The sequence below is a fragment of the Pseudomonas carassii genome (genome assembly GCF_036324045.1).
GTDB classification, from domain to species: Bacteria; Pseudomonadota; Gammaproteobacteria; order Pseudomonadales; family Pseudomonadaceae; genus Aquipseudomonas; species Aquipseudomonas peradeniyensis.
This window is the reverse complement of record NZ_JAZDCT010000027.1, coordinates 1-56,444: the sequence shown is the minus strand read 5'-3', so window position 1 is coordinate 56,444 and position 56,444 is coordinate 1. Positions and strand designations below refer to the sequence as shown.

Annotated in this window: 52 protein-coding genes, 3 tRNA genes and 1 pseudogene (1 of these 56 running past the window's edge); 23 read left to right on the top strand and 33 right to left on the bottom strand. The window is 62.0% G+C overall.

Annotated features, from left to right (window positions below; genetic code table 11):
• Window positions 1-1,214 carry the 3' portion of a flavin monoamine oxidase family protein gene (locus tag V0R62_RS19075; protein ID WP_330104837.1) on the top strand. The gene continues 541 nt to the left of window position 1, outside the view, so 1,214 of the gene's 1,755 nt are visible here — the last part of the coding sequence; its start codon lies beyond the left edge, outside the window; its stop codon occupies window positions 1,212-1,214.
• On the top strand, window positions 1,211-2,890 hold the full coding sequence (locus V0R62_RS19070; RefSeq protein WP_330104836.1) for an alpha-keto acid decarboxylase family protein: 1,680 nt from the start codon (window positions 1,211-1,213) through the stop codon (window positions 2,888-2,890). The genes V0R62_RS19075 and V0R62_RS19070 overlap by 4 nt, the downstream gene beginning before the upstream one ends.
• 128 nt (window positions 2,891-3,018) lie before the next feature.
• Here the strand turns inward: V0R62_RS19070 and V0R62_RS19065 are convergent, their stop codons facing one another.
• On the bottom strand, window positions 3,019-3,315 hold the full coding sequence (locus tag V0R62_RS19065) for a DUF3077 domain-containing protein (protein WP_330104835.1): 297 nt from the start codon (window positions 3,313-3,315) through the stop codon (window positions 3,019-3,021).
• 366 nt (window positions 3,316-3,681) lie between these two features.
• Complete coding sequence (locus tag V0R62_RS19060; protein ID WP_330104834.1) at window positions 3,682-8,835, bottom strand: RecQ family ATP-dependent DNA helicase; 5,154 nt, start codon at window positions 8,833-8,835, stop codon at window positions 3,682-3,684.
• 162 nt (window positions 8,836-8,997) lie between these two features.
• Here V0R62_RS19060 and V0R62_RS19055 point away from each other — a divergent pair, with 162 nt between their 5' ends.
• The 10 genes from V0R62_RS19055 (at window position 8,998) to V0R62_RS19010 (ending at window position 19,752) form a co-directional block, all read left to right on the top strand.
• Window positions 8,998-9,903 (top strand): AraC family transcriptional regulator, encoded by a 906-nt coding sequence (locus V0R62_RS19055; protein WP_330104833.1) that lies wholly within the window; start codon window positions 8,998-9,000, stop codon window positions 9,901-9,903.
• Window positions 9,904-10,167: 264 nt separating this feature from the next.
• Window positions 10,168-11,478, top strand: coding sequence for an ABC transporter substrate-binding protein (locus tag V0R62_RS19050; protein WP_330104832.1), 1,311 nt, complete (start codon window positions 10,168-10,170; stop codon window positions 11,476-11,478).
• A gap of 70 nt (window positions 11,479-11,548) precedes the next feature.
• The gene (locus V0R62_RS19045) at window positions 11,549-12,472 is read left to right on the top strand and encodes a carbohydrate ABC transporter permease (RefSeq protein ID WP_011533228.1); all 924 of its coding nucleotides are present in this window, start codon (window positions 11,549-11,551) and stop codon (window positions 12,470-12,472) included.
• 10 nt (window positions 12,473-12,482) lie between these two features.
• Window positions 12,483-13,316, top strand: a complete 834-nt coding sequence (locus V0R62_RS19040) for a carbohydrate ABC transporter permease (RefSeq protein ID WP_028692024.1) — start codon at window positions 12,483-12,485, stop codon at window positions 13,314-13,316.
• Window positions 13,317-13,484: 168 nt separating this feature from the next.
• Window positions 13,485-14,597 carry an ABC transporter ATP-binding protein gene (locus V0R62_RS19035; RefSeq protein WP_330104831.1) on the top strand — a complete coding sequence of 371 codons (1,113 nt, stop codon included), beginning with the start codon at window positions 13,485-13,487 and terminating at the stop codon, window positions 14,595-14,597.
• Between the two features lie 10 nt (window positions 14,598-14,607).
• Window positions 14,608-16,083, top strand: coding sequence for a mannitol dehydrogenase family protein (locus V0R62_RS19030; RefSeq protein WP_330104830.1), 1,476 nt, complete (start codon window positions 14,608-14,610; stop codon window positions 16,081-16,083).
• A 16-nt stretch (window positions 16,084-16,099) separates the two neighbouring features.
• Complete coding sequence (xylB, locus tag V0R62_RS19025) at window positions 16,100-17,590, top strand: xylulokinase (RefSeq protein WP_330104829.1); 1,491 nt, start codon at window positions 16,100-16,102, stop codon at window positions 17,588-17,590.
• 41 nt (window positions 17,591-17,631) lie between these two features.
• Entirely contained in the window at window positions 17,632-18,591 is a 960-nt protein-coding gene (locus V0R62_RS19020; RefSeq protein ID WP_330104828.1) for a carbohydrate kinase family protein, read from the top strand.
• A 211-nt stretch (window positions 18,592-18,802) separates the two neighbouring features.
• Entirely contained in the window at window positions 18,803-19,366 is a 564-nt protein-coding gene (locus tag V0R62_RS19015) for a hypothetical protein (protein ID WP_330104827.1), read from the top strand.
• A complete protein-coding gene (locus V0R62_RS19010) occupies window positions 19,363-19,752 on the top strand; it encodes a hypothetical protein (protein ID WP_330104826.1) in 390 nt (129 codons plus the stop codon). Before V0R62_RS19015 ends, V0R62_RS19010 begins: the two co-directional genes overlap by 4 nt.
• 109 nt (window positions 19,753-19,861) lie before the next feature.
• On the opposite strand, the gene V0R62_RS19005 is transcribed toward V0R62_RS19010, so the two are convergent.
• Complete coding sequence (locus V0R62_RS19005; protein ID WP_330104825.1) at window positions 19,862-20,170, bottom strand: DUF3077 domain-containing protein; 309 nt, start codon at window positions 20,168-20,170, stop codon at window positions 19,862-19,864.
• Window positions 20,171-20,246: 76 nt separating this feature from the next.
• Window positions 20,247-20,483: a hypothetical protein gene (locus tag V0R62_RS19000; protein ID WP_069017822.1), complete on the bottom strand. Its 237-nt coding sequence runs from the start codon at window positions 20,481-20,483 to the stop codon at window positions 20,247-20,249.
• A gap of 358 nt (window positions 20,484-20,841) precedes the next feature.
• Between V0R62_RS19000 and V0R62_RS18995 the strand changes: the two genes are divergently transcribed.
• Entirely contained in the window at window positions 20,842-22,053 is a 1,212-nt protein-coding gene (locus tag V0R62_RS18995; protein ID WP_330104824.1) for an HNH endonuclease, read from the top strand.
• A gap of 385 nt (window positions 22,054-22,438) precedes the next feature.
• Here V0R62_RS18995 and V0R62_RS18990 read toward each other — a convergent pair.
• The 14 genes and pseudogenes from V0R62_RS18990 to thrS form a co-directional block, all read right to left on the bottom strand.
• Window positions 22,439-22,979: pseudogene (locus tag V0R62_RS18990) on the bottom strand (transposase); the annotation flags it as partial.
• Between the two features lie 91 nt (window positions 22,980-23,070).
• Window positions 23,071-23,829 (bottom strand): hypothetical protein, encoded by a 759-nt coding sequence (locus V0R62_RS18985; RefSeq protein ID WP_330104823.1) that lies wholly within the window; start codon window positions 23,827-23,829, stop codon window positions 23,071-23,073.
• A gap of 5 nt (window positions 23,830-23,834) precedes the next feature.
• Window positions 23,835-24,926 carry a hypothetical protein gene (locus V0R62_RS18980; RefSeq protein WP_330104822.1) on the bottom strand — a complete coding sequence of 364 codons (1,092 nt, stop codon included), beginning with the start codon at window positions 24,924-24,926 and terminating at the stop codon, window positions 23,835-23,837.
• Between the two features lie 20 nt (window positions 24,927-24,946).
• Window positions 24,947-27,307, bottom strand: coding sequence for a sensor histidine kinase (locus V0R62_RS18975; protein WP_330104821.1), 2,361 nt, complete (start codon window positions 27,305-27,307; stop codon window positions 24,947-24,949).
• Window positions 27,308-27,319: 12 nt separating this feature from the next.
• The gene (locus V0R62_RS18970) at window positions 27,320-28,630 is read right to left on the bottom strand and encodes a class I SAM-dependent methyltransferase (RefSeq protein ID WP_330104820.1); all 1,311 of its coding nucleotides are present in this window, start codon (window positions 28,628-28,630) and stop codon (window positions 27,320-27,322) included.
• A gap of 772 nt (window positions 28,631-29,402) precedes the next feature.
• A tRNA-Pro gene (locus V0R62_RS18965) sits at window positions 29,403-29,479 on the bottom strand.
• 99 nt (window positions 29,480-29,578) lie between these two features.
• Window positions 29,579-29,935 (bottom strand): MerR family transcriptional regulator, encoded by a 357-nt coding sequence (locus tag V0R62_RS18960; protein ID WP_011533210.1) that lies wholly within the window; start codon window positions 29,933-29,935, stop codon window positions 29,579-29,581.
• The gene (gene ihfA / locus V0R62_RS18955; RefSeq protein ID WP_009394049.1) at window positions 29,916-30,218 is read right to left on the bottom strand and encodes an integration host factor subunit alpha; all 303 of its coding nucleotides are present in this window, start codon (window positions 30,216-30,218) and stop codon (window positions 29,916-29,918) included. The genes V0R62_RS18960 and ihfA overlap by 20 nt, the downstream gene beginning before the upstream one ends.
• A gap of 4 nt (window positions 30,219-30,222) precedes the next feature.
• Window positions 30,223-32,604, bottom strand: a complete 2,382-nt coding sequence (pheT, locus tag V0R62_RS18950) for a phenylalanine--tRNA ligase subunit beta (RefSeq protein WP_330104819.1) — start codon at window positions 32,602-32,604, stop codon at window positions 30,223-30,225.
• 31 nt (window positions 32,605-32,635) lie between these two features.
• A complete protein-coding gene (pheS, locus tag V0R62_RS18945; protein WP_186661675.1) occupies window positions 32,636-33,652 on the bottom strand; it encodes a phenylalanine--tRNA ligase subunit alpha in 1,017 nt (338 codons plus the stop codon).
• 111 nt (window positions 33,653-33,763) lie between these two features.
• Window positions 33,764-34,120: a 50S ribosomal protein L20 gene (gene rplT, locus V0R62_RS18940; protein WP_003250671.1), complete on the bottom strand. Its 357-nt coding sequence runs from the start codon at window positions 34,118-34,120 to the stop codon at window positions 33,764-33,766.
• Window positions 34,121-34,147: 27 nt separating this feature from the next.
• Window positions 34,148-34,342, bottom strand: coding sequence for a 50S ribosomal protein L35 (gene rpmI, locus V0R62_RS18935; RefSeq protein WP_003250667.1), 195 nt, complete (start codon window positions 34,340-34,342; stop codon window positions 34,148-34,150).
• Between the two features lie 63 nt (window positions 34,343-34,405).
• Window positions 34,406-34,957: a translation initiation factor IF-3 gene (infC, locus tag V0R62_RS18930; RefSeq protein WP_172402370.1), complete on the bottom strand. Its 552-nt coding sequence runs from the start codon at window positions 34,955-34,957 to the stop codon at window positions 34,406-34,408.
• Entirely contained in the window at window positions 34,957-36,879 is a 1,923-nt protein-coding gene (thrS, locus tag V0R62_RS18925; RefSeq protein ID WP_330104818.1) for a threonine--tRNA ligase, read from the bottom strand. The genes infC and thrS overlap by 1 nt, the downstream gene beginning before the upstream one ends.
• Window positions 36,880-37,212: 333 nt before the next feature.
• Between thrS and V0R62_RS18920 the strand changes: the two genes are divergently transcribed.
• Window positions 37,213-37,515 (top strand): hypothetical protein, encoded by a 303-nt coding sequence (locus tag V0R62_RS18920; protein WP_330104817.1) that lies wholly within the window; start codon window positions 37,213-37,215, stop codon window positions 37,513-37,515.
• A gap of 163 nt (window positions 37,516-37,678) precedes the next feature.
• Window positions 37,679-37,891, top strand: coding sequence for a cold-shock protein (locus V0R62_RS18915; protein WP_012313861.1), 213 nt, complete (start codon window positions 37,679-37,681; stop codon window positions 37,889-37,891).
• A gap of 224 nt (window positions 37,892-38,115) precedes the next feature.
• Here the strand turns inward: V0R62_RS18915 and V0R62_RS18910 are convergent, their stop codons facing one another.
• A complete protein-coding gene (locus tag V0R62_RS18910) occupies window positions 38,116-38,436 on the bottom strand; it encodes an I78 family peptidase inhibitor (RefSeq protein WP_330104816.1) in 321 nt (106 codons plus the stop codon).
• 288 nt (window positions 38,437-38,724) lie between these two features.
• Between V0R62_RS18910 and V0R62_RS18905 the strand changes: the two genes are divergently transcribed.
• On the top strand, window positions 38,725-38,937 hold the full coding sequence (locus tag V0R62_RS18905) for a hypothetical protein (protein ID WP_330104815.1): 213 nt from the start codon (window positions 38,725-38,727) through the stop codon (window positions 38,935-38,937).
• On the opposite strand, the gene V0R62_RS18900 is transcribed toward V0R62_RS18905, so the two are convergent.
• The 7 genes from V0R62_RS18900 to V0R62_RS18870 form a co-directional block, all read right to left on the bottom strand.
• Entirely contained in the window at window positions 38,909-39,919 is a 1,011-nt protein-coding gene (locus tag V0R62_RS18900) for a nucleoside hydrolase (protein WP_330104814.1), read from the bottom strand. The genes V0R62_RS18905 and V0R62_RS18900 overlap by 29 nt on opposite strands.
• 147 nt (window positions 39,920-40,066) lie before the next feature.
• Window positions 40,067-40,471, bottom strand: coding sequence for a D-ribose pyranase (gene rbsD, locus V0R62_RS18895; RefSeq protein WP_330104813.1), 405 nt, complete (start codon window positions 40,469-40,471; stop codon window positions 40,067-40,069).
• The gene (gene rbsK, locus V0R62_RS18890; RefSeq protein WP_330104812.1) at window positions 40,468-41,376 is read right to left on the bottom strand and encodes a ribokinase; all 909 of its coding nucleotides are present in this window, start codon (window positions 41,374-41,376) and stop codon (window positions 40,468-40,470) included. Before rbsK ends, rbsD begins: the two co-directional genes overlap by 4 nt.
• A 9-nt stretch (window positions 41,377-41,385) precedes the next feature.
• Window positions 41,386-42,411: a LacI family DNA-binding transcriptional regulator gene (locus V0R62_RS18885; RefSeq protein WP_330104811.1), complete on the bottom strand. Its 1,026-nt coding sequence runs from the start codon at window positions 42,409-42,411 to the stop codon at window positions 41,386-41,388.
• A 4-nt stretch (window positions 42,412-42,415) separates the two neighbouring features.
• Window positions 42,416-43,408: an ABC transporter permease gene (locus V0R62_RS18880; RefSeq protein ID WP_330104810.1), complete on the bottom strand. Its 993-nt coding sequence runs from the start codon at window positions 43,406-43,408 to the stop codon at window positions 42,416-42,418.
• Window positions 43,405-44,958 (bottom strand): sugar ABC transporter ATP-binding protein, encoded by a 1,554-nt coding sequence (locus V0R62_RS18875; protein WP_330104809.1) that lies wholly within the window; start codon window positions 44,956-44,958, stop codon window positions 43,405-43,407. The genes V0R62_RS18880 and V0R62_RS18875 overlap by 4 nt, the downstream gene beginning before the upstream one ends.
• A gap of 131 nt (window positions 44,959-45,089) precedes the next feature.
• Window positions 45,090-46,037 (bottom strand): sugar ABC transporter substrate-binding protein, encoded by a 948-nt coding sequence (locus V0R62_RS18870; protein WP_330104808.1) that lies wholly within the window; start codon window positions 46,035-46,037, stop codon window positions 45,090-45,092.
• A gap of 342 nt (window positions 46,038-46,379) precedes the next feature.
• On the opposite strand from V0R62_RS18870, the gene V0R62_RS18865 reads away from it, so the two are divergent.
• From V0R62_RS18865 to V0R62_RS18855, 3 genes are all read left to right on the top strand, one after another.
• Window positions 46,380-47,468: an asparaginase gene (locus V0R62_RS18865; protein WP_280083171.1), complete on the top strand. Its 1,089-nt coding sequence runs from the start codon at window positions 46,380-46,382 to the stop codon at window positions 47,466-47,468.
• 241 nt (window positions 47,469-47,709) lie between these two features.
• Complete coding sequence (locus tag V0R62_RS18860; RefSeq protein ID WP_050705218.1) at window positions 47,710-47,952, top strand: DUF1654 domain-containing protein; 243 nt, start codon at window positions 47,710-47,712, stop codon at window positions 47,950-47,952.
• A 6-nt stretch (window positions 47,953-47,958) separates the two neighbouring features.
• Complete coding sequence (locus V0R62_RS18855) at window positions 47,959-48,648, top strand: endonuclease I family protein (protein WP_330104807.1); 690 nt, start codon at window positions 47,959-47,961, stop codon at window positions 48,646-48,648.
• 6 nt (window positions 48,649-48,654) lie between these two features.
• On the opposite strand, the gene V0R62_RS18850 is transcribed toward V0R62_RS18855, so the two are convergent.
• The 4 genes from V0R62_RS18850 to V0R62_RS18835 form a co-directional block, all read right to left on the bottom strand.
• Entirely contained in the window at window positions 48,655-49,080 is a 426-nt protein-coding gene (locus tag V0R62_RS18850; RefSeq protein WP_050705216.1) for a bifunctional (p)ppGpp synthetase/guanosine-3',5'-bis(diphosphate) 3'-pyrophosphohydrolase, read from the bottom strand.
• A 137-nt stretch (window positions 49,081-49,217) separates the two neighbouring features.
• Window positions 49,218-49,787 carry an SPOR domain-containing protein gene (locus tag V0R62_RS18845; RefSeq protein WP_330104806.1) on the bottom strand — a complete coding sequence of 190 codons (570 nt, stop codon included), beginning with the start codon at window positions 49,785-49,787 and terminating at the stop codon, window positions 49,218-49,220.
• 155 nt (window positions 49,788-49,942) lie between these two features.
• Window positions 49,943-50,019 (bottom strand) — tRNA-Val (locus V0R62_RS18840).
• A 301-nt stretch (window positions 50,020-50,320) separates the two neighbouring features.
• A tRNA-Val gene (locus V0R62_RS18835) sits at window positions 50,321-50,397 on the bottom strand.
• A gap of 202 nt (window positions 50,398-50,599) precedes the next feature.
• On the opposite strand from V0R62_RS18835, the gene V0R62_RS18830 reads away from it, so the two are divergent.
• Window positions 50,600-51,883: an NAD(P)/FAD-dependent oxidoreductase gene (locus V0R62_RS18830; RefSeq protein ID WP_050705213.1), complete on the top strand. Its 1,284-nt coding sequence runs from the start codon at window positions 50,600-50,602 to the stop codon at window positions 51,881-51,883.
• Window positions 51,884-51,960: 77 nt separating this feature from the next.
• On the opposite strand, the gene V0R62_RS18825 is transcribed toward V0R62_RS18830, so the two are convergent.
• Window positions 51,961-52,704, bottom strand: a complete 744-nt coding sequence (locus V0R62_RS18825) for a peptidase C39 family protein (RefSeq protein ID WP_330104805.1) — start codon at window positions 52,702-52,704, stop codon at window positions 51,961-51,963.
• Window positions 52,705-52,858: 154 nt separating this feature from the next.
• On the opposite strand from V0R62_RS18825, the gene V0R62_RS18820 reads away from it, so the two are divergent.
• Window positions 52,859-53,038 (top strand): hypothetical protein, encoded by a 180-nt coding sequence (locus V0R62_RS18820; RefSeq protein WP_330104804.1) that lies wholly within the window; start codon window positions 52,859-52,861, stop codon window positions 53,036-53,038.
• Window positions 53,039-53,116: 78 nt separating this feature from the next.
• Here V0R62_RS18820 and V0R62_RS18815 read toward each other — a convergent pair whose 3' ends face one another.
• Both V0R62_RS18815 and V0R62_RS18810 read right to left on the bottom strand, forming a co-directional pair.
• A complete protein-coding gene (locus tag V0R62_RS18815) occupies window positions 53,117-53,872 on the bottom strand; it encodes a TerC family protein (protein ID WP_330104803.1) in 756 nt (251 codons plus the stop codon).
• Between the two features lie 15 nt (window positions 53,873-53,887).
• Window positions 53,888-54,127 carry a hypothetical protein gene (locus tag V0R62_RS18810; protein WP_050705209.1) on the bottom strand — a complete coding sequence of 80 codons (240 nt, stop codon included), beginning with the start codon at window positions 54,125-54,127 and terminating at the stop codon, window positions 53,888-53,890.
• A 132-nt stretch (window positions 54,128-54,259) separates the two neighbouring features.
• On the opposite strand from V0R62_RS18810, the gene nhaR reads away from it, so the two are divergent.
• Complete coding sequence (gene nhaR / locus V0R62_RS18805) at window positions 54,260-55,153, top strand: transcriptional activator NhaR (RefSeq protein WP_050705208.1); 894 nt, start codon at window positions 54,260-54,262, stop codon at window positions 55,151-55,153.
• 95 nt (window positions 55,154-55,248) lie between these two features.
• A partial coding sequence (gene sstT / locus V0R62_RS18800) for a serine/threonine transporter SstT (protein ID WP_330104802.1) occupies window positions 55,249-56,444 on the top strand: 1,196 nt, incomplete at its 3' end.

Genomic DNA, 56,444 nt, shown 5'->3' with positions numbered 1-56,444 from the left:
TCTGGGACCTGCTCTACCGCGTGCTGAGCAACGAGGGCTACCAGTTCATGAAGGACGCCGGCGGCTACGAGGCGAACGTCGCCAACGCCAGCGCCGTGACCCAGCTGCCGGCCACCGAGTACAGCGATGCCACCGTGTTCCGCACGCTCAAGGATGGCTTCCAGAGCCTGCCGCTGACCCTGGCCCGGCGCTTCACCGAACAGGCCGGCGGCCTGGTGCCCGCCGACCAGCGCATTCAGATGAACCGCCGCCTGGCCGCCCTGAGCTACAGCGACGACACCGAGTACCCCTACCGCCTGCACCTGCGCCACACCGAGACCATCAACGGCAAGACCCACGACCTCGAAGGCGAGGACATCATCCACGCCCGCCAGGTGATCCTCGCCCTGCCGCGCCGTTCGCTGGAGCTGATCGACTCGCCGCTGTTCGACGACCCGTGGCTCAAGGACAACCTCGGCTCGGTGCTGGTGCAGTCGGCGTTCAAGATGTTCCTCGCCTACGAGCAACCCTGGTGGCGCAACCTGGGCCTGGTGGCCGGGCGCTCGGTCACCGACCTGCCGATCCGCCAGTGCTACTACATGGGCACCGAGTGCGAGCAGCCCGGCGGCGAACAGACCTACAACTCGCTGTTGATGGCCTCCTACAACGACATCGGCACCGTGCCGTTCTGGAAAGGCCTGGAAGACGGCCCCGAGTTCGTCGGCTACACCCCGCGCAGCCTCGAAGGCCGCATCGCCAGCGACGCCGTGGTGCCGCGCACACAGTTCCAGATCAGCGACGAGATGGTGCGCATCGCCCAACGCCAGGTCACCCAGTTGCACGCGCAGGTCGAGCTGCCGGCGCCCTACTCGGCGGTGTACCACGCCTGGGACGCCGACCCGTTCGGCGGTGGCTGGCACGAGTGGAAGGCCAACTACCGCCTGGACCTGATCATCCAGAAGATGCGCCACCCGGTGAAGGACCAGCAGGTGTTCATCGTCGGCGAGGCCTATTCCTACGGGCAGGGCTGGGTCGAAGGCGCGCTGACCACTGCCGAGTCCGCGCTGCAGGAGTTCTTCGAGCTGCCCCGCCCCGACTGGCTCCCCGCCGGTTACCAGTTGCTGCCGACCCCGGCGCCGGAAGAGATCGACTACACCACGCCGCCGATGCCCACGCATCCCTCGCAAGTGCTTGAAGGCATCACCCAGACCATCTGCGCGGGGATCAAGCAATGAGCCTCTTCACCGTCGCCGATTACCTGCTGACCCGCCTCAAGGAGCTGGGCCTGGACAAGGTGTTCCAGGTGCCGGGGGACTACTGCTCGAACTTCATGAGCGCGCTGGATGCCTTTGACGGCATCGAGGCCGTGGGCGAGATCTACGAGATGGGCGCCGCCTACAGCGCCGACGGCTACGCCCGGGTGCACGGCCTGGGCGCGGTGTCGCTGCAGTACGGCGTGGGCACCTTCAGCGCGGTGAACGCCATCGCCGGAGCTTATGTGGAGCGCAACCCGGTGGTGGTGATTTCCGCCAGCCCCTCGACCTGCGACCGCCTCAAGGCCAATGCCCAGAACGTGCTGTTCCACCACTCCACCGGCAACTTCGAGGCCGACCGCAACGTGCTGGAGCAGGTGACCGTGGCCTGCGAGATCCTGTCCGACGCGCACCGCGCGCCGTGGCAGATCGACAACGCGCTGATCGCCGCCCTCACCCACCGCCAGCCCATCTACCTGGAGGCCTACCAGGACATCTGGGGCGCCGAGGTCAGCCGCCCTCACGGCCAGCTGACCCCGGCCCCGCGCCCGTCCAATCCCCAGGCCCTGCAGAGCCTGGTCGAGGCCAGCGTGCAGCGCCTGGCGACGGCGCACCAGCCCCTGGTGCTGCTGGGCGTGGAGATCATCCGCTACGGCCTGCAGGACACCGTGCAGCGCCTGATCGAGAGTTGCGGCCTGCCCTTCTCCACCACCCTCGACGCCAAGACCGTGCTCGACGAAAGCCAGGCGCCCTTCATCGGCACCTACGCCGGCCCCGCCTCGCGCCCGGAGACCTCGGCCCGGGTGGATGCCTGCGACTGCATCCTGGCCATCGGCGTGATCTTCACCGACGACTACCTGGACCTGCTCAAGGCCCGCTACGGCCAGATCGTCCAGGTGAACTGCGAACTGGCCCGCGCCGGCGCCGACTACTACCCCAACGTGCGCCTGCCCGACTACGTCGACGCCCTGCTCAAGGCCCTGAAGGTGGACACCCAGTTCCCGCGCCCGGGCGCGGCCCTGGCCGCCTCGCGCCCACTGCTGGGCAGCGGCGCGGTGCCCAGCGCGCTGAGCTACGCGAGCTTCTTCGACAGCCTGGTGAACTTTGCCCAGGAGCATCGCTTGTGGCAGAGCAGCACACTGATCCTCGGCGAGAGCTCGTCGCTGTACGTGGCCAGCAACATCAATGGCATGCCCCGCGGCAGCTTCATCTCCGACGCCATCTGGGGCTCGCTCGGCCACGAGACCGGCTGCGCCCTGGGCGTGGCCCTGGGCAGCGGCCAGCGCCCGGTGGTGGTGGCCGGCGACGGCGGCTTCATGATGGTCAGCCAGTCGCTGGCGGCGCTGGCGCGCAACAAGGTCAATGCCGTGGTGTTCGTGATGAGCAACCAGGTGTATGCGATCGAGCAGGCGTTCGTCGACCCCGCGGCGTTCACCCCGGCGGGTGAGGTCGCGCCGTTCGACACCCTGCCCGGGCTGGACTATACGGCGCTGGCCACTGGCTATGGCGCACTAGGTTACCGGGTGGAGACGGTGGACCAGCTGGAACGGCTGCTGCCGCAGTTGCTGAGGGTGGTGGATCGGCCGGTGCTGGTGGAGGTGAAGATTGCCGAGAAGGACTTTGCCGAGCAGATCAAGCGGTTGGCCGGAGTGAGTTGAGGCTGCTGCGGGGCGGTGGCATCTGGCACCCGCTTTGCTGGTGATCCGGTGCCACGCCACGTGCGACACCCAGACGAAAAAAGCCGCTTTCGATTGCTCGAAAGCGGCCCTTGCCGTTACGCCGACATTCAACTGTCGCCTTGCTCCTGCCTCACCGGCAACTGCCCATCGATCATCGCCTTGGCCATGCCGCTGAGGTAATACGTCGCCCGCATCAGCGTCTGTGCCTCCTTGGGCTGGCTCAGCGCCTGGTAGGTCAGCCCGGTGATGCAGCCCAGGATGATCGTTGTTTCCTGCAGCACGTCCTCGGTCGGCAACCCCGGGATCGCCTGCACCCAGTCGCGCACCGAGTATCGCTTGGTGCGGCCGACCAGGCTGACGATCTTGAGGTCGCCAGTGCCCTTTGCGTGTTCGTCCTTGTCCATGACCTTGCCCCCCTGGAAAAAGAAAGAGCCCGTCGCGGTTCATCCTCCGGAACCGCCAGACCAGACCGCGCGATCCCTGCGCAGTAAGCTGCCCAGTGGTCCGGCCTGTTCCGACGGGTGAAGCGCGACGAGCAGGCCGAGACTAAAGCCAGCGCCAATCCGCTACAACGGGCTACCGGAGGGAAAAGGTGCCTTTAGGAAAAGGACTACATAAACAACGGAAGAATGGCTGTAGGACCTACATAAATCACCAGGATCATTGCCAGCAGACGCCTCATGCATCAGCAGGCTCATTCCACCGACCACACCGGGGCTGGCCTGCCAGCAGCCCCGGGTCGCCTCGATCCCCCCTGTGGCATGCCCGCACTAACCAGGCATGCCACAGATACGCGGCACCACGACTTCCCAACGCTGGCAGGGGTACTTGTCCCAGTGCTCCTCGCTGCCTTCCTCCCGGTAGCGCACGACGATATCGGCCACTTCACATCGCTCGACCGAGAATCCCGGCGCGAAGGACTTGGCGGTTCGTCCGACCACCTGCCCCCACTGATTGAGGATCAGGTAGCTCTCACCCTGAGGCCTCAGTGTCAGTGGTGCGCCAGGGCGCAAGTCACGCACCCGCGCATGGATGTCGTCACCTTCGGCGTGACGCCCCACATGGCCAAGATTGACATCCTTCAGGCTCAGTTGCTGGTAGCGCCTGTCGAGGAGCGGGTCGTGACATCCCGCGAAAACCTGACGCGGGATGCTCGAGGGCAGGCACCCACTGAAGAGGTTGTCCACAGTGAACTCGCACAAGGTCAGGGTCTGCTCGGCACGGGTCATGCCGACGTAGTACAAGCGACGCTCCTCTTCGAGCGTCTCCTGCTTGTCGACCCAGCCCCCGTCCAACAGCACCACATGGCGGAACTCCAGGCCCTTGGCCGAATGCGCGGTTCCCAGATACAGGCCGTTGCCCGCCTGCCGGCGCATCTCGCGCACATAGTCGTACAGGCTCTGGCTGATCGTCGCAGGCTTCACCTGGAATTCACCGAACTCGACCCGCAGCTCTTCGAAGGCCGCCTCGAAAAAGGCCGTCGAATACTCATCGAGCAGAGTCCGCACCCGCTGCCACGCCTGATCGACGGCCAGGGGCTCGGCCAGTTGCGCGAGGCAGTCAATCACCGCCACGAAGTCGCGCTGGCGGGTGGGCGGCAGACCACTGTCCTTGTCCGACGCCAGGTGATACGGCACGCCGTTGTGCTCGCACCAGGCCTGGACTGCCAGCAGGTATCGGTGATTGCGAGCGAGTACCGCGCAGCCCTGCCAAACACCGTTCTCGAGCGCCAGCAGACGTTGCAGCTCCTGCAGCGCGGCCTGGGCCTGGCGGTTGCCGAACGGCCGATCGGCCGGATCGACGCTCAGGCGCAACACCTGGCCACGGCGCTGAGGATCCAGGGCCTGCCACTCGCCACCCGGCGGGTCGTCCCGACGCCGCGCGTCGATCGAAATGGGATTGCCGAGCTTCAGTCGCTGGCCGTTGAGGCCGATCAGGTGGTTGGCCGCCGCGATGATGCAGGCACTGGAGCGGTAGTTCTCCACGAGGAAGGCTTCCTGGGCCTCGTAGTCTTTGCGGAATGCCTCGATATAGCGGTTGTTGGTATCGCGAAACGCGTAGATGTTCTGGTCATCGTCGCCCACGGCCATGATGCAGGGCTTGGCGTCATCGGGCGAACCCCGGTCGGCCAGGGCACTGACCAGCCGGTACTGCAGTTCGTCGATGTCCTGATACTCGTCCACCAGGATATGCCGGTAGCCGCGCAGCAGCATCGCACGCAGATTGGCGCGGGCATCGTCGAGTTCTTCCTGGGTCACCTCTTCTTCATCATCGGCGTTCACCACCAGCGAACCTTCAAGCAGTCTCACCGCGTCCTGCATCAGATTGCCCAGCGTGGTTTCATCCACCTCGTCGCCGCGCTGGAAGCGCGTACCCGTCAGGCGCATGGCCAGGCTGTGGTAGGTCATCACGCTGACCCCATAGGCATCGGCACCCACCAGTGCCAGCAGGCGTTTGCGGATCTCGTTGGCGGCATGGCGGTTGAAGGTCAGCGCGACGATGGCGCTGGCAGGCACCCGGCGCACCCGCAACAGGTAGGCGATACGGTGCACGATGACCCGTGTCTTGCCCGAACCGGGCCCGGCAAGCACCAGTCTGTTGCTATCCAGATCGTCGGTGACGATACCGCGCTGGGTATCGCTCAGGTCCTCGACGATCATCCGCCACGACGCCTCGCTGGTGGAATACTTGAGCACCGACTCGCGACCGGCGAAATAGTCCTTGAGGAAATCCGCCTTGTTCGCCGTGAAGTAGTCGTCGACCAGCTGGTAGGCAGCCCTCGGCTCCTGCAGCCAGCACTCGGCATACTCGCGCATCACATGCACCTGGATACGCTTTTCGCGGTAATGCTCGTCGAGGCCCTGGTAGTCGTCCTTGAGGAAGCGACCACGCTGCGGATCGGCCTTGATGGTCATGGCCCGGCGCATCACGGTCATGCCGTGGTTGAGGCTGAATACCTCCTGGCGGTGCAGGAACAACAGCACCCGCTCGACATACCTGTCGCGCTTGTCCGCGACCCGGTCGCGCAGTTCCAGATCCTGCTCGATCAGCCCGACCAGTTCACCGAAGGTGGCTTCGGCCAACTGGTTCTTGCCCCGTTTGGGCAGTTTTCGGACCAGGTGGCTCAACAGCTTCGTGGCGATGATGCCGCGCGTCTCACTGACGGCCTTCAGGCCGGCCCAACCTTCGTCATGCTGGAATCGTACCTTGATGTACTCGTGGCTGAGCTGGCGCAGGTCGAAACTGTTGTTGCGCCGCCCGGCAATCGCATCACGATCCGGCGACAGCCCGCGCAGCAGGCGCAACACATGCAGGGGCAGCAGGTTGGTGCGCCCGAGGCGGGTCTTGAGCACCGAGGTCAGCGCCGTCACGTTGATGTCCTGCCATCCCGCGCCCGGCGCATCGGGCGCTTGCTCGGCCAGGGTCTCCAGCAGCGCCCGCTCGAGCTCCAGCAGCTGCTGCAGCAGCTGCGGCGAGGCATCGGCCTGGCCATAGCTGAGCACCGCCGTGAACTGGGTGTCGCTCACCAGCAACTCGCGCTTTTCCAGGTCCTTGAGCACATGGCCGACCTCCTGGGGTTCCAGGCTGGTGAGGTCCACCAGTTTCTGGATATCGACACGCTCCGCAGGACTGGCCTTGCGCAGGTAGCCCAGGATGGCCAGGTACTCCGCCTGGCGGCGTTCCGTCAGCTCCGATGCGCCCAGCGCGCGCTTGGCCTCCTCAAGCGGCACATCCACCTTGGAGGCGAAGATCTGCGTGTGGTTCTCTTCTCGCGTCAGGTAGCCGCCACGTTCTAGCCAGGCGACCGCCGTGACCACCTTGGTTTCGGCATCCTGGACATCGGCGTCGAACGAGGTCTGCACGCTGTCGTCCATGAGGATTTCGCCCGCCGTGATCACCAGCTTGCCGCCACCCCGGCGCTTCGACTCGCCGTTGAGTTTCTTCTGGATCTGCTGGATATCCCGCAGGCTCAGGCAGGCACGCTCGCACAGGCCGAACTGGGTCTCGATGTCCTGCGGGTCGTACAGCAACACGCAGTGCGCCGGCAGCTGGTCACGCCCTGCCCGGCCGGCCTCCTGCAGGTAGTTCTCCAGCGAGCCGGGAATGTCGGCATGCACCACCAGGCGGATATCCTCCTTGTCCACCCCCATGCCGAAGGCATTGGTGGCGACGATGGTCTGGATCTCGCCGTTCTTGTATAGCCCCTGGACTTCGAGCTTGTCCGCCGCATCCATCCCGGCATGGAAGTGTCGGCAATTGAGTCCCTGATGCGCCAGAAACTCCGCCAGGTGTTCCGCCGCCTTGCGGCTGGCCACGAACACCACCGCCGCGCCCGCCTGCTCCTCAAGGTACTCCTCTAGCAGGCGATGCACCCGCGACGCCTTTTCGCCGCGATCGCAGCGCATCACTTCAAAGGTCAGGTTGGTGCGTTCGTGGCTGCCGAGGAACTCAGCGAACTTAACCCGCAGTACGCTCTTGAAGTGACTGCGGATATCCGCCAGCACCTCCGGCTTGGCCGTGGCCGTAAAGCAGCCGATGGGCGCCGGTTTGCGCGCACCGTGGTACTGAGCGATATAGCGCACGGCATAGTGGTAGTCGGGGCGGAAGTCGTTGCCCCACTTGGACAGGCAGTGGGCTTCGTCGAAGACCCAGCCGCCCACCTCGCGTTGCTCGATGGCGCTGCAGAAAGCCCTGTTGCGAAACTGCTCCGGCGACACCAGCAGTATGCCGATGTCCCCCAGGCGGATCTTCTCCAGCACATCCGTGCGTTCGGGCATGTTGAGCAAGCCGTTGAACGCCGCCGCGCAATGCACGCCCTTCTTCAACAGGCCGTCGACCTGGTCCTTCATCAGCGATTGCAACGGCGAGACAATCACCGTGAGGCTGCCATTGCGGTGGTAGCGATTGAGCGCCGGAATCTGGTAGGTCAGCGACTTGCCGCCACCGGTGGCCAGCACCGCCAGCACATGCTGGCCACGCATGCCGGCCAGGGTGATGTCATGCTGCAGCGGCTTGCCCGACGCCTCCAGGCGAAAATCCGGATAGTTGAAATAACGCCTGAGTTCATGACGCGGGTCATGGGTGGTGAGGCAGTATTGGCAATCGTCGCGGCCACAAGGCACATCGCGCAATTCACGGATCAGCGCGCCGACCTTGGGGAACTGGTGTCGCACCCAGGGCGCCAGCACCGAGTTGCCCCCGGACACCCGCAACCAGGCCAGCACATAGGCCATTGGCAGGTGCATGTCGGGATCGTGCAGGTCTTCGGCCAGCAGCTTGTCCAGGCGCGTTCGGCACACCTTCAGGTCACGATTGGCCTGGGCGTCGCTCTCCTTCATCTGCTGGGCGATCAGCGGCCCGATTTCTTCCAGCGTCACCGACTCCCGGCCAGTCAGGGCCTTGAACAGGCCGCCGGCATCCGCCGCCGCCGTGGGCGCCAGCAGCGCCTGGTAGCAGAGCAACTCAGCGGGCTCGGTTTGCTGCAGTTGGGCAAAGGCCTGACGCTGATCGTTGAACAAGGTGAGGGTGAGGCGGCAATCGGCCAGCGGCGAGTTGAGTGTGTCGCGCACCAGCTTGTAGTCCTTCACCAGCCGGTGGTAGGGGTTGCGCGGAAAGGCCAGTGGCGACAGACGCAAGGTGTCGATGTTCGGCAGGCCGTGCAACAGCATGTTCGACGCCTGCTGGCGCAGGATGCGCAGGTCGTGGGCAATCAGGTTGTGGCCCAGCAGGTAGTCGGCGCCTTCGGCAAGGTCATCGACCTTGGCCAGCACCTGGGCCAGGTCCTTGTTCACATCGCATTCGAGCTCGCTGTCCGGGTTCTTGCGCAGCGCACCGACCTTGAAGATCTCCTCCGGCTTGCCCGACCTGGCGGGCCTGACTTCAAGGTCGACGACGAGACTTTTATCCTGGGTAAACGAAAACATTCCTACGCAATCCTTGCCCGAATATTACAGAGGAGCCAGATTACAGGCTAAAGGCCATCAGCAGAACCCTGGGCCTGCCTTGACGCGGGCACGGGCCCCTCTGCCCCGCTCGACCACTTCAGGCTACGATGACATCTCGCCCCATCAGGCCCAGCCACCGCCATGCCCAGAACCAGCAAAGTCACCGACCCGTCCTACGAGTTGATGGACGACCACGAAGGCGCCTCGCTGATCTACCGCCAGCACGGCTTCCCCAGCCCGCTGGTGCGCTGGCATTTCCACAAGGAATACGAGCTGCACCTGATCGTCGCCAGCGCCGGCAAGGTGTTCATCGGCGACTACATCGGCAACTTCGCCCCCGACACGCTGTTCCTCACCGGCCCCAACCTGCCGCACAACTGGATCAGCCAGGTCGGCCCCGACGAGGTGGTGGGCAAGCGCGACATGCTGGTCAACTTCACCGACGAGGTGCTTGAAGACGGCAGCCAGGTGTTCTCCGAGCTCACCCAGCTCGCCCCACTGCTGGCCCGGGCACGCTACGGCATCGAGTTCCGCGACCCGGCGCTGATCCGCGAGAGCCGCCACCTGCTGCAACGCATCGCCGACAGCCGCGGCATGACCCGCCTGGGATACTTTTTTATCCTCATGGAGCAGCTGGCCGCCTGTGAGGACTACCAGCTGCTGTCCACCGTCACCTCCTCGCAGCTGGCCGACGAGCACAACGTCGAGCGCATCAACCGGGCGGTGGACTACATCTTCCAGCACTACGCCCAGGACCTGAGCCAGAACGAGGTGGCCGAGCATCTGGGGATGACGCCCACCTACTTCTCGCGGTTTTTCAAGCAGGCCGCCGGGCGTGGCTTTGTCGAGTTCGTCAACCGGCTGCGGGTGAGCAAGTCGTGCGAGCTGCTGGCCAAGGGCGAGCTGCCGGTGACCGAGGTGTGCTTCGAGTCGGGGTTCAGCAACCTGTCGAACTTCAACCGGCGTTTTTTGCAGCTCAAGGGGATGACGCCCTCCGACTACCGCAGCCTGGTGACGCAGCGGCTGACCGAGCAGAACCGGGGCTGAACGTCGTACGCAATCTCCTGTAGGAGCGGCCTTGTGTCGCGAAAGGGGCGCGCAGCGGCCCCAGGGTTTCGGCGTTAACGCATCAATCGCCGGGGCCGCTGCGCAGCCCTTTCGCGGCACAAGGCCGCTCCTACAGGGGGCGTGCATACAGCAAAAAAGTATCAGTCCAGGTGCAGGCGAGGCTTTGTCGGCGTCGTCGCACAACGGTGTAATCGGCAGCGAGCGACACAAAAACAATAACGTCTTCCCCGAGGGAGTTCACCGATGAACGACTCGATCAAGGCCTGCCTGGCCGCCGCCTGCCTCAGCCTGCCGCTGCACGTCCAGGCCGCCGAGACCCTGACCATCGCCACGGTCAACAACAACGACATGATCCGCATGCAGCGCCTGGCCAAGGTGTTCGAGCAGCAGCACCCGGACATCCAGCTCAAATGGGTGGTGCTCGAAGAGAACGTGCTGCGCCAGCGCCTGACCACCGACATCGCCACCCAGGGCGGCCAGTTCGACGTGCTGACCATCGGCATGTACGAAGCCGCGCTGTGGGGCGCCAAGGGCTGGCTGGCACCGATGACCGACCTGCCCGCCGACTACAACCTCGAGGATGTATTCCCCTCGGTGCGCAACGGCCTCTCGGCCAACGGCACGCTGTACGCCCTGCCCTTCTACGCCGAAGCCTCGATCACCTACTACCGCAAGGACCTGTTCGAAAAAGCCGGGCTGAGCATGCCCGAGCAACCCACCTGGACCCAGCTCGGCGAGTTCGCCGCCAAACTCAACCATCCCGACCAGGGCCAGTACGGCATCTGCCTGCGCGGCAAGGCCGGCTGGGGCGAGAACATGGCGCTGATCGGCACGGTGGCCAACGCCTTCGGCGCGCGCTGGTTCGATGAGCAATGGAAACCCGAGTTCAGCGGCAGCGAGTGGAAGAACGCGCTGAATTTCTATGTGACCACCCTCAAGCAATACGGCCCGCCCGGCGCCTCCAGCAACGGCTTCAACGAAAACCTCGCGCTGTTCAACAGTGGCAAGTGCGCGATGTGGGTCGATGCCAGCGTCGCCGGCTCGTTCGTCACCGACAAGACCCAGAGCAAGGTCGCCGACCAGGTTGGCTTCACCTTCGCGCCCAAGGAAGTCACCGACAAGGGCGCCACCTGGCTCTACTCATGGGCACTGGCGATCCCCACCAGTTCCAAGGCCAAGGAAGCCGCCAGGACCTTCGCCACCTGGGCCACCTCCGAGGCCTACGGCAAGCTGGTGGCCGAGCAGGAAGGCGTGGCCAACGTGCCACCGGGCACCCGTGCCTCGACCTACAGCGATGCGTACCTGGCCGCCGCGCCGTTCGCCAAGGTGACCCTGGAATCGCTCAAGCGCGTCGACCCCAACCACCCCACCCTCAAGCCCGTGCCCTACGTCGGCATCCAGCTGGTGACCATCCCCGAGTTCCAGGCCATCGGTACCCAGGTCGGCAAGCTGTTTTCCGCCGCGCTGACCGGGCAGATGAAAGTGGACCAAGTGCTGGCCTCGGCCCAGCAGTCCACCGAACGCGAGATGAAGCGCGCCGGCTACCCCAAGTAGCTCGCACCGCCGTAGACCGCGCCGTCCTCCGGCGCGGTAACCGCCCCTTTCCGATGCACACGGAGTCGCCATGAACACATCGGCCCTCGACACCCCGAGCCTCGCCACCGCGCGCCCCGGCAAACGCCGCGTCGGCCCCGGCTGGTTCCTGGTCAGCCCTTCGGTGGCGCTGCTGCTGTTGTGGATGATCGTGCCCCTGGGCATGACCCTGTATTTCTCGCTGATCCGCTACAACCTGCTGTACCCCGGTGAAAACCAGTTCGTGGGCCTTGAGAACTTCGCCTTCTTCGTCACCGACGCCGGCTTCATGCCCGGCGCCCTCAACACCCTGACCCTGGTCGGCAGCGTGCTGGCGATCAGCGTGGTGCTCGGTGTGCTGATCGCCGCGCTGCTGGAGGCCGGCGAGTTCTGGGGCCGCGGCGTGGTGCGGGTGCTGCTGATCTCGCCGTTCTTCATCATGCCCACGGTCAGCGCGCTGCTGTGGAAGAACCTGATCTTCCACCCGGTGTCGGGGATTCTCGCCGCCGTGTGGCGCCTGTTCGGCGCACAACCTGTGGACTGGCTGGCGCACTACCCGCTGCTGTCGATCATCCTGATCGTGTCGTGGCAGTGGCTGCCGTTCGCCATCCTGATCTTAATGACCGCCATGCAGTCGCTGGACCAGGAACAGAAGGAAGCCGCCCGCCTGGATGGCGCAGGCCCCTTGGCGATCTTCTGGCACCTGACCCTGCCGCACCTGGCCCGGCCGATCGCCGTGGTGGTGATGATCGAGACGATCTTTTTGCTCTCGGTGTTCGCCGAGATTTTCACCACCACCAGCGGCGGCCCGGGTTACGAGTCCACCAACCTCGCCTACCTGATCTACAACCAGGCGCTGCTGCAGTTCGACGTCGGCATGGCCTCGGCCGGTGGCCTGATCGCCGTGCTGATCGCCAATATCGCCGCCATCGTGCTGGTCCGCATGATCGGCAAGAACCTCACCGCGCGCAGCTGAGGAGCCCGCCATGCTGACACTCAAGCAAACCCGCACCCTGAAGAACGCGCTGCTCGGCCTGCTGTGCTGGGCCATCGCCCTGGTGATCTTCTTCCCGATTTTCTGGATGCTGCTGACCAGCTTCAAGACCGAGCTGGACGCCTTCGCCACGCCGCCGCAGTTCCTCTTTGCGCCGACGCTGGAGAACTACCTGCACATCAACGAGCGCAGCGACTACTTCGCCTACGCCTGGAACTCGGTGCTGATTTCGTTCTCGGCGACCCTGCTGTGCATGCTGATCGCGGTGCCGGCGGCCTACTCGATGGCCTTCTTCGAAACCCGCCACACCAAGCGCACGCTGCTGTGGATGCTGTCGACCAAGATGCTGCCACCGGTGGGCGTCTTGATGCCGATCTACCTGCTGGCCAAGCAGTTCGGCCTGCTGGATTCGCGCCTGGCGCTGATCATCGTCTACACCCTGATCAACCTGCCGATCGTGGTGTGGATGGTGTACACCTACTTCAAGGACATCCCCGTGGACATCCTCGAGGCCGCGCGGCTGGATGGCGCCGGCACCTGGCAGGAGATCGTCCGCGTGCTGCTGCCGATCGCCCGCGGCGGGCTGGCCTCGACCTTGCTGCTGTCGTTGATTTTGTGCTGGAACGAGGCGTTCTGGTCGCTGAACCTGACCTCGTCCGCCGCCGCGCCGTTGACGGCGCTGGTGGCTTCCTATTCGAGCCCTGAAGGGCTGTTCTGGGCCAAGCTCTCGGCCGTCTCGACCCTGGCCTGCGCGCCGATTCTGATCTTTGGCTGGATCAGCCAGAAGCAGCTGGTGCGTGGGCTTTCGTTTGGGGCGGTGAAATGAGCGTTTTCTTCAAGCCTGCTGGGGCTGCTTCGCAGCCCAATCGCGACACAAGGCCGCTCCTACAGGGGATCGCGGTTACCTGTAGGAGCGGCCTTGCGTCGCGAAAGGACCGCGAAGCGGTCCCGGCATTTCCGCATCCAACCCCGACTTTCGCCGAGGACACCCCCCATGGCTGACCTGAAAATCCGCAACCTGCACAAAGGCTTCGATGGCCACGCCATCATCAAGGGCATCGACCTGGACGTGCACGACCGCGAGTTCGTGGTGTTCGTCGGCCCCTCCGGCTGCGGCAAGTCCACCCTGCTGCGCCTGATCGCCGGCCTCGAGGAGGTCAGCAGCGGCAGCATCACCCTCGACGGCGCCGACATCACCGACACCGCCCCGGCCAAGCGCGACCTGGCCATGGTGTTCCAGACCTACGCCCTGTACCCGCACATGACCGTGCGCAAGAACCTGTCCTTCGCCCTGGACCTGGCCGGCGTCGGCAAGCAGGAAGTCACCGCCAAGGTCGACAACGCCGCGCGCATCCTCGAGCTGCAACCACTGCTCGAACGCAAACCCCGCCAGCTCTCCGGCGGCCAGCGCCAGCGGGTGGCGATCGGTCGGGCGATCGTGCGCAATCCGAAGATCTTCCTGTTCGACGAGCCACTGTCCAACCTCGATGCAGCCCTGCGCGTGCAGATGCGCCTGGAACTGGCGCGGCTGCACCAGGAGCTGGCGGCGACCATGATCTACGTGACCCACGACCAGGTCGAGGCGATGACTTTGGCCGACAAGGTGGTGGTGCTCAACGGCGGGCGCATCGAGCAGGTCGGCTCGCCGCTGGAGCTGTATCACCATCCGGCCAACCTGTTTGTCGCGGGGTTTCTGGGGACGCCGAAGATGGGCTTCCTGCGTGGGCACCTGAGCCGTAACCAGGGCAACCAGTGCGAGGTGGCGCTGGAGTGCGGCACCCGCATTGCCCTGCCGTTGTGCGCGGGGGAGCTGCATACCGGTAGCCAGGTGACACTGGGGATTCGTCCTGAGCATCTGAACATTGATCGCGCCGGACAAGGTACCCAAGGCTCATTGCAGGTGACTGCCGATGTGAGTGAGCGACTGGGCAGCGACAGCTATTGCCATATGCGCGCCGCCTCCGGGGAAATGCTTACCGTGCGAGTGCGCGGGGACTTCGCACCAGCCTTTGGCGAGGCGCTGGAACTGACCTTCGATCCCGCCCATTGCCACCTGTTCGACAGCAACGGCCAGGCCCTCGACAAACGCCTGCAACAAGCGGCCTAAGGACTCCAGGATGAAACTGAACCAGCACAACCTCGGCCAACTGCCGCCCACCGTCGCCCGCCCCAGCTACGACCGCGCCCAGCTACGCCAGGGCATCGTCCACATCGGCGTCGGCGGCTTCCACCGCGCCCACCAGGCCGCCTACACCGACGCCTTGATGAACTGCGGCGAAGGCCTCGACTGGGCCATCTGCGGCATCGGCTTGCGCAGCGAAGACCGCGCCATGCGCGACGCCCTGGCCGGCCAGGACCACCTCTACACCCTGTTCGAACTGGGCGACCAGCCCGACACCAAGGTACGCGTGATCGCCGCCATCAACGGCATGCTGCTGGCCGAGGGCGGCGCCGAACCGCTGCTGGCCAAACTGGCCGAACCCGGCATCCGCATCGTCTCGCTGACCATCACCGAAGGCGGCTACTGCATCGACGACAGCACCGGCGAGTTCCGCGCCGACCTGCCACAAATCCAGCACGACCTGGCCAACCCGCAATCCCCGCAAAGCGTGTTCGGCTACCTCTGCGAAGCCCTGCGCCGGCGCCGCGCCGCCGGCACCGGCCCGTTCACCGTGATGTCCTGCGACAACCTCCCGCACAACGGCGACGTCGCCCGCAAAGCCCTGCTGGCCTTCGCCCAGCGCCTCGACCCCGACCTGGCCGACTGGATCGCCAGCCACGTCAGCTTCCCCAACGCCATGGTCGACCGCATCACCCCGATGACCAGCCCCGCCCACCGCCAGCAACTGCGCGAGCGCCACGGCGTCGAGGATGCCTGGCCGGTGGTGTGCGAGCCGTTCTTGCAATGGGTGGTGGAAGATAACTTCGTCGCCGGTCGCCCGGCCTGGGAAAAGGTCGGGGTGCAGTTCACCCGCGACGTCACCCCCTATGAAGAAATGAAGATCAAGCTGCTCAACGGCAGCCACCTCGCCCTCACCTACCTGGGCTTCCTGCAGGGCTACCGCTTCGTCCACGAAACCCTCGCCGACCCGCTGCTGCGCCGCTACATGCACACCTTCATGGACCAGGACGTAACCCCGCAACTGGCCCCGGTGCCGGGTATTGATCTTGAGCGTTACAAGCAAAGCCTCAGCGAACGCTTCGCCAACCGCGCCATCGCCGACCAGCTGGAGCGCGTGTGCTCCGACGGCTCGTCGAAGTTCCCCAAGTTCATCGTACCCACCGCCAACCGCCTGATCGCCGACGGCAAGCCGCTGGAGCGCGTGGCCCTGGTGGTGGCTGCCTGGGCCCTGTACCTGCGCGGCGAAGACGAACACGGCACCCGCTACAGCATCCCCGACCCCCGCGCCGCCGATTGCCAGGCCCGGGTGGTGCAGCGCGACGGCCTGGCCGCCCGTGTGCTGGGCGACGAGGCGATCTTCGGCAGCGCCATCCCAGCGTCCAAGGCTTTCGTCAGCGCCTTTGAGCGCCTGTACGACAGCTTGCGCGAAGTCGGCGTGAGTGAAACCCTGCGCCAGGTCCTCGGCGACTGACACGGAGTGTTTCGAAATGGACGGATTGTTCCTCGGCATCGACTGCGGCACCCAGGGCACCAAGGCCCTGGTTCTGGACGCCGGCAGCGGCCAGGTGCTCGGCCTGGGCAGCGTTGCCCACGCGCCGCCCCAGGGCCGTGACGGCCGGCGCGAGCAGGATCCCGCCGACTGGCTGGATGCCTTGAGAGCGGCGGTGGCTGCTGCATTGTGTGACGCCGGTGTGGATGGCCACGCGATCCGCGCGCTGGCGGTATCCGGCCAGCAACACGGCCTGGTGATGCTCGACGCCCAGGGCCATGTGCTGCGCCCGGCCAAGCTCTGGTGCGACACCGAGAGCGCGCCCGAGAACCAGGCACTGCTCGATGCCCTCGGCGGCGCCCAGGGCTCGCTCGAACGCCTCGGGCTGGTGATCGCACCGGGCTATACCGTGTCCAAATTGCTGTGGACCAAGCGCCATCATCCCGAGCTGTACGCCCGCCTCGCCCATCTCCTGCTGCCCCACGACTACCTGAATTACTGGCTGACCGGTCGCGTCTGCACGGAGCCCGGCGACGCCTCCGGCACCGGCTACTACGATGTGCACAGGCGAACCTGGGCGCCCGATATCCTTCAGCACATCGAGCCGGGCGAGCGTCTTTTGGCGGCGCTGCCTGAGTTGGTCGCATCCGGCGATTGCATCGGCTCCCTGCGCGACCAAGCCGCCACTGCCCTCGACCTGAGCCCGCAGACCTGGGTGGCCACTGGCGGCGGCGACAACATGCTCGGCGCCATCGGCACCGGCAATATCGCCCCCGGCATGATCACCCTGAGCCTCGGCACCTCCGGCACCCTGGCCGCCCACGCCGACCAGCCCCACGTCAGCGCTCAGGGCGAAGTGGCGACCTTCTGCGCCTCCAGCGGCGGCTGGCTGCCATTGATCTGCACCATGAACCTCACCAGCGCCTGCGCCCTGGTGCGCGACCTGCTGGAGCTCGACCTCGAGCGTTTCACTGAGCTCGCCGCCCAAGCCCCGATCGGTGCCGACGGCCTGTTGATGCTGCCCTTCTTCGATGGCGAACGCGTGCCCGCGCTGCCCGAAGCCACGGCCAGCCTGCACGGCATGACCAGCGCCAATCTGACCCGCGCCAACCTCTGCCGCGCCGTGCTCGAAGGCACCTGCTTCAGCCTGCGTTACGGCCTCGACCTGCTACGTACCAGCGGCCTCCAAGGCAGCGAAATCCGCCTGGTCGGCGGCGCGGCAAAAAGCCCGCTGTGGCGCCAGATACTCGCCGACCTGCTCGACCTGCCAGTGGTATGCCCCCAACAGACCGAAGCCGCCGCCCTGGGCGCCGCGATCCAGGCCGCCTGGAGCCTCGGTCGCCAGCTGGGCCAGGGCGACAGCCTGGAAACCCTGTGCAAACGCTGCGTCGCCCTCGACGAAAGCACCCGAACCCTGCCCCGCCCGGCGCAACAGGCCGAGTACGAGGTCGTCTATCAACGCTACCGGGAGCAACTGCCTGCGCGCTGAGTGCGGGTATCCTTCCCTAATCTTTCGTTCTGGAGAACTGCATGTACCTGGTGTGTGGCGAGGCCCTGTTCGATGTGTTCAGCCTGGAAAACAGCACCCGCAGCAGCGAGCTGGGGTTTACCGCGATTGCCGGCGGATCGCCGTTCAACGTGGCCGTCGGCCTGCGCCGGTTGGGCGTGGCGTCGGCGTTGTTTGGTGGGGTGTCCAGCGACTACCTCGGTGCCCGGCTACGCCGGGTGCTGGAAGAGGAACGGGTGGACTGCCGCTACGTGGTAACCAGCGATGCACCGACCACCTTGGCCATGGTTGGGTTGGATGCCAATGGCTCGGCGCAGTATCAGTTTCGCGGTGAAGGGTGTGCGGATCGGCAGGTGACGCTGGCGCATCTGCCGGAGTTGGATGAGCGTGTGCGGGGAATCCATGTGGGCTCGTACACCCTGGTGGTGCAGCCCGTGGCCGATACGCTGATGGCGCTGGTGGAGCGCGAGCGGGACCGGCGGCTGATCAGCCTTGATCCGAATGTGCGGCTCAATCCGCAGCCGGATGTGGCGCTGTGGCGGCGGCAGGTGGAAGCGTTTGCTGGCCATGCGCATGTGATCAAGGCCAGTGAGGAAGACATCGCCTTGCTCTATCCAGGCCGGGAGACGCGTGATGTGGCGCGAGGCTGGCTGAACGATCGCTGCCGACTGGTTTTCATCACCCATGGCGCAGACGGAGCCAGCGTGCACTGCGCACATGGTTCATGGCAGCGCCCGGCGGATACGTCGTTGCCGGTAAGCGACACCGTCGGCGCCGGTGACACCTTCCAAGCCGCCGTGCTCGCCTACCTGGCTCGCCTAGGAGCAGACAGCCCGGCCGGCGTGGCGAAGCTCGCCCATGAAACCATCGATGCAATCCTCACCTACGCGATCCATGCCGCAGCAATCACCTGCTCCCGAAAAGGCCCGAACCTGCCCTTCGACCATGAGCTGCCAGCCAACCCATACGCCGCCCCCCTGTAGGAGCGGCCTTGCGTCGCGAAAGGACCGCAAAGCGGTCCCAGCGATTTCCGCTCAATCCACAATCCCGAATCCAACTGCCCACCATCAAAGACTCTGCCCACTGCCTCACCGCGCTACAAGCCCTTGGCCATTAGCACAACCGCCCTAATCGACCCTCCTCACCCAGCACTCGTATAGTCCCCTCTGGATTAAAAAAACAGGAAAGGACTCCATGGGCCACAAACTTCCACCCCTCTGCCAATGGCTGGCCATCCTGGCCCTCACCTGCAGCACCCCGGCCCTCGCCGCCCCCGCCTCGGGCGACTACTGGATCATCTACGGCAAAGGCGAACGCCTGCACAACGAGGTCTACGTCGCCGATGCCGCCGGCATCCTGCAAAAGCCCGGCGGCGTGCAATCGGCCCAGGTCATGCAGCTGTTCGAAGACCCGGCCTTCCCAACCCTCGCCGCCTACGAGGTGCAGGTCAAATGCAAACAGCGCCAGATCCGCCTGGACAGCGCCCGGGCGATACGTCGCTTCGACGGCGCCGTGCGCGATGTGAAAACCAACGCCAAAGACTGGACCGCACCAAAGGACTACTGGCTGCAGCGCACCTTCGCCTTCGTCTGCGCCCCCGACAACCGCGCACGCAACCAGATGCTGTCGATCGGCAAGATGCCGGCGGCGCAGATGGTCGCCACCATCCAGGCCATGTTCATCCAGTTAATCGGCGTCCAGGCCAACAGCCAGGCGGTGCAGGAGCTGGACGACATGCTGGCGAACACCCCACGATGAGCACGCGCCCTCTGCTGATCCTTGGCCTGTTGCTGCCTGCGCTGGCCGGCTGCATCCCGACCCTGCCGGAGCTGATGGCGGGCAACCAATGGCAAGGGCGCGACGCCAAGCAGGCCATCGACTTCTTCGGCCCGCCCATGCGCATGGAGCCGTTGCCCGACGGCGCTGGGGTGCAGTTGGGCTGGTACCGCGATACCACCTACGTGCAAAAGGAGGTGGTCGGCAGCACCGCCGAGATGCAAGGCAACGTGATGGTCCATACCAACTACTGGGACGACGTGGCCCATCCTGGCGGCTGCACGATCCTGATGTCGGTGAACAAGGCGCGGCAGATCAACGATTTTTCCACCAAGGGCCGCTGTATCGGCGTGAACCTGGCGCCGTAGCGGCTAGCCGAAACGCGGCAGTGAACTTGTTGGAGCGGGATCGTGGGAGCGGGCTTGCCCCGCGATAGCGTCCACCCAGGCACCCAGCCCCCAGCCAGATACCCTCCCCCTACTCAACCCCCCGCCCAACCATCAACCCATGATTCACATCCTGGGCCAACGCCTTGGCCATGCCACTGAGGTAATGCACCGCCGTCAGCAACGTAGGCAGATGATCCGTCTCCACCATCGCCAGATCACTGATCTTGTGCACCGCACACATCAACACGGTCGCCTGCTCCACCGCATGGTCCAGCGGATGCCCCGCCACCACGCGGAACAGCGGGTCTTGCACACTCACCTGCGCGCCTTCGCCGAAATGCCCGACGCCGGTGGTGGCGAGTTTCTTGATGCGCGGGATTTGCAATTCCTTATCCATACCATTCCTCCTGCGGCCCCGCGAACGGCGTGGGGCCTGATCGGTGAACATCAAGTGCGAGCCCAGGCTCGCCAGGTCAGTGCCGGGATTGCACGCGGCTCAGCGCCACTTCCACCAGGGTGCGGGCGCTGTCGATTTCGTGCATGGCGGCAAGGGTCAGTACCTGGCCTGGGGGTTTGGCGTGGAGCAGGACGGTCTGCTGGCTGACGGTCAGGGCGCAGACGAGGTATTCGGAGATCTGGACCAGGAGGTCTTCGAGGGTGTGGGTGGTGTATTTGTCGTGCTGGGGTGGATCGGGGACTATTTTCAGCATGGTAGAGCTCCTATTTTCAAATGGAGCTACCGTTCTCTGCTGTCAAACAGAAAGGTGGCAGCTGTACGCGGGTTGACAGACCGGGAAAATAGGAAACCGGCGCACCGAAGTGCCCCACGTACAGCCACCATAGACGGCCATGCACGCGCGTTACTATCTTCCCGGTCTGTCAAAACCGGTCGCTGAATTGGCAGCGACTTGGCGAGACTAGATGGGTGATGCAGCGGCTGCAACGGGCTGTAAGGGGGTAGAAGTATGTTTCGGAAACGGACTACAGAGAAGAGGGAAAATCCGATTTTATAGACCCTGGGCACGCCTGCTGCCACAACGAATATGTCCCTGAAACGCATACGAACTCTTGCGCGGACGCTACGATCGCAGTGGCGCTTTGCCAGTTTTTCTTGAACCGTTTGATCACTTTGGCGACGATGGGGAAATTTCCTACAAACATCGGCGACAAAGGGCAGCGCACGTGGCGATCAAAGCTGTATCGAAGGAACGTATTGATGAGGCTTTGCTGGAATTTGACCGCGATTTTAGAGGAAAACGAGAGTGGCTTGGTTGGGAGTCAACCCCTACCCACCGCTACGCGATTGCTGTAGGGGGTACATCGTATCCAGCAAAGAAAATAGTCTCCTTGGCTACCGGTATCGCAGTGGGCCAGTTCCCTGGCGGACACCTCACAAACCGCTATTTAAAAAAGCGTGGGTTTACCATTATCGAGCTGCAAAGCACTGGTTTAGAAGCAGTCCTGCAGTTCGAGCCTGGGGCCATTTACGATCGCGTGACTGAAATCAACGGACCATTCGGGGGTAGCCGGCAGAGCGGTATAGCGGCATCCGCCACCCACCCAGTGATTTTCTTGTTTACAGGTGATAGTGGCGAACAATACGGCTATGCCGACAGCTGGGACAACGGTGCGTTTCTCTACACCGGTGAAGGGAAGCGTGGGCCTATGAAATTGAACCGTGGCAACAGAGCTGTCGCTGAGCATGCTGAGACAGGTCGTGCGCTTCATCTGTTCAAGTCGCTTGGCAAAGGAAAAGGTAATCGCTACATAGGTGAGTTCTGCTGCGCCGACGTCTTTGAACGAACCCAGCCGGATGTTGATGCCGAGGATCGTACTGCTCTTGTATTCAGATTGGTACCTGTGGGCAGACCAGAGTTGAACATCGAAAATGAGTTGGAGGCAGAGGTTGAACTCGCAGATTCGTTAGCGGCTGCTCGGATAGCCGCACTGGCTGCCTGCAAGCCGGTAACGAATGCAATGGGCCAATCAGCACAACGCAAAATTTACCAGCGCAGCCGAAAGGTCGCTCACTACGTCCTCATGCGTGCCAAAGGCTTATGTGAAAGCTGTGCCAAGCCAGCGCCCTTTTTTAAGAGAGATGGAACTCCATACCTGGAGCCACATCATGTAAACCGGCTCTCAGACGGAGGCCTCGACCATCCCCGGTACGTAGGTGCTGTCTGTCCATCCTGCCATCGCGAGATCCACTCAGGTGTACACGGTGTGTCGCTCAACGAGCAGTTGAAGCAGCGACTTAAAGTAATTGAAGGCTGCATTTAACTTTTCAAAATTTCAGATCTAACATTACCTACACTACGACAAACCTGATCGACGGCGACATGTATTCAGCGTGTATAGCGCCATTAACAATGGCTACGGGAAGTTATTGACGATAAGACTTTGGACGCATTCTATTACGAAATAGCCCCACCGTACGCCTAGGGATATTTCGAACAAGTTTCCTCGCCCCGAAACAACCAATGTCTCGACGGCACAGGGCCTGTTTGTCAGCCACCAAACGCTTCAAAACCTGGGCTACACCCTGGTTCTTACGCGCTACGGGCACACCTATCCCTCGACGTTCAATAACTCATCCATAGATTCGACAGCGCAAATTGTATGGTCAGTTGCGCAGAGCTCTTGGCCAATCCGCAAAAGCGAGTCTTAAACCCGATTCAGCATCCGCGCCGATATGGGCTTTAATGCCGAAATAGTCCTGGTTGCCCTTGTTCGTTTGATACATCGATAGCCCTTGTCTTCCCTGTTCTTGGTCGAACTGGTCGTATGGATGATCGTGGCATCGACGATGGCGCCCTGAAGCAGCGGCAGCCCCTTGTCTCGCTGGTAGGCATTGATCGTTTCCAGAATGCCTGCCGCTTATTAGTGCTTCTCCAGCAAGTGCCAGAAATTCAGAATCGTCCCGTTCTCGGGGATCGGGACCGCTGTGCGTCAGCCGAGCCATCTGGAGCATCGAGGTGATCTCGTACAACGCTTCTTCCATTTCCGGACCACTCAGCGAAAACCAGTTCAGTAGCTAGGAAATACGCAGCATTGTTTTCAGTGGATAAGACTTACGACCGCCACCGTCCTAAGGATAGTGCGGCTCGACTGAGGCAACCAACCCGCTCCCTAGCACGACCTGCTCCATATCGCTCACGGCAGGCCTGTTTGCGCTTACCGGCGTACTCGAAATCGGAAAAGCTAATCTAACTCATGGGCAAAGCTTGTTGGGGTGGCTGGACGGACGGCTACTTCAGCACAGGTCTGGCAGCCTGTGCTGACTTGATCGGACAATCCCTAATGACAACTTTCTCCATACCAATGACCTGCGGCAAAAGGCCTATCAAGAGTGTGATTGACCCAACGTTGCTCCAATGTTTGAGACTGGCGCCCCACTCGAGCGCTATTTTTTGAGCTCATCACCGCTTTTAGAAGACTTTGAAATCCTATTTTTACTTCATTAGCGCTATCTTTTTCACAAAAATAGTCGGCAATAACCATGACCAAAACTGAAAGATAATCCATCTGAGGTGTAGGTATGCGCACATCTCGAATTGGCATCTGAACGTCTCTGACAATGTCTATATTCTCAGGGCGCATCCTAGCCAAATGCTGAACACGGTCGCGAAGTACCGCATCATCCCAACGTTTGCTTTTTCCAAACTGAACGTGAAACATGGGATGAAAAGCCGTCTGTTTTTCACCAGCCTCTATATCAAAGTGCATCGCCTCTAAAATTTTTAGAGTGAGACGCCCCATAGAAATTGAGCTTTCGTAGACCTCCAAATGTGCACTACCCTTATCAAACACCCCATCTTTAAAGTTAAACGAACCGGTCATTGCAATGGCTCGCTTAGCATTCCCTCTCGACGAAGCACGATAAGGCGCATTCCAAATAATCGCTGGTTTTGCAAACTCCAAAAAGGTCCCTTCATCACCTTTTTCGACCTGAATAAAATCTGGCCAAGAGACATTAGAAAGCTGCTGCTTGGAAATAACTATACCAGCAGCCCTATGAATATCGTCCACATGTCTTCTAAATAGTGAAAAGTTCATGAATTCTAAATTCCCGCTAACGGTCCGAGCTCGTCTAGTACATCTTCCTTAATTTTTGCCTCGCTGGCTCCAGATGGCACCCAGTCCGGATTCATCGCCGCCTCGTCACGCTTTATTGGATCTCCTGAAAGCATGCAAATATATGCTGGCGAGCCAAGATCATCCAAGTCGATTCTCTTGAGCTCTATATCTTTTAGGGCAGGATGGTTGCCAATATCACCATTGAGCTGAGTCAAAACATCAACCAACCCAGAACGCCAGTAGTACTTCTCAACGCCTTCAAACGGCCCCTTATACCGGGCTAACTCCATAACATTGCGCAAGGCGTCACCGCTGCCTAAGACCAATGGATGAACATTAAGGTGTGCGGCCGCCGCTTCCTCTTTAAGGATCGGACCAGGGAACGTAATGATATAGTTGAACAACCAATATCCTAGCTGTGTAGCATATCGCTGGATTTTAGATATCTGATGTGCCTCAACATCTGCTTCTGGCTTCGCAAAATAAACAAGGTTCTGCGCTGCGTAACCCAAAAACTCATAAGATTTATCAGGATCGCCGAGAACTACAGCCAACACATCCGTTGGGCTATGAGCCGACTCAAGCAAAGTTGAGTTATGCTCAAGGGCTTCATAAATAATTTTGAACCCTTTAATGAGTGCGATCAAGCGAGGTACCAGTTCATTTAGCCGATCACCACTAACAAGAGCCTTTGGGATCCAGATCGCAGATGCACCATCTCTGATTGTTCTCTGAAGCTGCGGTAGCTGGGCAAGTACGGAATCGGACCCCCCTTTCTGATACCTGCATACAGGCATTCCAAGCTCGCGCAAAGCTGACTTGTAGCTTGAGTGCGTCTGTAAATCCCGCTCACGAGATAGATCAGTATCAAGAAGTACCAAATCAATACAATACTCCGCAATCTTGTCTTTAAGGTGCCTTGCTAATTGTTCTTCGACAGATTCTTGAGCGCCTCGCTCCAGGTTGGTCAAACCAACCTCATTTGGAGATAGAAAAGTTAACTCAGTCGCCTCCGCAAGCGCCTTAAACTTTTCGATTATGTCAGCCTGGTCTTCGATAATCAAAACTTTAAACATGAACTATGCCTTTCAGCCAATTAAACTATCGGAAAAGTGACTTTGAAAGCGGTAACAAAACCAAGGGGAGCTTTTTTCATAAGCTCGACTTTCCCCCCAACCCCTTCTACCACACGTTTAACAACAGCCAACCCCAGCCCTAAACCCGAAGTTAATGGATTCTCGTCATCCACATTTTCATTAGTTGAAAAAAGAGGATCCCAAATTCGAGTTTGCAAATAATCTGGGATTCCAATGCCGTTATCCGCACAAACAAAGACGTGCTTGGTATCATCTTCAAGCGCATACACTTTTATTTTACGATCATCACCACTTACTCTTGCAACCAACGCTTTCATGGCATTAGATACGAGATTGATGGCCACCCCGTGATACGCCGCCAAGGGAATAGCAGGACCAGGCAAACCCCGATCAACGTCTATATCGATCTCAATACCATGCTCATCTGCAAGCGACTTCAATGTCCTAATCGCAACATTGAGCTGAGCTCTCGCTTTGAAGGGGCTAATTTTCGCGTTGCGTGAGGCGCCCACATACAACTTCATATACTGCGCCTGCTCCGAAAGCACCATTTCATTTCTCGAGATTAATTCAGCATCATCGGAAAGCTCAGGGTGTTGTTTGGCAAGCCTTGTGACAACGCTGCCGATGTTCTGGATACTTTGAAGTGTTTTGTCAAACTCGTGCGTCATAAAGCCCGCCATGACACCCATCATCGACATAAGCTCCAAGGACATCTGTACACTCTTGTCGTACTTCTCCGCAATAGTGTACTGCTGCTCAACCTCACGTAACTGCCGAAGCATTAACTGCTTGTGGTCGTAATTGATTTCAGATGAAGCGCTAATTTGTGCGATCGCAGAGGCTAGGCCCGATCGAGCCTCTTCTCGAGCGACTTCTTCCTCAAATTCCTCATTTTGTAGACGCAAAGCTCTATCGTGATGCGCCAAAGCTTCAACAGTGAATCGAATTAGATGCCACAACAACCTGAAGGCGCCATTTTCTCGAAGTTGCTCTCGATCCATATTGGGATGGAGCCAATTATCATCATGTGCACCAGCAGGAACCTTCTGCGTTGCAACATGGACTCGACCTATTACCTGCGATAGTCTCGGGAGAGCGAGCATTGGATTGAGCTTCGCCGACCGTTTAGCCGCAGGATCCATGGGATAGAATTGCGGAGTGAAAATAGACTGCCAATTTCGCTCGTTTGAGGCCTTAGAAGCTTCAATGGCCAGCCAGTCGCTATTCTCGTCTGCGTACGCTGGCATCGCAAATCCATTGTCAACCACCGCGATACCCGAATTCTCCTTAACCCAAGCCATTGCCTTTTTCCCGTTAACGGGGAGCCCCGAAAACGTGCCTTGGCGGTTAGGGAAGAAGCGTAGGTCAATAAAAACGGGACTGTTTAAGGAGCTGGCCAGCGGTAAGTGATCGATCATGGAGAGCTCAGTAGGCACACCCCACTCGTCCTTATCCCCGATATGAGTCGCGAATGAACTTGCTCGATAAGGCTTGCTCAATCGATTAAGATTGAAGGTCTTCTTATCAATAGGTCTGACTTCGTCTTTCCAAAAGATCCGAAAGTCCACTGCCCCTTCCGCGCTCACACTCACTCGAGCTCGAGCGACATACCTATCCAAAATCGATTCAGCAAGGTTCTCAAGCTGAGAATGTTCAGCTACATATTCAGGAAACTCCACTCCAAAACCAGGGTCAGTTTCGGCCGGTACCTGGCCGGTACCAAAATCGGGTTGCTCCAACCCCCCGTCGGCTTTAACTAGCCTAAGCACATCGGTTCGAACTTTTGAGACTGGTAGGTCCGCAATATTTTCTCGAAGAGACTGAATAGACAAAGTCATACCTGTCGATGCACCTCGTGGTGCAGGTACAACTCGATATTCTATTTCGATGTCTGCCACATCGGCTCTTTTCGATATTTCGACCCAGTCAAATGTGGCCGTTAAAGTTTTCAACTGCCGGTCGTCTGGATCTCGCGCAGTGGTTTCAACTATCAGCACAGCGCCAAGAAAACGGGCCGAAAATCTCCCAACACCTTTAGAACCCGCCATGGTTCGTTGGTACTTTCGAGAAGTTCGGCGCTTCGCCTTATTGGAGCTACTGACTACCATCCAGTTATTGAGAAACTCGTGCTCGGTCAGACCATGCCCATCGTCGGTAACGATAATTTCTTGATCAGTAACCTGAACTGTGCAGTCAGTAGCATCGGCGTCGTAGCTATTTTTAATTAATTCAGCCAAAGCGATTTCAGGTTTACTAACCAATCGCTCACCAAGCTCTTCGAACAATGCTGCACTGACGTGAAAATGTGCGTGCTTGACGCCTTTCTGGTCATCCCTTGCCATGATAGTCGCGCTCATATTTTCTATGCTTCACTTGGGAAACAAGTCGGCCAAAACGGCATTCAGTTGACGCACCTCAATTTTTTTCAGACCGTTTGAGTGATGCACCAACCTTCGCTGGAAATCATAACCTCGGAGTCTATGCGCCATCATACGGGTAACCTCCTCACCCTCGTCAAGCAAAACCCCATATACGGAACCCGCCGCTACGGCACCGACTTCATTGAGCAGAACCTTTGGGCTCTTCTGTGTAAAGCCAGAAGCAACAAGAAGCGACGGCGCGGGGTGAGGGCGGTATCGCCACCAAAACTCACGTGTCGTGCATGTACTGTAGCGCCTCCAGACGTCGGGATGAACTCCTTCCAGGTAGCGACTTAACTCCGGAGAGTGGTCATCCAGGTCACTTCGTATCAGCCAGCAGCGTGATCCAGAGCGCACAAAAATTTGCTGAAACGATTCTTCATCGAGAAGTGACAAATCTTGACTAACAGAGCGCAACGACGTAACACACGGACGAACGTCTTGATCACGCTTCAGCGAATAAAAAAGGCGTTCCTCTTCTGTAAGCACAAATATTTTCTGCCCTCCTGGGCTCAAACCTCTAATAGCCTTGCAGTTCCTACTACCGTCAGTGTATGAAATAACCTTCGATCGGGTACCTGAAGCATTATCTTTCAGATTCACTACCCCAGACCTATTGATCGTCCCAAACCTCCATATGCCATCACTAGATCTTTTATCAATAATCGTAATCGACGCAGTGGTCAGCACAGTAGGAAAAATATCTGAATCAAACCGATATACGTACACACCCCATTTCTTGGACTCAATAAATTTTCTAAGCTCTATTGCACTTGGCCTAGCCACCCACTCATAGGGTACTACTTGCGCCACAAGTCCATCATCACTACTGCGCATTAGTGCTCTAGCAAGAAATAACACAAAAGCATTCGCAGTTTTTTTTAATGACGGCCCACCGTCTTCAACAATACGTCTCAACGCCATATCGCGCCATTCTGCTTCGAGGCCATGATGACGTATGTACGGTGGGTTACCAACGCAAAGCCCGTAGTCTTTTCCCTCCCACTCGAAGGCATCGGCCACAACTAATCTGGCGCCACCCGGAAGATTCGCCTGACACACCTTAGCCTCGTCGCGCTCAACTCCTACGTACTTCCTGTAAGCATGATCCGCATGGCTAAAGCGCCCATCACCAGCACCCAAGTCCAGGACATCTTCAAAAACCTCGCCGGGTCTCTGCTTGGAAATCAAGGACCAGACCAGCTTCACCACATCATGAGGGGTTTCGACTTGGCAGCGCGTTAAGTGATCCTTTTTCATCTCAAATTAACCAAATCCTACTAAAGACTCTAATACGTAAAGGCTACTTCGCTGCCATGCAGCTTCGATCCGCGCGGTTGTAAAGGTCGCATGTACTCTGCGAGATCCTTTCCGAGAAAGCATTCAGAACATCATCGAGGGAGCTCGCCCTGGTTCGACACTCAATTCCTAATCATGACACAAAAACGCTTTGGGCGATTAAATGAGCATGCTGAATCATCACAATTGCTAGCGTTCAGAAGCAGACCCGGGGCTTAGAACCCCACTACAGCTGATCACCGCCAGGCCGACAGGCCTGACACTATGACCAGAAATTAGGCACGAGAGCATGAAAATGCTAAGCGCTCAACCACTAGCCACCAAAGGTACAGCATTGACTGACAGCTGATCAGCAAAAAATGATGCAGGATGAAAGGCGGATCAATGAGCTCTAGGCCAAAAACAGCCTTTGATGCGCTCGGACCGATTATGTTGCATAACTCAATACGACCAGCTAATAAGCAGCCTCGAAATACCAGGCACTCATGCACCAAGCGGCGAAATAGAAAATTATAAGGGTACTACGTCAAATCTGAACTCTAAGTCAACCGTTTCGCAGATTGCGGGCTTTAATATCAAGTAGGTAAGTTTCTTCAGCGGAAACAGGTGCCAGATTTTCTCACACAACTGCCCACCCAAAAAATCTCCGCAGGCAAAAATCTATGACGACCAAAAAGATGAACACATAAAAAAATCCAGTCACCGCTAAGTGACTGGATTTTTTAGGGATTTTTGGTCGGGACGGAGTGATTCGAACACTCGACCCCTTGCACCCCATGCAAGTGCGCTACCGGGCTGCGCTACGCCCCGACATCATTCTCGATACCGCTGAGAACGTTGAAGAATTTAACCTAACCTTTTGAATAATGGAAGCTTTTTTTCAAAAATTTCCACTCGTCGCCAACCAGGTCACTTCTTCAGCACCACCAACACATCCTCCAACTCCGCAATCATCTGCCGAATCAGCTGCTTGTACTGGCTGGACTCATCCTTGACCTCATCACTGGAGAGCCGTAACCGCGCCCCGCCAATGGTAAAGCCCTGGTCATACAGCAAAGCGCGGATCTGGCGGATCATCAGCACGTCCTGGCGCTGATAATACCGCCGGTTGCCACGGCGCTTCACCGGGTTGAGCTGCGGAAATTCCTGCTCCCAGTAGCGCAGCACGTGCGGCTTTACCGCACAGAGCTCGCTGACTTCACCGATGGTGAAGTAGCGTTTGCCCGGGATGGGGGGCAGCTCGTCGTTATGGCTTGGTTCCAGCATAGGCCTCTACCCGGGCTTTCAGCTTCTGCCCTGGACGAAAGGTGACGACGCGGCGCGCGGTGATCGGGATCTCTTCCCCTGTTTTAGGGTTGCGGCCCGGCCGCTGGCGTTTGTCGCGAAGGTCGAAGTTGCCGAAACCGGACAACTTGACCTGCTCGTTGTCTTCAAGCGCGTGCCGAATTTCTTCGAAAAACAGCTCGACCAGCTCCTTGGCCTCACGCTTGTTAAGCCCCAGCTCCTCGTACAGCCTCTCGGCCATCTCAGCTTTCGTCAGAGCACCCATGCCGTTATTTCCTTAACGTGGTGTTCAACCTTTGTTCAAGCGAGGTGAGGATGGTTTGCAGGGTTTCATTCACCTCATCGTCGTTAAGAGTGCGCGATGGATGTTGCCAGGTCAAGCCGACGGCCAGGCTTTTTCTATCAGGATCAATGCCTTTACCCTGGTAGACGTCAAACAGCCTGAGGTCTGTGAGCCATTCGCCTGCATTGTCACGAATTACTTCAAGCACCGAGCTAGAAGCTACATCACGACCTGCGATCAAGGCCAAGTCACGGCGGGTTTCCGGGAACTTGGACAGTTCGCTGAACTTCGGCAGGCGACCTTCCACTACATCACCGAGCACCAGCTCGAAGACGAACACCGGGCGGTCGAGGCCGAGTGTCTTGGCCAGCTCCGGGTGGATGGCGCCGAGGTAGCCGACTTCCTTGCCGTCGCGCTCGATGCGGGCGGTCTGGCCTGGGTGCAGGGCTGGGTGCTTGCCGGCGACGAAGCTGAAGTCGCTCAGCGCGCCCGAGTAGCCCAGCAGGGCCTCCACGTCGGCTTTGACGTCGAAGAAGTCGATGCCGTCGCGACCGTTGGCCCAGCCTTCTGGCTGGCGGCTGCCGGTGACGACGCCGGCGATCATCGGCTGCTGCTTGAGGTCACCGAGCTGGCCGACGAAGCGCAGGCCGCTTTCGAACAGGCGCACGCGGTCTTGCTGGCGGTTGAGGTTGTGCTGCATCGCCTTGACCAGGCCCGGCCACAGCGAGGCGCGCATGGCGGCCATGTCGCTGGAGATGGGGTTGGCCAGCAGCAGCGGCTCGACGCCTGGGGTGAACAGCTCGAACAGTTTCGGGTCGATGAAGCTGTAGGTGATGGCTTCCTGGTAGCCGCGGGCGACCAGCAGGCGGCGCAGGTTCGGCAGCTCGCCACGGGTTTCCGGGCGGGCTTGCGGGGCCAGGCGGGCCTGCGGGTAGCGGACCGGCAGGTTGTTGTAGCCGTACAGGCGGGCCAGCTCTTCGATCAGGTCGACTTCCAGGCTGACGTCGAAGCGGTGGCTTGGGACGGTGACAGTCCACTCCCCTGCCCCGTTTGCGCTGGTTTTCAACTCCAGGGCGTTGAGCAGTTGCTCGACCTGGGCGGCGTCCATCTCCATGCCGAGCATCTGGGTGATGCGTTCGGCGCGCAGGGTGATCGGCGCGATGTTCGGCAGGTGCTGCTCGCTCACGGTCTCGACTACGGGGCCTGCTTCGCCGCCGACGATCTCGAGGATCAGGGCGGTGGCGCGCTCCATGGCTTCACGGGCCAGTTGCGAATCCACGCCGCGCTCGTAGCGGTGCGAGGCATCGGTGTGCAGGCCGTAGGAACGGGCCTTGCCGGCGACGGAGATCGGCTCGAAGAAGGCGCTCTCGAGGAACAGGTCGCGGGTCTTCTCGGTGTTGACGCCGCTGTGCTCGCCACCCATCACGCCGGCAATGGCCAGGGCGCGGGTGTGGTCGGCGATCACCAGGGTATCGGCGCGCAGGGCGACTTCCTGGCCATCCAGCAGGACGAGCTTCTCGCCCTCCTCGGCCATGCGTACGCGGATGCCGCCGTTGATTTCGGCGAGGTCGAAGGCGTGCATCGGCTGGCCGAGTTCGAGCATCACGTAGTTGGTGATGTCGACGGCGGCGTCGATGCTGCACACGTCGCTGCGGCGCAGGCGCTCGACCATCCACAGCGGGGTCGGCTTGCTCAGGTCGACGTTGCGGATCACGCGGCCCAGGTAGCGCGGGCAGGCGGCCGGGGCGCTGACTTCGACCGGGCGCACTTCGTCGTGGGCGGCCGGTACGGCTGGCACCACCGGGCGGGTGACCGGCACGTCGTACAGGGCGCTGACGTCACGGGCAAGGCCGGCCAGGGACAGGCAGTCGCCGCGGTTCGGGGTCAGGCCGATCTCGATGCTGGCGTCGTCCAGGTTCAGGTACTTGCGAATGTCTTCGCCAACCGGGGCGTCAGCCGCCAGTTCCAGCAGGCCATCGTTCTCTTCGCTGATCTGCAGCTCGGAAGCCGAGCAGAGCATGCCGAACGACTCGACGCCACGCAGCTTGGCCTTCTTGATCTTGAAGTCGCCCGGCAGTTCGGCGCCGATCATGGCGAACGGGATCTTGATGCCTGGGCGGGCATTCGGGGCGCCGCAGACCACCTGGAAGGTCTCTGCGCCGTTGCTCACCTGGCATACGCGCAGTTTGTCGGCGTCCGGGTGTTGTTCGGTGGTGAGGATCTCGCCCACCACGATGCCGCTGAACTGGCCGGCAGCGGGGGTCACGCTGTCGACTTCGAGGCCGGCCATGGACAGGCGGGCGACCAGCTCGTCACGGGAGACTTGCGGGTTTACCCAACCGCGCAGCCACTGTTCACTGAATTTCATGCTGTTCTCCTGAAAGTTGCGTCGATTGGGCCTAGCGGAATTGAGCCAAGAACCGCAGGTCGTTGTCGAAGAACAGACGCAAATCGTTGACGCCATAGCGCAGCATGGCCAGGCGCTCGGCGCCCATGCCGAAGGCGAAGCCCTGGAACTCTTCCGGGTCGATGCCAGACATGCGCAGCACGTTCGGGTGGACCATGCCGCAGCCCATCACTTCCAGCCAGCCGGTCTGCTTGCAGACGCGGCAGCCGTTGCCGGAACACATCACGCACTGGATGTCGACTTCGGCGGACGGCTCGGTGAAGGGGAAGAACGACGGGCGGAAGCGCACGGCCAGTTCTTTCTCGAAGAACACCCGCAGGAACTCTTCGATGGTGCCCTTGAGGTCGGCGAAGTTGATGCCACGGTCGATCAGCAGGCCTTCGACCTGGTGGAACATCGGCGAGTGGGTGATATCCGAGTCGCAACGGTACACACGGCCTGGGCAGACGATGCGGATCGGCGGCTGGGTGCTTTCCATGGTGCGGACCTGTACCGGCGAGGTGTGGGTGCGCAGCAGCATGTTGGCGTTGAAATAGAAGGTGTCGTGCATCGCCCGCGCCGGGTGGTGGCCGGGGATGTTGAGCGCTTCGAAGTTGTGGTAGTCGTCTTCGACCTCGGGGCCTTCGGCGATGCCGTAGCCGATGTGGGTGAAGAACTGCTCGATGCGCTCGAGAGTACGGGTGATCGGGTGCAGCCCGCCGGTGGTCTGGCCACGGCCTGGCAGGGTCACGTCGATGCATTCGGCGGCCAGGCGAGCGTTGAGCTCAGCCTCTTCAAAACCGGCCTTGCGTGCGTTGAGCACGTCGGTGACGCGTTCCTTGGCGTCGTTGATCAGCGCGCCAACCTTGGGGCGCTCTTCGGCTGGCAGGTTGCCCAGGGTCTTCATCACCTGGGTCAGCTCGCCTTTCTTGCCGAGGAATTGAACCCGGATCTGTTCCAGGGTAGTGATGTCTTCAGCGCGTTCCACGGCCTCTAGGGCTTGGGCGACCAGCGCGTCCAGGTTTTCCATGTACAGACTCCAGATACGAAAATAGGGGAAGAGCTTTTGAAGGCTCTTCCCCTATCCGATGACGTTTTACACCCGACGGCGCAGGCGCCGCCGGATGATTGTCGTGGGTACTTAAGCCAGTACGGCTTTAGCCTTCTCGACAATCGCAGCAAACGCCGCTTTTTCGTTCACTGCCAGATCGGCCAGAACCTTACGGTCGATTTCGATCGACGCCTTTTTCAGGCCAGCAATCAGACGGCTGTACGACAGACCGTTGGTGCGGGCACCGGCGTTGATACGAGCGATCCACAGTGCGCGGAACTGACGCTTCTTCTGGCGACGGTCGCGGTAGGCGTATTGGCCTGCCTTGATGACCGCTTGCTTGGCTACACGGAATACGCGCGAACGTGCACCGTAGTAACCTTTAGCCAGTTTCAGAATTTTTTTGTGACGCTTACGAGCGATAACGCCGCGCTTAACACGAGCCATGAGTAACTTCCTCTATCTTAACCAGAATTAACGAACGCGCAGCATGCGCTCGACTTTTGCCACGTCAGACGGGTGCAGCAGGCTGGCACCGCGCAGTTGACGCTTACGCTTGGTCGACATTTTGGTCAGGATGTGGCTCTTGAAAGCGTGCTTGTGCTTGAAGCCGGAAGCCGTCTTCAGGAAGCGCTTCGCAGCACCGCTCTTGGTTTTCATCTTTGGCATGTTGGAACTCCGCATTCGAATAAAAATTACACAATAATCATCAGGCCTGCCGTGCCCGGGAGATTACTTCTTCTTTTTGGGGGCGATGACCATCATAAGCTGGCGTCCTTCCATCTTCGGATGCTGCTCAACGGTGCCGTATTCGGCGAGGTCGGTTTCGACCCGCTTCAACAGCTCCATGCCCAGCTCCTGGTGGGCCATCTCACGGCCGCGGAATCTCAGAGAGATCTTGGCCTTGTCCCCATCGCTAAGGAAACGTACCAGGTTGCGTAGTTTTACCTGGTAATCCCCTTCTTCCGTCCCTGGACGAAACTTGATTTCTTTGATCTGGATCTGCTTCTGGTTCTTCTTGGCTTCGTTGGCCTGCTTCTTCTTCTCGAAGAGGTGCTTGCCGTAGTCCATCACCTTGCAGACGGGCGGTACCGCGTCTGCAGAGATTTCCACCAGATCCAGCTTCGCTTCATCAGCGATACGCAGCGCTTCATCAATCGAGACGATGCCAATCTGCTCGCCGTCAGCACCAATTAACCGAACCTCGCGTGCCGAGATATTCTCGTTGATCGGGGCTTTCGGTGCAGTTCGTTTATCGTTTCTCATTTCACGCTTAATAGTCATTACTCCGATTCTTGGCGACCACGCCGGGAAACCGCTTGCGACAGCAGCTCAGCGAACTGCGCGACGGGCATCGAGCCCAGGTCAGCGCCTTCGCGGGTGCGCACAGCGACGGTTTGCGTTTCGACTTCGCGATCCCCTATAACCAAAAGATAAGGGACCCGCAGCAACGTATGCTCGCGGATTTTAAAGCCGATCTTCTCATTTCTCAAGTCCGACTTGGCACGGAATCCGCTACCGTTCAGGGCTTTTTCCACCTCGAGGGCGAAATCGGCCTGCTTGTCGGTGATGTTCATGATCACGGCTTGGGTCGGCGCGAGCCAGGCCGGGAACACGCCGGCGTAGTGCTCGATGAGCATGCCGATGAAGCGCTCGAACGAGCCGAGGATGGCGCGGTGCAGCATCACCGGGCGCACACGGCTGTTGTCTTCGGCAATGTAGCTGGCGTCCAGGCGCTCCGGCAGGTTCGGGTCGTACTGCAGGGTGCCGCACTGCCAGTTACGGCCGAGGCAGTCGCGCAGGGTGAACTCGATCTTCGGACCGTAGAACGCGCCCTCGCCCGGCTGGTATTCCCACTCCAGGCCCGACTCGTTCAGGGCGTCGGCCAGCGCGCCTTCGGCGCGGTCCCACAGCTCTTCAGAGCCCACACGCTTGGCGGGACGGGTCGAGAGCTTCATGGCGACGTCGGTGAAACCGAAGTCCTTGTACACGTCCAGGGTCAGCTTGATGAAGTCGGCGGCTTCTTTCTTCACCTGGTCTTCGGTGCAGAAGATGTGCGCGTCGTCTTGTACAAAGCCACGCACGCGCATGATGCCGTGCAGGGCACCGGACGGCTCGTTACGGTGGCAGGCACCGAACTCGGCCAGGCGCAGTGGCAGGTCGCGGTAGGATTTGAGGCCCTGGTTGAACACCTGCACGTGGCACGGGCAGTTCATCGGTTTTACCGCGTAGTCGCGGTTTTCCGACGAAGTGGTGAACATGTTCTCGGCGTAGTTGGACCAGTGGCCGGAGCGCTCCCAGAGGATGCGGTCGACGACCTGCGGGGTCTTGATCTCCTGGTAGCCGTTTTCACGCTGGACCTGGCGCATGTACTGCTCGAGTACCTGGTACACAGTCCAACCGTTGGCGTGCCAGAACACCATGCCAGGCGCTTCTTCCTGCAGGTGGAACAGGTCGAGCTGCTTGCCGATCTTGCGGTGGTCGCGTTTTTCGGCTTCTTCGATGCGCTGGATATAGGCGGCCAGCTGCTTCTTGTCGGCCCAGGCGGTGCCGTACACGCGTTGCAGCTGCTCGTTCTTGGCATCGCCGCGCCAGTAGGCGCCGCTCAGCTTGGTCAGCTTGAATGCTTTGAGGAAGCGGGTGTTCGGCACGTGCGGGCCGCGGCACATGTCGACGTATTCTTCGTGGTAGTACAGGCCCATGGCCTGTTCATCCGGCATGTCCTCGACCAGGCGCAGCTTGTAGTCTTCGCCACGCTGGGTGAACACGTCGATGACTTCGGCGCGCGGGGTCATCTTCTTGACGACGTCGTAGTCGGTATCGATCAGCTGCTGCATGCGCTTTTCGATCGCGGCGAGGTCGTCCGGGGTGAAGGGACGCTCGTAGGCGATGTCGTAATAGAAGCCTTCGTCGATCACCGGGCCGATCACCATCTTGGCGGTCGGGTACAGCTGCTTCACCGCGTGGCCGATCAGGTGGGCGCACGAGTGACGAATGATCTCCAGTCCCTCTTCATCTTTAGGGGTGATGATCTGCAGGGTGGCGTCGTGGTCGATCTTGTCGCAGGCATCGACGAGCTTGCCGTCGACCTTGCCGGCCAGGGTGGCCTTGGCCAGGCCAGCACCAATGGATGCGGCGACTTCGGCTACGGATACCGGCTGGTCGAACGTGCGTTGACTGCCATCGGGAAGAGTAATAATGGGCATGGCGCCTCCTCTCCTAGTGGTGACCCCTACCAAAGGTCACGTGGGTTGGGATGAGCCAGTACAAGATCCGCCCTGCCTTTCCCGCGGGAAAGCCTGCCTCACAGTGGCAGAGACCTTTCGGCCTGCCAGGGTCGAACCAGAGTGACTGGAAGGTAAAAGTTGCAGGCCGCCAGTGGCGAGCCGCAAGCCGAGCATGCTAGCACGCGGGTTGCACCGGGTCGCAGAAATATTTGGAAATTACGCCGCCGGGGTGAACTTGTGCGGAAAATTTCCTATCAGACCTTCTGAAGCAACCTACTCTTGATGAGACCTTTACCCAAGGAGTGTTCGGTTATGCGACTTCAGTCCCTTCTGGCTGCCTGCGCTGCAAGCGCCCTGCTGCTGCCGCTGGCTGCCAACGCAGGCAATTTCCCCGCCGGTAAGGAAGCGTCCTACATGACCCAGTGCCTACAGGTGGCGAGCGGCCAGGGCGTGGACGCGGCGACGGCGAAGAAGCACTGCGAGTGTGGCGCCCAAGCCATCAAGAAGAATTTCAACGACAAGGAGATCGAAGACCTCGACAGCCAGGACGGCGTTGACGCCAAGCTGATGCAGAAGGCCCAACAGGTGGTTCAGGCCACCTGCAAGCCGAAATAAACAGGGTTATCTGGCCATTGCACGCATCTTTTGCGCTGGATCAACATCCTGCGAAGGTAAAAGGCGCTAGATGTGCAGAAATGGACTATGATGTTGCCGGTGCTACTGCAGCCTCGGCGCATCGCACCTCGAAAAAAAAATCATGTTTCTGGAGATTCACCTCATGTCCAATCGCCAACAAGGCACCGTCAAATGGTTCAATGATGAAAAAGGCTACGGCTTCATCACCCCAGCAGGCGGCGGCGACGACCTGTTCGTACACTTCAAGGCCATCGAATCCGACGGCTTCAAGAGCCTGAAAGAAGGCCAGACTGTTTCCTTCGTTGCCGAAAAAGGCCAGAAGGGCATGCAGGCTGCACAGGTTCGTCCGGAGTAATTTTCGGATAGCTGCAAAAAAACCCGCCACTTGTGGCGGGTTTTTTATTGGCTGCCAGAATCACGCAGCACCTTTGTAGGAGCGGCCTTGCCGATGCGTCGGACCGGTCGGAAAGGGCCGCAAAGCGGCCCCGGCGATCTGTGTTGTGGCGACGAACTTGGGGCCGCTGCGCGCCCCTTTCGCGACACAAGGCCGCTCCTACAGGGGGCCAATTCTGGCTTGGATCAGCCGCAGTTGACGCGGGTGACCACACCCTTGTCGTCGACATTCAGGTTCAACCGCTCGGAGCGGTATTCCAGGGTGATCACATCATGCGGCGTGAGAATGCGCGCCATCTGCGAGCCACTGGCCTTGCGCGCCTGCTCCAGCAGCTCCGGCGAAGCCTGCTTGCCGATGGTGAAGTCGGCACCACTGGCTTCGCAGCGACCATCATTGCCGGCCGGGGCCGCTGGGGCACTGCTGCCGCCCGAAGAGCCACCGGTGCTGCAACCTGCCAGAACGGAAGCCACCAGCAAGGTCGCCAGGGAAGCGCGGGTACGGAACATGAATCCTCCTAAATAAATCCGGGAACTGCCTGATGCGACAATTCCTCCAGGCATTTGTTGCACAAGCGCACGATTCTGCCTGACTCGGGCAGGTGAAGCGAAAGGCAATCGTGACCGGATTTTGCACCGAACCGTCGGTTCGGCCAACCGCGCCCCTTATGCTTAAGTCGCAGGTCCCGTCACGCAAAGGCATGATTTACTGCAAGAAGCGGAGCGCGAAACGCCTCCCCTTCGAACGCCAGGACGCGGTATTCGACCTATCACCCAGGCCCCAGCGAGAACCGCCCCATGAGCAGCCACAGCATCGACGCCGATATCAAGGTCAAGTGGGACGAGGGCCAGAGCGCCTACAGCCCGGGCACGCCCGAAGAGCTGGTACTGATCGCCATCGACCTGCTGGTACGCGATCTGGGTGGCGAGGCGGCGCGCAGCTTCATCGAGCAGGTACTCGAGCACCACGCGCCGCAGGGGGCTATTTCAATCGAGCCAGGCGGGCGCTGAGCAGGTCGAAGAAGCCCTGGGCGTCGCCCTCCTCGATCCACATCACGTTAGCCGGCTGTTTGAGCACGCCATACCAGTCGGCGATGGTCTGGCCGAAGGTCGGGCCTTCGCGGCTGTCGACCACCATGTGTACCTGACGACCCTTGAACAGCTCGGGCTTGAGCAGGTAGGCGATGACGCTGGCGTCGTGCACCGGGCCGCCGGGCATGCCGTAGTTGTCCATGTCGAACTTGATATAGGCGTTGAGGATGTCCACCACCAGCTTGCTGGCATTGTTGTTCACCGCCGCCAACTGCTTGAGGCGGGCGTCGCTGGTGAGCACCTTGTGAGTCACGTCCAGCGGCAGGTAGGTCAGCTTGACGCCGCTGGCCAGCACCACTTCGGCGGCGTGCGGGTCGGCGAACAGGTTGAACTCGGCGGCCGGGGTGATGTTGCCGCCGTTGAAGTGAGCGCCGCCCATCACCACCACTTCCTTGATGCCGTTGACGATCTCGGGCTTCTGGATCAGCGCCAGGGCCAGGTTGGTCTGCGGGCCGAGCATGGCCACGGTGATGCTGTGGGGCTCGGCGGCGCCCAGGGTGTCGATCAGGTACTGCACGGCGTTGCCATTGGCCAGGTGCTTCTTCGGCTCGTGGACCTTGACGCCGGTCAGGCCTTCCTCGCCGTGGACGTTGGCGGCGTAGATCGGCGTGCGCACCATCGGCCGCCCTGCCCCGGCGTATACCGGGATCTCTTCGCGTCCCGCCCACTCACGGGCCAGGCGGGCGTTGCGCGAGGTCTTTTCCAGGCGCACGTTGCCGGCCACGGTGGTGATGGCGCGGATCTTCAGTTCCTCGGGCGAGGCCATGGCCAGCAGCAGGGCCACCACGTCGTCGGCGCCGGGGTCGGTGTCGATGATCAGGTCGCGGGGCGCGGCCATGACGGCGGTGGCGGCTAGCGCGGACATCAGGACGGCTCCTTGGAGCAGGGATTTGAGGGACATTCAGCACTCCTTGTTGCTAGGGGATGGATTCAAGAGGGGCCGCTTTGCGGCCCTTTCGCGGCACAAGGCCGCTCCTACACGAACCGGGTTGCCCCTCTGTAGGAGCGGCCTTGCGCCGCGATCGAGGGCAAAGCCCTCGCATTCGGTCTAAAAGGTAACGCCAGCCACCAGGGCAATATTGCTGTAGGGCTTGCACTCCCCCGTACGCACCACGGCCCGAGCCTGGCGACACAGGGTCTTGAAATCGGCATGACTCAGCACCTGGCGCTGGCCCAGCTCGCCGTCGGCATGCAGCCGCTCGACCTCGGCCAACCCCGGCGGCAAAGCCTGGAACACCTCCTCGGCCAGCACATGGCGCTCGACCTGCATCTCGCTCAGCACCACGCGCAGCACGCTGGCGAAATCCGGGATGCCCGGCGTCAGCGCCAGGTCGATCAGCTCCACGCCCGGCGGCACCGGCAGGCCGGCATCACCGATCACCAGGATGTCGCCGTGGCCCAGCCCGGCGATAGTCCGCGACAGGGCGACGTTCAACAGCGGCGTCTTCTTCATGGCGCCAGCTCCTTCAGGTAAGGGATCGACGGTTGCGCGCCGACACGGGTCACCGACAACGCGGCGGCACGCTGGCCGAAGCCGATCGCCTCGTCCTCGGGCAGGCCTCGCGCCAGGCCCGCGGCAAAGCCGCCGACGAAGGTGTCACCGGCCGCCGTGGTGTCCACCGCTTGCACCCGGGGCGCCGGGAAATGCCGGCTGCCGGCGGCATCGACCAGTAACGCGCCATCACCGCCCAGGGTGACGATCACCTTGCCCGCGCCGAGCTGACGCAGGCGTTCGGCCGCCCGACGGGCGCTGTCCTGGTCGTCGACCTGCACCCCGGCCAAGGCCTCGGCCTCGCTCTCGTTGGGGATCAGGTAGTCGATATAGGCGTACCACTCCGCCGGCAACGGCCCGCTGGCCGGCGCCGGGTTGAGGATCACGGTCTTGCCCAACTCGCGACCACGGGCCAGGGTCCAGGCCACGGTGGCGGTGGGTACCTCGAGCTGGCAGATGATCACCTCGGCCCCCTGCAGCAGGTGGTCGAAGCGGCTCACCGACTCGGGCCCGAGCAGGCCGTTGCCGCCGGGAATGACGACAATGGCGTTCTGGCTGGCGGCATCCACCACGATCAGCGCCACGCCGCTGGACACGCCCTCGCACAGGCTCACGCCCTGGCAATCGACGCCTTCGCGCTTCAGCGCCTGACGCAGCTGCTGGCCATAGGCATCGTCACCGACGTTGCCGACCATCGCCACGCGGGCGCCCAGCCGGGCCACGGCCACGGCCTGGTTGGCGCCCTTGCCGCCGGGCGCGGTGAAGAAACTGTCGCCGGTCAGGGTCTCGCCGCCCCGGGGCAGGCGCTGGGCGCGGGCCACCAGGTCCATGTTGAGGCTGCCGACCACCACCACCTTGGCATCCATGGGTATTCCTTAACGGTAATCGTTGAACAGGTCCGGGCGCGGCCCGGTGGATTCACGCAAAACGATGCGCGGGGCGACGATGCGCTGCTCGGCGACGCCGTCGCGCCGTGGCGTGACGATGCGCGACAGCAACAGGCCGGCGGCGCTCTCGCCCAGTTCACGGATCGACTGGCCGACCGTGGTCAGCGCCGGGTACACGTAACGGCTCAGCTCGATATCGTCGAAACCGATCACCGACAGCTCGCCGGGCACGTCGATATTGCGTTCGGCGGCGGCGCGCAACACGCCGAAGCCGATCATGTCGTTGCCGGCGAAAATCGCCGTGGGCCGCTCGCCGTCGAGCAGGCGCGCCGCGGCGGCATGCCCGCCGGGGCTGGTGAAGTCGCTGTGCAGTACATGGCCGGGGGCGATGCGCACGCCGGCCTCGGCCATCGCCCGGCGGAAACCGGCCAGGCGCAGCTGGCTGACACCAGTGTCCACCGGACCGCCGATGGTGGCGATCTCGCGGTGGCCCAGCTCCAGCAGGTGACGGGTGGCCAGGTAGGCGCCCTGCTCGTGGTCGATGCGCACCAGGTCGGCCTCGACGCCGTCCAGGGCGCGGTCGACGATGACCATCGGCGTGCGCACGCCACTGAGGCTGTCGAGCAGGTCCTGGTCCTCGCCCACCGAGGCGACGATCAGCCCATCGATGCGTTTTTCCAGCAGCACGCGCAGGTAACTGCGCTGCTTCTGCGGGTTGTCGTCGGAGTTGCACAGGATCACGCAGTAGCCGTTGCGCTCGCAGGCGTCCTCGATACCCCGGGCCAGCTCGGCGAAGTACGGGTTGACGCTGTTGGGCACCAGCAGGCCGATGGTGGCGGTGCTGCGCGCCTTGAGCGAACGCGCCACGGCGCTGGGCACGTAGTCGAGCTCGGCGATCGCCGCCTCGACCTTCAGGCGCACGTGCTCGCTGACCGGGCGGGTCTTGTTCAGTACATGGGACACGGTGGTGTAGGAAATCCCCGCCAGTGCCGCGACGTCTTTGATGGTTGCCATGGTTTCAGTTCCGCCGGTTCGCGCGCCGGCTGCGGTAAGTGTCGAGTACCACGGCGATGACGATGACCGCCCCGGTGATGATGCGTTTGGTCGGCTCCGAAGCGCCGATCTGGGCCAGGCCCGCGGCCAGCACCGAGATGATCAGCACGCCGAAGAAGGTGCTGATGACCGAGCCGCGGCCGCCCATCAGGCTGGTGCCGCCGATCACCACGGCGGCGATCACCTGCAGCTCGAGACCGGAGCCGGCATTGGGGTCGGCGGCCTCCAGGCGCGAAATCTGGAACAGCGCGGCAAGGCCGGCGAGCACGCCCATCAGGGCGAACACCAGGATCTTGTAGGGGCGCGGGTCGATGCCGGCCAGACGCACGGCCTCTTCGTTGGTGCCGATGCCGATCAGGTAGCGGCCGAACACGGTGCGGGTCAGCACCAGCTGGGCGGCGACGATCACCAGCAAGGCGATGATGAAAGCCGGCGAGATGCCGAAGGCGATGGGGTTGGAGAACCAGGCGAAGGCGTCGCCGATGTAGGCGGTACGCGAGTCGGTGAACTGGTAGGCCAGGCCCCGGGCCATCTCCAGCACGCCCAGCGAGACGATGAACGAGGGGATGCGCCAGGCCACGGTGATGCTGCCGGTGACGGTGCCGGCCAGCGCCGCCACGGCCATGCCCAGCAGCGCGGCGGGCAGGACGCTCCAGCCCCAGCCGAGGATCGCCACGCTGACCGTCGAGGCGGCCAGGGCCAGCACCGACCCCACCGACAGGTCGATGCCGCCGATGATCAGGATGAAGGTCATGCCCACCGCCAGCACCATCAGGTCGGGGATCTGGTTGGCCAGGGTGCTGAAGGTGGCGTAGGACAGGAAGTGGCTGCTCAGCATCGAGAACAGCACGATCATCGCCAGCAAGGCGCCGGCCAGGCCCAGGTAGGTGCCCAGGCCGAAATAGGTGCCGCTGCGGCGCACGGGCGCAGTAGCCGAGGTGTTTGTTGTGGTTTTCATGCGTCCATCCTGGGGGCTGCGTCGTGCAGCAGGGCATCACGTTTCTGGTAGCCGGCGAAGGCGGCGGCAAGCAGTTGGTCCTGGGTCCAATGATCGCGGTCGAAGGTGTCGATCAGGCGGCCGGCGCTGAGCACGGCGATGCGGTCGCAGATCAGCATCAGCTCGCGCAGGTCGCTGGACACCACGACGATGGCCTTGCCCTGACGGGCGAGCTCGGCGAGCAGGCCATAGATGTCGAACTTGGCGCCGACGTCGATGCCGCGGGTGGGCTCGTCGAACAGCAGCACCTGGCAGTCGCGCTCCAGCCAGCGACCGATCACCACCTTCTGCTGGTTGCCACCGGACAGCTCGCCCACAGCCTGGGCGGGGCTGGCGCTGCGGATACGCATGGCGCCGATCTGGCGCTCGGCCAGTTCGCGTTCGGCGTCACGGTCGAGCACCCCGGCGCGAGAGACCGCACCGAGGTTGCCCAGGGCGATGTTGGCGCTGATCGACTGGCTCAGCAGCAGGCCTTCGCCCTTGCGGTCCTCAGTGATCAGGGCGATGCCGGCCTTTACCGCGGCCTTGGGCGAATCAATGGTCACCGGCACTGGCGGCTGACCGAGGGCGACCTGGCCGCTGTCGGCGCGGTCGGCGCCGTAGATCAGGCGCAGCAGCTCGGTGCGCCCGGCGCCGATCAGGCCGGAGATACCGAAGATCTCCCCTGCCCTGACCTCGAACGATACTTCGCGCACCTTGTCGCCACGGCTGAGCTTGTCGACCCTGAGCAGCGGCGCGCCGATGCTGCGCTGGCCGAGGTCGATGTGCTCGCCCAACTCGCGACCGACCATCAGGTTGACCAGTTGCTCGCTGTTATAGCGCTGGATCGGCTCGGCGCACACCAGCTTGCCATCGCGCAGCACGGCGATACGCTGGGCCACGCGCTGCAGCTCTTCGAGGCGGTGGGAAATATAGACGATGGCCACGCCGCGCTGGCGCAGGCGCTCGATCTGGGTGAACAGCAGCTCCACCTCGCGGGCGGTGAGCATGGCCGTGGGTTCGTCGAAGATCAGCACGTGGCAGTCGCCGATCAGGTTGCGGGCGATCTCGACCATCTGCTGGTGGCCGATGCCCAGTTCGCCCACGGGGGTGTCCGGATCGATGGCGTCCAGGCCGACCTGGGCCATGGCCGCACTGGCCAGCTGGCGCAGGCGCTTCTGGTTGACCCAGCCGAGGCGGCTGGGCAGGTTGTCGAGGAACAGGTTCTCGGCCACGGTCAGGGTGGGCAGCAGGTTGAGCTCCTGCATCACCATGCGCACGCCGAGGCGCTCGGCCTCGGCGCGGTTGCCGGGGCTGTAAGGCTGCCCGCGATAGGTCATCTGCCCGGTGGTGGGGACCTCCAGGCCGCTGATCAGCTTGGACAGGGTCGACTTGCCCGCGCCGTTCTCGCCGGTCAGGGCCAGCACCTCGCCGCCGCGCAGTTCGAGGGTGACATCGCCGAGCACAGGCTGGGCGTAGGTCTTGCCCAGGCCGCTGACGGCTAGCACGGTTTCATTGGCCGGTACTGACATGGCCATTCTCTCCTAGGTTGGCACAACACCCCTGTAGGAGCGGGCTTGCCCCGCGAAGCAGTCGACGCGGTGCATGGCACCGGCTACGCCGGTGATCGCGGGGCAAGCCCGCTCCTACAGGGATCGCAACATCACTTGGTGATGAGCTCGACCGGCGTCTGGATGACATTGTCGGCATCCACGCCCGGCTGCTCGCCCTTGAGCATCTTCAGCGCCGCCTGGATGCCGAACACCGCCTGCTGGCTGGCCGCCTGGTCGAGGGTGGCCAATACGCGGCCATCCTTGAGCATCGGCTTGATGGCATTGATGTTGTCGTAGCCGACCACCTGCACCTGGCCGGTCTTGCCGGCGGCGCGCACGGCCGAGACGGCGCCCAGGGCCATGCTGTCGTTGCCGGCCAGCAGCGCCTTCAGATCGGGGTATTCGTTGAGCATCGAGGCGGCCACGGCGTTGCCCTTGTCGATCTCCCAGTTGCCCGACTGCACCGAGACGATCTTCATCTGCGCGGCTTCCATGGCGTCCTTGAAGCCGGCGGTACGCTGCTGGGCGTTGGTGGTGGTCGGCACGCCCTCGATGATGCCGACCTGATCACCGGCCTTGAGCTTCTGCTGGGCCAGGTAGTCGCCGACCAGGCGCGCGCCCTTGCGGTTGTCCGGGCCCACGAACGGCACGCTGATGCCCTTGCTCTTGAGCACGGCAGGGTCGAGGCGGTTGTCGATGTTGATCACGGTGATGCCGGCGTCCATGGCCTTCTTGATCACCGGCACCAGCGCCTTCGAGTCGGCCGGGGCGATAACCAGGGCCTTGGCGCCGGTGGCGATCATCTGCTCGACGATGCGGATCTGGTTGCCGGTGTCGGTCTCGTCCTTGATGCCATTGGCCACCAGGGTGAAATCGTTCGGGTGGTCTTTCTGGTAGGCCTTGGCGCCGTCTTCCATGGTGCGGAAGAACTCGTTGGCGAGGGACTTCATCACCAGGGCGACCTTGGGCGCTTCCTCGGCGTGGGCAGTAGACAGGGAGAAGATAAGCGACGAGAAAACGGCGAGGGCCAGCGGACGGCCGGGGAACGGCAGTTTCATGGAAATGACTCCGAATCTTGTGGTTTTTATCGGATCGCAAACGTTTGCGGTAACCAACTATGGAAACAGGCGCCGGTTTTGTCAAATCCATTGCGTAGGGAGCTACGACTACGCGCGTCGGATTATCCGCAATTCATCCGAAAAACCGAACACCTTTCCTGGAAAAATTCGGTCAGCCGAACACCCGCACCCACCTCTGACCCTGTGGTCGCGTCGAGTACCCCCAGTCAAAACAGGGGTTTCAAGATGAAATACGACGAACGGTAGTTGCTGGTACGAAATCTGCCTTTACCCCAGTGCGACATAACGCACATCTCCTCCAGGAAGAGAGAAGCAGAAATGATGAAAACCGCTATCAAGACCTTCGCACCGAGCGCCCTGGCGCTGCTGCTGGTACTGCCGACCACCGTTTCCGCCAAGGAAGCCGCGCAACAACAGAAACTCGCCAACGTGGTGATCCTCGCCACCGGCGGCACCATCGCCGGCGCCGGCGCCAGCGCGGCCAACAGCGCCACCTACCAGGCCGCCAAGCTGGGCATCGACAAGCTGATCGCCGGCGTGCCGGAGCTGCAGGACCTGGCCAACGTGCGCGGCGAGCAGGTGATGCAGATCGCCTCGGAAAGCATCGGCAACGACGACCTGCTCAAGCTGGGCAAGCGCGTCGCCGAACTGGCCGACAGCAAGGACGTCGATGGCATCGTCATCACCCACGGCACCGACACCCTGGAAGAAACCGCCTACTTCCTCAACCTGGTGGAGAAGACCGACAAGCCGATCATCGTGGTCGGTTCGATGCGTCCGGGCACCGCGATGTCCGCCGACGGCATGCTCAACCTGTACAACGCCGTGGCCGTGGCCAGCAGCAAGGACGCCCGCGGCAAGGGCGTGCTGGTGACCATGAACGACGAGATCCAGTCCGGGCGCGACGTGAGCAAAGCGGTCAACATCAAGACCGAAGCCTTCAAGAGCCAGTGGGGCCCGCTGGGCATGGTCGTGGAAGGCAAGTCGTACTTCTTCCGCTTGCCAGCCAAGCGTCACACCGTCAACTCCGAGTTCGACATCAAGACCATCAGCAAGCTGCCGGCCGTGGACATCGCCTACGGCTACGGCAACGTGACCGACACCGCCTACAAGGCGCTGGCCCAGGGTGGCGCCAAGGCGATCATCCACGCCGGCACCGGCAACGGGTCGGTATCGTCGCGGGTGGTGCCGGCGCTGCAGGAGCTGCGCAAGGAAGGCGTGCAGATCATCCGTTCGTCCCACGTCAACCAGGGCGGCTTCGTGCTGCGCAACGCCGAACAGCCTGACGACAAGAACGACTGGGTCGTGGCCCACGACCTGAACCCGCAGAAAGCGCGGATCCTGGCCATGGTCGCAATGACCAAGACCCAGGACAGCAAGGAGCTGCAGCGGATCTTCTGGGAATACTGATCGGCGCCAGAAACCAGCCGGTGCACTACCCGCACCGGCCTCTTCGCGGGCAAACCCGCTCCCACAGGATTTGTGCTCCACCTGTGGGAGCGGGCTTGCCCGCGAAGGGTCAAGACAAAAAGTCCAGTCACGGAACCAATCCCTCTACCACGGTCTTATACGGCTTTCATCCTACCTGCTGTTGCGAAACGGCTTACAGTGAAATACTGTATGCGCATACAGCAAAACAAGGAACAGCCCCGTGGCCAAACCCGCCTCCGCGTCGCCAAGCCCTTATGAACTCCTGGGTCAGCGCATCCAGAAAATCATCAACAGCCCCACCGCCCAGCGCAGCCGCGCCGCCTTGATCTTCCGCCTGGAGCACGAGTCGCCCGACGACTGGGCAACCCTGCTCGAGGAAATCGCCGAGAACGACAACGTCACCCTCGCCCACCGCGACGATGGCGGCGTGCAGATTTTCTGGACCGTGCCGAAGGAAGACTGACCGCGCATGAGAGTTTCGCTTTTCACCGCCTGCCTGCTGCTGCTTGCCCCCCTCGCCCACGCCGACGCCCCGCGCACCTTCCAGGAGGCCAAGAAGGTCGCCTGGAAGCTGTACGCGCCGCAGTCCACCGAGTTTTATTGCGGTTGCAAGTACAAGGGCAACAAGGTCGACCTGGCCTCCTGCGGCTATGAGCCGCGCAAGAACCTCAACCGCGCCTCGCGCATTGAATGGGAGCACATCGTCCCAGCCTGGCAGATCGGCCACCAGCGCCAGTGCTGGCAAGACGGCGGACGCAAGAACTGCACGCGCCACGACAAGGTCTACCAGCGTGCCGAGGCCGACCTGCACAACCTGGTGCCGAGCATCGGCGAGGTCAACGGCGACCGCAGCAACTTCAGCTTCGGCTGGCTGCCCGAGCAGCATGGCCAGTACGGCAGCTGCCTGACCCAGGTTGACTTCAAGGCCAAGAAGGTCATGCCGCGCCCGTCGATCCGCGGGATGATCGCGCGCACCTACTTCTATATGAGCAAGCAGTACGACCTGAGGCTGTCCAGGCAGGACCGCCAGCTGTTCGAGGCCTGGAACAAGACCTACCCGCCGCAGGCCTGGGAGCTGCAGCGCAACCAGCAGGTGGCATGCGTGATGGGGCGCGGCAACGAGTTCGTCGGGCCGGTCAACCTCAAAGCCTGTGGCTGAGCAGGGTCAGACCAGCGCCTGCAGGTAGGCGCTGGCCTGCTGGTAACGGCACAGCCGCGCCAGGTCGGCAGGGCCCGGGCAAGGGATGCGTGAGAGATCACTGTTGTCGGCCAGGTCGGCCAGCTTGACCTGGCGCGCCAGGGGGTCGACACCCAGGCGGATGACGAAGGCCTCGTAGCTCTCGCCTTCGCGACGGCTCAGCGCCAGCAGCGCAGCGAGGATCTTCAGCGGGAAACCTTCGCGGGCGAGGTCGGACAGGGTGAGCGGGGTGTCTTCCAGCACATCGTGCAGTACCGCGACGATGCGTTGCTCCGGGGTAATCACCCGCTCCATCACCCGCAACGGGTGGAGGATGTACGCCGCACCGCCTTTGTCGAACTGCCCTTCATGCGCCTTGATGGCCATCGCAATGGCCCGCTCCAGCGTCGCCATGAGCCGCCTCCCCCACTCAACCCCCGCAGTAGACAGCATAGCTGCTGCAGCACGGACTGACCGGGAAGCACCTCTGCCTGTTCTGTCGCCATCGCGGGACAAGCCCGCTCCTACAGGGATTTATGTGGCCGTCGCGATCAGCGCTTGGCGCCGTGCTGGATGACGATCGAGTCGGTGCCCAGCTTGGCCATCACCTCGGCCTTACGTGCATCGGCTTCGGCCTTGGCCGGGAACGGGCCCATCAGCACCACCGGCTTGCCGTCGCGGTACTCGACCCAGGACGGGATACCCTTCTCGATCAGGCGGGCGGTCATGTCGGTCAGGGCGCCCATGTTCGGCCCCTGGATCACCTCGACGTCCCAACCCTCCGGCGCCGGCTGGTCGGCCAGCGCCTCGGCGCGACGCTGCAGGTCGGCACCGCCGCAGATTTCGCGGATGCGCAGGTTGTTGCCGGTCTCGTCGATGAGGATCTCATACTGGCCGTCATGCTTGATCGCCACGTAGCTGCGATAGGCCTCGTATTGCCCGGCGTCGTCCTTGCCGCGCACCTGGCCGCAGATGGAGCCCTGGGTGTCGAAGCGCACGTTGGCGAACTTGGCCGTCTTGGGGTTGTTCAGGTGTTCGGCCACCTGCTTGTGCACGCCTTCGACCTCGTTGTTACAGCCCGCCAGGGCCAACACCGCCATTACCACCGCCAGTTTGCGCACGCCTGTACCTCCAGATTCGAAGGGGCGGATTCTAGCATGAGCGGATAGCACAGCCGCAGGGATGAGGCGAAGGTGGAAGGTTGCAGCGTGTGTCGGCGGACACCGAACAGCGGAAAGCAAAAAGGGCGATCCTTGCGGATCGCCCTCTTCTGATTTGGTAGGCACAATTGGACTCGAACCAACGACCCCCACCATGTCAAGGTGGTGCTCTAACCAACTGAGCTATGTGCCTGTCGTGTGGTGCGCATATTAGTGATCGAATGCGTACCTGTAAAGCGTTTTTTTCAAAAAAATCAAAAACTTTGCGAAACTGCTTAATGCCAGCCCTGTCAGGCGAGGCAATCCCTGTAGGAGCGGCCTTGTGTCGCGAAAGGGCTGCGCAGCGGCCCCGGCAATTTCTGCTTTGACGCCTAAATCCCGGGGCTGCGTTGCAGCCCTTTCGCGGCACAAGGCCGCTCCTACAGGGATTGCGCATGGCCGTAGAGCGCCAGAATGCAAAAAGGGCGATCCTTGCGGATCGCCCTCTTCTGATTTGGTAGGCACAATTGGACTCGAACCAACGACCCCCACCATGTCAAGTTGGTGCTCTAACCAACTGAGCTATGTGCCTGTCGTGTGGGGCGCATTCTACGCGATCCAGATACCCTGTCAACACTTTTTTTCACGCTAAGCTACTGAAACTTAAACTATTTATAGAAAGGCCAGGTTTCAGGGGGGCGTAAAGGATTTTCACCGGACGACTAGCGGGTGTTTATTATTATTGATAGCATCGGTACATTCGTTAAAAATATAAAACACGAGGTTCCTCGAGCATGGCTAACACCCCCTACCCCCAGTCCTACTACGCCGCCTCGGCCAACCCGGTGCCGCCACGTCCGGCGCTGCAGGGTGAGGTGGAAACCGATGTGTGCATCATCGGCGCCGGCTACACCGGCCTGTCCAGCGCCCTGTTCCTGCTGGAGAACGGCTTCAAGGTGAGCATCGTCGAGGCCGCCAAGGTCGGCTTCGGCGCTTCGGGCCGCAACGGCGGCCAGATCGTCAACAGCTACAGCCGCGACATCGACGTGATCGAACGCACCGTCGGCCCCAAGCAGGCGCAACTGCTGGGCCAGATGGCCTTCGAAGGCGGGCGCATCATCCGTGAGCGCGTGGCCAAGTACGACATCCAGTGCGACCTGAAGGACGGCGGCGTGTTCGCCGCGCTGACCAGCAAGCAGATGGGCCACCTGGAATCGCAAAAGCGCCTGTGGGAACGCTTCGGCCACACCCAGCTGGAGCTGATGGACCAGAAGCGCATCCGTGAAGTGGTGGCCTGCGACAATTACCTGGGCGGCATGCTCGACATGAGCGGCGGCCACATCCACCCGCTGAACCTGGCCCTGGGCGAAGCCGCCGCGGTCGAGTCGCTGGGCGGCATCATCTATGAGCAGACCCCGGCCGTGCGCATCGAGCGTGGTGCCAACCCTGTCGTGCACACCCCGCAGGGCAAGGTCCGCGCCAAGTTCATCATCGTCGCCGGCAACGCCTACCTGGGCAACCTGGTGCCGGAACTGGCGGCCAAGTCGATGCCGTGCGGCACCCAGGTGATCACCACCGAGCCGCTGGGCGACGAGCTGGCGCGCACCCTGCTGCCGCAGGACTACTGCGTCGAGGACTGCAACTACCTGCTCGACTACTACCGCCTGACCAGCGACAAGCGCCTGATCTTCGGTGGCGGCGTGGTGTACGGCGCGCGCGACCCGGCGAACATCGAGGCGATCATCCGTCCGAAGATGCTCAAGGCCTTCCCGCAGCTGAAGAACGTCAAGATCGACTACGCCTGGACCGGCAACTTCCTGCTGACCCTGTCGCGTCTGCCGCAGGTTGGTCGTATCGGCGACAACATCTATTACTCCCAGGGCTGCTCGGGTCACGGTGTGACCTACACCCACCTGGCGGGCAAGGTGCTGGCCGAGGCCCTGCGCGGCCAGGCCGAGCGCTTCGACGCCTTCGCCGGCCTGCCGCACTACCCGTTCCCGGGTGGCCAGATGCTGCGCGTGCCGTTCAGCGCCATTGGTGCCTGGTATTACAGCCTGCGCGACCGTCTGGGCTTCTAAGACAGTTCGGGGCCGCTTTGCGGCCCCGGCAAGTCCAAGTCGGACGCCAATTATCAACATATTGAAAGGGCTGGGTCTCAATTCCCGAGGCTGGTGACCGCCTGCTTCGCCGCGATCTCCTGCCCGGCACGGGCCAGCTCGTCCGCCGCCTGCAACCAGCGCTGGCGATCCACCTGGGCCGGCAGTTGCCGTGGCGACTGCAGCAGCACCGCCCAATTGCCCTCCTTGGCCCACGCCGACTCGAAATCATCGAAGGCCATCAACTGGCGTCGATGCATGCCCGAACGCAGCAGCACCCGCTGCTTGTAGCGGTCATAGCCGATCAGCACCGCGTAACGCGGCTCGCTCCACCAGGCCGAACCTTCCTGATAACGCAGCAGCACCGGGTAGCCGGCGGCCACCTGCGCGAGCAGCGCGTCCAGGTGCTTGTCCAGCGGGTAGACCACCCGACCGTACTCGCGGGCTACCCGGGGAATGCCGGTGTCCAGCGCTTCGGCGGCCTTGGGCAGACCCAGCGCCTTGTCGAGCAGGCCCGGGGTGATCGGCGCACCCTGTTGCGACAGCACCGCAGCCAGGGCCATCGAGCCGCTATGGTTGGCATTGCCGCGATAGAACGGCACGCTGCTGATCTCGACCCGCTGCGGCAGGCCCTTGAGCGCGGCCGGTGGCGTGCCGGCGCAGCCGGACAGGGTCGCCGCCACCAGGCAGGCGGCCAGCAGACGACGTGGGCCCAGGGCCCGAAACTTGGAGAGCTTTTGCAACGTGGACACTCGCTTGTTCCGCGGCCAGGCAGGCAGCGCCCGGCCAAGAAGCCTGATCATAGGATGCCGACGTTCGCGGGTATAGCCCGGCGCTGACTTGGAACGAAACGGCCCAAGTACTAGACCTTCGGTCAATGGAACGTCACAGGCGACAGGCTAGACTGAAGCTGTGTCTGGATGGCGAGTCCGGCTCGCCAGAGAGAAGGAGGCACACATGAGCCTGACAATGGCAATTCTCATGCTGGTCGGCATGTGGCTCAGCGTCGCGGCGGCCATGCTCTGGGGGGTGTTGCGCATCGTGCGCCGGCATTCCCACCCTCACCATCTGCCACCCCAGGCCCTGGCCAAGGCCCAGCCGGTGCGCCGTGCCCGGCGTCATGCCGGGGCGCATTGACGGCATCTACAAACTTCGAGCAATGAACGACAAGAGGGAGCCTAGGCTCCCTCTTGCTTATCACTTGCAGCTTGCGGCTCAGTTGCCCTCGGCCGCCTCACGCTTCAAACGTGCCCGACGCGCCATGATGTTGAGGATCTCGATCGCCGTCGAGAACGCCATGGCCGCATACACATAACCCTTCGGTACATGGGCGCCGAAGCCTTCGGCGATCAGGGTCATGCCGATCATGATCAGGAAGCCCAGGGCCAGCATCACCACGGTCGGGTTGTCGTTGATGAACTTGGCCAGCGGATCGGCGGCCACCAGCATCACGATCACGGCGCTGATCACTGCGATGATCATGATCGGCAGGTGCTCGGTCATGCCCACGGCGGTGATGATGCTGTCGATCGAAAAGACGATGTCCAGCAGCAGGATCTGGAAGATCGCCGCGGTGAAGCCGATGGTCACGGTGCTGCCGACCTTGGACTCTTCCTTGGCGCCATGGGGGTCGACGCTTTCATGGATCTCCTTGGTCGCCTTCCACAGCAGGAACAGGCCACCGGCGATGAGGATCATGTCCTTCCACGAGAACGTGTGGCCGAACACTTCGATGACCGGCTCGGTCAGCTGAACGATCCAGGCCACGGTGCTGAGCAGTGCCAGGCGCATGACCAGGGCCATGCTGATACCGATACGGCGGGCCTTGGAGCGGTACTGCTCAGGCAGCTTGTTGGTGAGGATGGAGATGAAGATCAGGTTGTCGATACCAAGCACGACCTCCATGGCCACCAGGGTGGCGAGGGCAACCCAGGCAGTGGGGCTTGCGGCGAGTTCCAGCAAATATTCCATTGGTCAGTCCTGCTCTCAGATGTCCTGGGTGTCTTTCTTGTCGTCTTCGGCCTTGGCCTTCTCGGCATCGCTGCCGATGGCGTCGCTCAGGGCCTGCTGGGCGGCGTCGTTGGTCTTGTCGATGGCCTGCTTGGCGGTTTCGGCGGCCTGGTCGAGCATCTGCTGGGCGGATTTCTCGGCCTGGTCGCAACCGGACATGGCGAACAGGGCCAGGGCCAGCACCAGCGGTGTACCAATGGATTTGAGTTGTAGCATGGGGTCCTCGCTTGTCGAATTCCGGGCGGCGCGTCATGCGCCTGATGGGGTGGCATTCTAAAGAGGCTGAAACATCCGGAAAATTCGTTTTTTCGGCGTGTATACTTCGGTTTTCCCGAACTGAGACCGGCCATGCTCAACTACCGCCAGCTCCATTATTTCTGGGCCGTGGCCAAGACCGGCAGCATCGCCCGCGCCAGCGAGCAGCTGAACCTCACCCCGCAGACCATCAGCGGCCAGATCAGCCTGTTCGAGCAGACCTGGAACCTGGAGCTGTTCCAGCGCGTCGGTCGCCAGCTGGAGCTGACCGAGACCGGGCGTCAGGCGCTGGTCTACGCCGAGCAGATGTTCCAGATCGGCGGCGAGCTGGAGGCCATGCTGCGGGCCGGGCCGCAGGAGCAGATCCTGTTTCGCGTGGGGGTGGCCGACGTGGTGCCCAAGTCCATCGTCTACCGCCTGCTGGCGCCGACCATGGAGCTGGACGAGGTGCTGCGCATCAGCTGCCGCGAGGACAAGCTCGAGCGGCTGCTGGCGGACCTGGCGATCCAGCGCCTGGACCTGGTGATCTCCGACAGCCCCATGCCCAGCCACCTGGACATCAAGGGCTACAGCCAGAAACTCGGCGAATGCGGCCTGAGCTTCTTCGCCACGCCCACGCTGGCCGAACGCCTCGACCGGCCCTTCCCCGCCTGCCTGGACGACGCGCCGTTGCTGATCCCCGGCCAGGAGACCGTGGTGCGCAGCCGGCTGCTACGCTGGCTGGCCGAGCAGCAGGTGCAGCCACGTATCGTCGGCGAGTTCGACGACAGCGCGCTGATGCAGGCCTTCGGCCAGTCGGGCAGCGGCATCTTCGTCGCCCCCAGCGTGATCGCCGAGGAAGTCTGCCGCCAGTACGGGGTGCGACTGATCGGCCAGACCGAGGCGGTGAACGAGTCGTTCTACGCCATTTCGGTGGAGCGCAAGGTCAAGCACCCGGGGATCCTGGCGATCACCGAAGGCGCGCGGCGAGAGTTGTTTCACTGGTAGAGCGGCCGATGATCGCAGGGCAAGCCCCACCCACGCTATGCCCTGCGGGTCTGTGATAAAGTCGCGCGCTTTCACGTAACTGGATTGCGCTGCACATGACCCCCATCCTCCGCCTCATCAACCGCACCGGCCTGGTGACGCAGATCTGCATCGGCCTGGTGGCCGGCATTCTCCTCGCCCTGCTCGCCCCCGCCGTGGCCCGCGACCTGGCGTTCCTCGGCAAGGTCTTCGTCAGCGCCCTGAAGGCCGTGGCGCCGGTGCTGGTGTTCATCCTGGTGATGGCCTCGATCGCCAACCACCGCCATGGCCAGGAAACCCACATCCGCCCGATCCTCTGGCTGTACCTGCTGGGCACCTTCGCCGCGGCGGTGGTGGCCGTGGCGGCGAGCATGCTGTTCCCGTCCAACCTGGCGCTGACCACCAGCGACGCCGCGCTCAGCGCCCCTGGTGGAATCAGCGAGGTATTGCAGAACCTGCTGCTCAGCGCCGTGGACAACCCGGTCAACGCGCTGCTCAACGCCAACTTCATCGGCGTGCTGACCTGGGCCATCGGCCTGGGCGTGGCCCTGCGCCATGCCAACGACACCACCCGCACCGTGGTCGAGGACCTGTCCAACGGCGTGACCCTGATCGTGCGCGTGGTGATCCGCTTCGCCCCGCTGGGCATCTTCGGTCTGGTCAGCGCCACCCTGGCGCAATCGGGCCTGGACGCCCTGCTCGGCTACCTGCACCTGCTCGGCGTGCTGATCGGCTGCATGCTGTTCGTGGCGCTGGTGATGAACCCGCTGATCGTGTTCTGGAAGATCCGCCGCAACCCCTACCCGCTGACCCTGCTGTGCCTGCGCGAAAGCGGCATCACCGCGTTCTTCACCCGCAGCTCGGCGGCCAATATCCCGGTCAACCTGGCGCTGTCGGAAAAGCTCGGCCTGCATGAGGACACCTATTCGGTGTCGATCCCGCTGGGCGCGACCATCAACATGGCCGGCGCGGCGATCACCATCACCGTGCTGACCCTGGCCGCCGTGCACACCCTGGGCATCCCGGTGGACCTGCCGACCGCGGTGCTGCTCAGCGTGGTGGCGGCGGTCTGCGCCTGTGGCGCCTCGGGCGTGGCCGGCGGCTCGCTGCTGCTGATCCCACTGGCCTGCAGCCTGTTCGGCATCCCCAGCGAGATCGCCATGCAGGTGGTGGCGGTCGGCTTCATCATCGGCGTGCTGCAGGATTCGGCGGAAACCGCGCTGAACTCCTCCACCGACGTGCTGTTCACCGCGGCGGCGTGCCAGGCCATGGA

What these genes read in the sequence shown, in the direction of transcription:
- V0R62_RS19070 (WP_330104836.1), top strand. Translation starts at nt 1,211, where the DNA reads ATGAGCCTCTTCACCGTCGCCGATTACCTGCTGACCCGCCTCAAGGAG.
- V0R62_RS19065 (WP_330104835.1), bottom strand. Translation starts at nt 3,315, where the DNA reads ATGGACAAGGACGAACACGCAAAGGGCACTGGCGACCTCAAGATCGTC.
- V0R62_RS19060 (WP_330104834.1), bottom strand. Translation starts at nt 8,835, where the DNA reads ATGTTTTCGTTTACCCAGGATAAAAGTCTCGTCGTCGACCTTGAAGTC.
- V0R62_RS19055 (WP_330104833.1), top strand. Translation starts at nt 8,998, where the DNA reads ATGCCCAGAACCAGCAAAGTCACCGACCCGTCCTACGAGTTGATGGAC.
- V0R62_RS19050 (WP_330104832.1), top strand. Translation starts at nt 10,168, where the DNA reads ATGAACGACTCGATCAAGGCCTGCCTGGCCGCCGCCTGCCTCAGCCTG.
- V0R62_RS19045 (WP_011533228.1), top strand. Translation starts at nt 11,549, where the DNA reads ATGAACACATCGGCCCTCGACACCCCGAGCCTCGCCACCGCGCGCCCC.
- V0R62_RS19040 (WP_028692024.1), top strand. Translation starts at nt 12,483, where the DNA reads ATGCTGACACTCAAGCAAACCCGCACCCTGAAGAACGCGCTGCTCGGC.
- V0R62_RS19035 (WP_330104831.1), top strand. Translation starts at nt 13,485, where the DNA reads ATGGCTGACCTGAAAATCCGCAACCTGCACAAAGGCTTCGATGGCCAC.
- V0R62_RS19030 (WP_330104830.1), top strand. Translation starts at nt 14,608, where the DNA reads ATGAAACTGAACCAGCACAACCTCGGCCAACTGCCGCCCACCGTCGCC.
- xylB (WP_330104829.1), top strand. Translation starts at nt 16,100, where the DNA reads ATGGACGGATTGTTCCTCGGCATCGACTGCGGCACCCAGGGCACCAAG.
- V0R62_RS19020 (WP_330104828.1), top strand. Translation starts at nt 17,632, where the DNA reads ATGTACCTGGTGTGTGGCGAGGCCCTGTTCGATGTGTTCAGCCTGGAA.
- V0R62_RS19015 (WP_330104827.1), top strand. Translation starts at nt 18,803, where the DNA reads ATGGGCCACAAACTTCCACCCCTCTGCCAATGGCTGGCCATCCTGGCC.
- V0R62_RS19010 (WP_330104826.1), top strand. Translation starts at nt 19,363, where the DNA reads ATGAGCACGCGCCCTCTGCTGATCCTTGGCCTGTTGCTGCCTGCGCTG.
- V0R62_RS19005 (WP_330104825.1), bottom strand. Translation starts at nt 20,170, where the DNA reads ATGGATAAGGAATTGCAAATCCCGCGCATCAAGAAACTCGCCACCACC.
- V0R62_RS19000 (WP_069017822.1), bottom strand. Translation starts at nt 20,483, where the DNA reads ATGCTGAAAATAGTCCCCGATCCACCCCAGCACGACAAATACACCACC.
- V0R62_RS18985 (WP_330104823.1), bottom strand. Translation starts at nt 23,829, where the DNA reads ATGAACTTTTCACTATTTAGAAGACATGTGGACGATATTCATAGGGCT.
- V0R62_RS18980 (WP_330104822.1), bottom strand. Translation starts at nt 24,926, where the DNA reads ATGTTTAAAGTTTTGATTATCGAAGACCAGGCTGACATAATCGAAAAG.
- V0R62_RS18975 (WP_330104821.1), bottom strand. Translation starts at nt 27,307, where the DNA reads ATGAGCGCGACTATCATGGCAAGGGATGACCAGAAAGGCGTCAAGCAC.
- V0R62_RS18970 (WP_330104820.1), bottom strand. Translation starts at nt 28,630, where the DNA reads ATGAAAAAGGATCACTTAACGCGCTGCCAAGTCGAAACCCCTCATGAT.
- V0R62_RS18960 (WP_011533210.1), bottom strand. Translation starts at nt 29,935, where the DNA reads ATGCTGGAACCAAGCCATAACGACGAGCTGCCCCCCATCCCGGGCAAA.
- ihfA (WP_009394049.1), bottom strand. Translation starts at nt 30,218, where the DNA reads ATGGGTGCTCTGACGAAAGCTGAGATGGCCGAGAGGCTGTACGAGGAG.
- pheT (WP_330104819.1), bottom strand. Translation starts at nt 32,604, where the DNA reads ATGAAATTCAGTGAACAGTGGCTGCGCGGTTGGGTAAACCCGCAAGTC.
- pheS (WP_186661675.1), bottom strand. Translation starts at nt 33,652, where the DNA reads ATGGAAAACCTGGACGCGCTGGTCGCCCAAGCCCTAGAGGCCGTGGAA.
- rplT (WP_003250671.1), bottom strand. Translation starts at nt 34,120, where the DNA reads ATGGCTCGTGTTAAGCGCGGCGTTATCGCTCGTAAGCGTCACAAAAAA.
- rpmI (WP_003250667.1), bottom strand. Translation starts at nt 34,342, where the DNA reads ATGCCAAAGATGAAAACCAAGAGCGGTGCTGCGAAGCGCTTCCTGAAG.
- infC (WP_172402370.1), bottom strand. Translation starts at nt 34,957, where the DNA reads ATGACTATTAAGCGTGAAATGAGAAACGATAAACGAACTGCACCGAAA.
- thrS (WP_330104818.1), bottom strand. Translation starts at nt 36,879, where the DNA reads ATGCCCATTATTACTCTTCCCGATGGCAGTCAACGCACGTTCGACCAG.
- V0R62_RS18920 (WP_330104817.1), top strand. Translation starts at nt 37,213, where the DNA reads ATGCGACTTCAGTCCCTTCTGGCTGCCTGCGCTGCAAGCGCCCTGCTG.
- V0R62_RS18915 (WP_012313861.1), top strand. Translation starts at nt 37,679, where the DNA reads ATGTCCAATCGCCAACAAGGCACCGTCAAATGGTTCAATGATGAAAAA.
- V0R62_RS18910 (WP_330104816.1), bottom strand. Translation starts at nt 38,436, where the DNA reads ATGTTCCGTACCCGCGCTTCCCTGGCGACCTTGCTGGTGGCTTCCGTT.
- V0R62_RS18905 (WP_330104815.1), top strand. Translation starts at nt 38,725, where the DNA reads ATGAGCAGCCACAGCATCGACGCCGATATCAAGGTCAAGTGGGACGAG.
- V0R62_RS18900 (WP_330104814.1), bottom strand. Translation starts at nt 39,919, where the DNA reads ATGTCCCTCAAATCCCTGCTCCAAGGAGCCGTCCTGATGTCCGCGCTA.
- rbsD (WP_330104813.1), bottom strand. Translation starts at nt 40,471, where the DNA reads ATGAAGAAGACGCCGCTGTTGAACGTCGCCCTGTCGCGGACTATCGCC.
- rbsK (WP_330104812.1), bottom strand. Translation starts at nt 41,376, where the DNA reads ATGGATGCCAAGGTGGTGGTGGTCGGCAGCCTCAACATGGACCTGGTG.
- V0R62_RS18885 (WP_330104811.1), bottom strand. Translation starts at nt 42,411, where the DNA reads ATGGCAACCATCAAAGACGTCGCGGCACTGGCGGGGATTTCCTACACC.
- V0R62_RS18880 (WP_330104810.1), bottom strand. Translation starts at nt 43,408, where the DNA reads ATGAAAACCACAACAAACACCTCGGCTACTGCGCCCGTGCGCCGCAGC.
- V0R62_RS18875 (WP_330104809.1), bottom strand. Translation starts at nt 44,958, where the DNA reads ATGTCAGTACCGGCCAATGAAACCGTGCTAGCCGTCAGCGGCCTGGGC.
- V0R62_RS18870 (WP_330104808.1), bottom strand. Translation starts at nt 46,037, where the DNA reads ATGAAACTGCCGTTCCCCGGCCGTCCGCTGGCCCTCGCCGTTTTCTCG.
- V0R62_RS18865 (WP_280083171.1), top strand. Translation starts at nt 46,380, where the DNA reads ATGAAAACCGCTATCAAGACCTTCGCACCGAGCGCCCTGGCGCTGCTG.
- V0R62_RS18855 (WP_330104807.1), top strand. Translation starts at nt 47,959, where the DNA reads ATGAGAGTTTCGCTTTTCACCGCCTGCCTGCTGCTGCTTGCCCCCCTC.
- V0R62_RS18850 (WP_050705216.1), bottom strand. Translation starts at nt 49,080, where the DNA reads ATGGCGACGCTGGAGCGGGCCATTGCGATGGCCATCAAGGCGCATGAA.
- V0R62_RS18830 (WP_050705213.1), top strand. Translation starts at nt 50,600, where the DNA reads ATGGCTAACACCCCCTACCCCCAGTCCTACTACGCCGCCTCGGCCAAC.
- V0R62_RS18825 (WP_330104805.1), bottom strand. Translation starts at nt 52,704, where the DNA reads ATGATCAGGCTTCTTGGCCGGGCGCTGCCTGCCTGGCCGCGGAACAAG.
- V0R62_RS18820 (WP_330104804.1), top strand. Translation starts at nt 52,859, where the DNA reads ATGAGCCTGACAATGGCAATTCTCATGCTGGTCGGCATGTGGCTCAGC.
- V0R62_RS18815 (WP_330104803.1), bottom strand. Translation starts at nt 53,872, where the DNA reads ATGGAATATTTGCTGGAACTCGCCGCAAGCCCCACTGCCTGGGTTGCC.
- V0R62_RS18810 (WP_050705209.1), bottom strand. Translation starts at nt 54,127, where the DNA reads ATGCTACAACTCAAATCCATTGGTACACCGCTGGTGCTGGCCCTGGCC.
- nhaR (WP_050705208.1), top strand. Translation starts at nt 54,260, where the DNA reads ATGCTCAACTACCGCCAGCTCCATTATTTCTGGGCCGTGGCCAAGACC.